The organism is Mesorhizobium sp. M0518 (assembly GCF_040321125.1).
In the GTDB taxonomy this organism is placed as follows: domain Bacteria; phylum Pseudomonadota; class Alphaproteobacteria; order Rhizobiales; family Rhizobiaceae; genus Mesorhizobium.
This window is the reverse complement of record NZ_JAMYQY010000005.1, coordinates 170842-224765: the sequence shown is the minus strand read 5'-3', so window position 1 is coordinate 224765 and position 53924 is coordinate 170842. Positions and strand designations below refer to the sequence as shown.

The following is a 53924-nucleotide window of genomic DNA, read 5'->3' as shown; positions in this document are numbered from 1 at the left end:
GCCGCCACCTCGTCTCCCGGTCCGCTTGTCCTCATATGCTGCATGCCGGGTCGCTCCTTCAGGACGCGTTGGCTATATGGCGCCCTGATCGCCTTTGTCTCACTTGATCGTAATCTTGCCCTTCAGTCCCTTGTCGGCGAGGTCGGGAACCGACCAGGTGTATTCGCCCGGGCGAACGGTATGGAACTGCACCTGGATCGTTCCCGCATCGTCGAATTCCAGCCAGGCCGGTCCGCCGTCCATATGCACTTCCAAATCGTTGATGACGATCTGGTCCATCCAGACATTGCGGAAGAGGTCGGTCACGAACTTGTATTCGAAACCGCCCTTGGAGGTGATCTTCCAGCGATAGCCCTGGCCGGCGATCAGCTCGAAGTCCTTCTGATTGACGGCATAGGTGGAATCGGCCGAACCGATAATCAATTCCGGCAGGTTCTTGCTGGCACGCGACGGTTTTGGTGTTGCGTCGTCGGCGCTTGCTCCGATCGGAGCAAGGACAAATCCGGCGAGTGCGGCGAAGAAAAACCTGCGGCAAAGTTTCATGTCTTGAGCCTCCCGATGATCAATGTCTGCTATTTGGGCGAAATGACCACACCCCAGGGCTGCTGGCCCACGGTGAGCGATTGGACCGGCTCGTCGGTGGCCGTGTCGATGAAGGTGATATCGTTGGAATTGCCATTAGTGGTGATTAGCGTTTTCTGGTCGGGCGTGAAGGCCAGATGCCAGACGCGCTGGCCGACGAGGATGTATTTCTCCACCTCGTAGGTATCGGTATTGATCACCGCGACATGGTTCGCCGGGCCGAGCGCGACATAGGCTTTCTTGCCATCGGCACTGATGGCGATGCCTACCGGCTGGATGGTTTCGGCCCGCAGTCCCTGAATCGCGAACTGGATCTTCTTCACCACTTCGCGTTTGGCGTTGTCGATGACGCTGACGGTGCCGCCAACCTCGGCGCTGACCCAGACCTGCGTGCCGTCGGGCTTGAAGTCGGCGAAGCGCGGGCGCGTGTCGACCAGCACGTTGTCGGTCACCTCATGCGTGCCGGTGTCGATGAAATGCGCCATGCTGGTGGTTTCCGAGGTGTTGACCATGGTCTTGCCATCGGGGCTGACACCCATGCCTTCCGGTTCCACGCCGACCGGAATCTCGGCCAGGACTTGCTTGCTTTCGACGTCGATGGCGGTGACGAGATTATCGTCCTCATTGGCGACATAAAGCGTCTTGCCGTCCGGCGAGAGCACGAACAATTCGGGATCGGGGCCGGATGGCAGCGTACCGACGATTTCAAGCGTCGCGGTATCGATGATCTGGACCGTATCGTCATCGCTGGCGCATAGGTAGACGAATTTGCCGTCATGCGAGATGGTGATGCCGCGAGGTCTCTGGCCGACTTCAACTGTCTTCACCACCTGCATCGTCGCCGTGTCGACGACGGTCATCGTGTTGTCCTTCTCGTTGGAAACGTAGGCCGTATAGGCCGATGCCGGACTGGCCGTCAGGCCGGCCGCGAGAATGGCGAATGCGCAAGCTCGTTTCTGCACGCAAATTCCTCCCGATTGACTCTACTTGAGAGCGCATTTCGTTTCCGGCTGATCGACACCGAGCGTGTCGAGTTCGGAGACCTGGTGAAGATAGCCCTCTTGTGGCGATGTCGAGACGACGGACTTGGTGTCGCCAAGCAGGATCGGCTGGCGAAGCTGGAGGTTCCATTTGCGGAAGGTCAGCTTCTGCCCCTTGAAAGCAGCAACCGAAAAATCGTCAGAGCGCATGTAGTCGCTGATCTTTTTCGCATCGTCGCCCTTGGTGCGCGTGGTGGCCTCGCCGACGGCACGCACCGCCGTCCAGGCCGACATGTCCTTGGAGAGCATCCGCCGGCTCGTCGTCTTCAGGAAGCGGCTCTGCATCTGGATGCCGCCCCATTGTTCGCTGGCGGGATGCCACGACGATGCAACCAGACCGGCCGTGCCGGCGACCAGCCGCGGCGTCCAGGTGCGATAGGGCACGTAGGTCCCGAAAACCTCGCTTTCGTCGGCGACAAGCACCACGTCATGCTCCGGGAGATCTTGCGTGAACACGGAAATCTGCTGCTGTATCTGCGTGGCGCCGGTGTCGGTGCGCCTGGCTGTGCCGGTATCCTTGAATTCCTTCTCGGCGACGATCTGGCCGCCGAAGCGGGTTGCCGCGCGGCGCAACGCATCGGCGTAGAGATGATCCTGCTTATGCGATCCATAGAGCAGCACCCAATTCGGCCACTTCTTCACCATGAGATACTGCGCCAGCGCATCGGCCAGCATGCTGCGCGTCGGCGCGATATGGAAAACGTTGATGCGGCAGTCCTCCTCGCGAAGGCTGTCGTCGGTGGCGCCGACGTTGAAGATCAGCACGCCTTTTTCGCGGGCGATGTCGGCGATCGACAGCAATTGTTTGGCTGAAAGATCGGCGACCACATAGCGGTCGCCCTTGGCGATCATGTCCTCGAACGCCCGAACCGCGTCGCCTTCGGGTTTGATCTCGGTCACGTCCAGGCTGAATTTCTGGTTGGTGAACTTTCCCGTCGTGTTGTTGTCGCCGATCGCCACCTCGGCGCCGGCGACACCTTCGTCGCGCGGCGGCAGGTCGAGCATGGAAAGCGTCAATTGCGGCGCGTAGGCGCGCAAATAGCCTATCTTGATTTCAGTTGTCTTTTTTTCCGGCTTCGCCACCGTTTCCTGGCCTGTCGCATCGGAAACGTTGACGGTCAGGGAAAAAAAGCACAAAAAGGCAGCGAGAGTGCCTGGCACCGCGCTCGTCATCGATAGTAATTACCCATTCTTGCGCAAAGGTTCGACTGTTGCCGGACCCGCGCCAAGTCAAGGTGCCCATGATCAACTTAGCCGACCCGCAAAATTTATCAAACCCTATCGGACGACTTTTCGCGCCTGCCAGAACGGTGCGGAAAGTCGCCAGCGTCGATTCGCGTGGCAACACCGACGAGACGTGGCGCAGGGGCATCGACCGCCTTTATAAAAACGTCTTGTCCTCCAAACTGGAGAAACTGTTCAAATGACCAGAATGCTGGCAAGCGTCACCGGCATCGAAGAGGCGGAGATCGCTCTTTCTGGAGGTGTCGATATCGTCGACCTGAAGGACCCGAAGGCGGGAGCCCTGGGCGCGGTGTCCACGGAAACCATGCGCCGAACCATTTCGTTCATCGCTGGTCGGGCTCCGGTCAGCGCGGTCTGCGGCGACCTGCCGATGGAGCCCGAAACGATCCGCATCAAGGCCGAAGAGATCGCGGCGACCGGCGTCGACTATGTGAAGATCGGATTTTTCCCTTCGGCAAATATCTCTGCCTGCGTAGAAGCGCTCGAACCGCTCGCTGCACGAACGAAGCTGATTGCCGTGCTGTTTGCCGATCTGGCGCCGGAGTTCGAGCTTCTGCCGATGTTCGCCAGGCATCGCTTCCATGGCGTGATGGTCGATACCGCGCAAAAGGGGAAGGGCCGGCTGCTCGATCATCTGCCGCCGGAGCGTATTCCGGGATTCGTCGATCGCACGAAATCGCTCGGTCTGATGGCAGGCCTGAGTGGATCGTTGGAAGCTCCGGATATTCCGCGCCTATTGCCTTTCGCTCCGGATTTTCTCGGCTTTCGGGGGGCGCTGTGTGGCCATTCCGGTCGCACGAGTTCGATCAGCGCCGAGGCGGTCTCGCAGATTCGAGAGTTGATCCCGACGGAATCCGGGACCGGCGGTCAATTGAGTATCGACTATCGCCTGTTGGCGGCGAGAGGCTATTCGCCGGACACCGACCCGACACTGGGCACGGACAGGACTTTTGTGCGGGATTTTGTTCTGCCGGTCCAGATCGGCGCCTACAGCTTCGAGCATGGCCATACTCAAAAAGTGCGCTTTGATGTGACCGCCGACGTGCTGCAAATCACCGACCATCCCGAGGACATGCGCCATGTATTCTCTTATGACATCATCATGGACGGCATTCGCACCATCGTCGCGCGAGGCCATATCCAGCTCAGCGAGGCTTTGGCCGAGCAGGTGGCAGCGCACGTCCTGGAGAACCAGCGGGTCGTGCGCGTTACGGTAAGGGTGGAAAAGCTCGAGCTCGGTCCTGGTGGTGTCGGCGTCGAGATCGAACGCAAGCGCCAATCGGCGGGACGCGGCGCTGCCTCCGGCACCGCTGGCCGAGAAGACCGAAGCGTTGTCTTCCGGCCGCGCCAGGAACGCCCCGAAATGCTCCGACGGGCCATCGTCAAGCTTGGCGGCAGCACGGCCCACGCGGCGGAGATGAAGAGCTGGATCGCAGCGCTGGCGGGTTCCCGGCTGCCGATCGTCATCGTGCCCGGCGGCGGGCTCTTTGCCGATCATGTGCGTGAGACGCAGACACGCATGGATTTTTCCGACACCGCCGCACATGCCATGGCGATCCTGGCCATGGAACAGTTCGGCCATGTCATCCTCGACCGGGACGAAAGGCTGACGCCGGCACGGTCGCTGGATGAGATCGGGCGAGCGTTGGAGGCGGGGAAGGTTCCGGTGTGGCTGCCGTCGTCACTGGCACTGCCGGCGCTGGATGTTCCGGCCTCCTGGGACATTACCTCCGATTCTCTGGCCGCCTGGCTTGCCGGTAAGCTTGGCGCAAACGCGCTGTTGCTTATCAAGCAGACCGGTGCATTCTTCGACAGCGATACCGCTGACAGCCTGAGGACCCGAGGCATTGTCGACCCAGGCTTTGCCGCCATGCTGCCTGACGGCGTCGATTTCCATCTCGCCGGTCCGAAGGATGCTGCCGAGGCCGGCGCGATGCTCGTGTTGGGCAAGCTGCCCGGCATCAGGATCGTGGCTTCTACAGGGTCGTCGGCAAAGAAGGCGGGATAGCCGATGGTGAAGCTGCATGTGCCGCGCTGGGCGTGGGTTTTGACGGGTTCCGGGCATTTTTTTACGGAGAGCTTCGCACTTGTTCGCCAACTCGAACATTGCGATGTCTTCGTGTCGAAGGCCGCCAACGAAGTGCTGCGCATGTACAAGCTCAAACTTGATTTCCCGGAGACGACGCGCGTGCTGCACGACAAGACCGCGAGCGCGATCCCGGTCGGCGAATTCTACCACGGTGTCTATCACACGGTCGTGGTGGCGCCGGCCACGTCCAACACGGTCGCCAAATGCGTGCATGGCATTTCCGACACGCTCGCCACCAATGTCTTTGCCCAAGCGGGAAAGTGCCGTGTGCCAGCCATCGTCTTTGCTTGCGACACCGCACCGGAACTCGAAACCCAGGCACCGCACGGGCTGGTCAAGGTCTATCCGCGCAGGATCGATCTGGAAAATACCGAGCAGTTGAAGAGTTTCGAGCGGACCCAGGTGGTCGAGTCGCTCGCTGATCTCGAAGCCTCGCTCACACGGCGACAGGCCGAACTCGCAAGCGATGGCTGAGCGGCTGGTTTTTCTTACCGGCCATCTGGCCAAGGCGCGGCTGGAACGGCTGCTGGCCGGGCTGGGCAGAACCGAATTCGCGTGGGAAATCGTCGACGTCGGCGTCAAGGTCGCCGCGCTGATGAGCGAGGACATTGTGAAGCGTCGGCTCACTCTGACAGGAGACGCCGACCGCGTCATCCTACCCGGACGCTATCGGGGAAACATCGAGCACCTGTCGGAGCATTTCGGCGTGCCTTTTGTGCGCGGCCCCGACGAGATCGCCGACCTTCCGGCCTTCCTTGGCCGGGCGGGCAAACCGCCGGATCTGACGCGTCACGATATGCGCATCTTCGCCGAGATCGTCGATGCGCCGATGCTGTCGGTCGAGGCACTGATGGCGAGGGCCTCGATGCTAGCTGCGGCCGGCGCCGATGTCATCGATCTGGGCTGCCTGCCGGAGACGCCGTTTCCATTGCTGGCGGAGGCTGTGCGAGCGCTCAAGGCACGGGGATTTATGGTCAGCGTCGATTCGGCCAGCGTGGACGAACTGACGATCGGGGCACGCGCCGGCGCGGACTATCTTCTCAGCCTCGATGAGAACACGCTGCCGTTGATCTTCGATCATAGGGCTACGGCAGTGTTGATACCTTCCACGCCTGGCGATCTGGATTCGCTCGGCCGGGCCATCGAAGCCGCGCAAAAGGCCGGTATCGCCTTCATTGCCGATCCCGTGCTCGACCCGATCCATTTCGGCTTCGCCGTTTCACTCGGGCGCTTCATCGAGGCGCGGCGCCGCTGGCCGGACGTCGAATTGCTGATGGGCACCGGCAATCTCACCGAATTGACCGACGCGGACAGTTCTGGTGTTACGGCCGTTCTAGCGGGACTCTGCTCGGAACTCCGGATCCGAAACGTGCTGGCGGTGCATGTCAGCCCACACACGGTGCGGACGATCGAGGAGCACGATATCGCCCGCCGCGTCATGTTGGCTGCTTGCACGGACGGCGCCTTGCCGCGCGGCTATCACCCAGGCCTGTTGCAGGTCCACGATCGCAAGCCTTTCACAGCCTCAACCGACGATATCGAGGCATTGGCGGTCCAGGTGCGCGATGCCAACTTCCGGATCGCGGTAGCGGAGGACGGCATCCATGTTTTCAATAGCAAAGGGCATGCAGTTGCCACGGATGCGTTCGAACTTTTTGCCGGGCTGGACGTCAACGCCGATGGCGCACACGCTTTTTACCTCGGCGCGGAACTGATGAAGGCCGAGATCGCGTGGCGCCTCGGCAAGCGTTATGTGCAGGACGAGCCGCTCGCATGGGGCGTTGCCGCGCCGGCTCCCGAAACCGACCGTACCCGTCTTGCCGAGCCGGGCAAGACGCTCCGCGCAAGGAAAGAGCGCTAGGACCATGCCCTACATCCGCGAATCGATCATCACGACGGTCAACAAGGCAGGCAACGTCCACATCGCGCCGATCGGCATCATTGCCGAGAATGACGGCTGGGTGATTGCGCCGTTCCGGCCGTCGGTCACGCTCGACAATCTCGCCGAAGTGCCGTTCGCCATCGCCAATTATACCGACGACGTGCGTGTCTTTGCCGGCTGCCTGACAGGCCGCAAGCATTGGCCAATCGTTCCGGTTGACGGGTTTCCGGTGCCGAGGCTCGAGGCGGCGCTGGCGTATTCGGGGCTCCAAGTCCAGGCAGTCGATGACAATGGCGTGCGCCCCCGCCATTTCTGCCGCGTGGTGCGGGAGGAAGCGCTTGCGCCGTTCACCGGCCTCAACCGAGCCAAGGCGGCGGTGCTTGAGCTGGCCATCCTGGTCAGCCGGCTCGGCATGCTGCCGCGCGACAAGATCGAGGCGGAAATCGCCTACCTTTCGATCGCCATCGAAAAGACAGCAGGCGACGGTGAAAAGGAAGCCTGGGGCTGGCTGATGCAGCGTGTCAGCGATCACTTGACCGCCAAAAGTTCCGGTAGCGAGGACGCGCGAGCATAGGCGCGGGCGCCGCAACCTGCTTACGAAGGATATCCCGCCAAAAGCGCCACCGCGGACGCGGGTGCCGCGCTGCTCGCTTGCCCGCGAATGGTGTCATCAGCGGGGATGATGTCGGCGAAATCAATGTAACTGCGTTCCATGCGTTCTGCCAGTCGCCTGATCTGCCAGCGGCCGATTCCGGCGCCGACGATCGGGACATCCCGAGGCAGGGTTCCGGCAACCAGCGACGCTGCATCGTGCACTTTGCGCAGTTGCTGCTCGCTGAACCAGCGCGCGACTTCACCCCATTCCGGCGGGGTAAGGTCAGTGGCGTCGCGCCCGACCATGCGCGCCAGCCGCGCGATCGAGCCATCCACGGTCTTTTCCTTGCCGTCGGCGGGAGGGTGCCTGTCGTCGTCCTCGTCGAGCACGCCCAGGATGCGGTGAGCGTCGGCGATTGAGGCGAAATACTCGTTCATCAGCGGCGTTAGCCTGCCACGGACGGGAGCCGACGAGGCTACGCCGAACAGGAATGTTCTGGTAAAGCCGGTATAGACCAATTCGCCGGTTAGAAGCCGTCCGGCGTCGGTGTAGCCGTCATTGGCCACGGCGCCGTTCTTGATGGCGATGATATCGGTGGTGGTGGAGCCCATGTCGACGAACAGGGCATCGCCGGCAAGTTTTGCCACCAATAAGGCTGTCGCGTGCCAATTGGCGGAAGCCACATCGGCGCCTAGCTGCGCTGCCCGCTCGACCCCGACGAAACCGGATGGTCCGGCATAGACCAGCTTTTTGTCTGTGGGGAAATGGGTGGAAATCTGACCCAGCAGAGCCGCTACGCCGACATCGCGAGACGGAAAGATGTCCGACAGTTCGCCTGTCATGGTGAATGCGTTGAGATCCGCACCCGCGTAGATCGGAGCCGTTTCGTCGAGGGCTGAAGCCAGCTTGTGCAGCCCTTGCCAGAGCGGCGTTGCGATCGTTACCGCCTCGACGATGCGACCGTCTTGTGCGCGGGTCACCTTCAGATGTGCGCCGCCAATGTCGAAACCGGCAATGATGCCCTTTCTTTTTTCCACGCTTCAAGCTTTCATGACGGGGGCAATTGGTCGGTGAAAAAAGCGTTGCGTATCATTCCGGTTCTCGACCTGAAAGACGGCGTGGTGGTTCGCGCCCAGCAGGGAAAACGCGATCGCTACAGGCCGATCGTTACGCCGCTCAGCCGAAGCCCTGATGTCGTCGCGGTCGCTGAAGGACTGCGTGGGCTTTATCCTTTTTCGACCTTCTACATCGCGGATCTGGACGCTATCGAAGGCGGTGTGCCAAACAGCGACGCACTCGCCCGGCTGAGGACGATGGCGGAGCCGCCGGAACTTTGGGTCGATGCCGGTGTGGCCGACGAAAAGACACTTTTGGCGGCGCTTGCCGAACGCTCGCTGTCTCCTGTTTTGGGCTCTGAATCGCAGCGGGACGACATGTTGCTGCGGCGTTTTCGCGATCATCCCGATCTCATCCTGTCCCTTGATTTCGTCGGCGATAGTTTTTGCGGACCGCGTTCTCTTCTCGATGAGCCCGAGCTTTGGCCGCAAAAGGTGATTGTCATGACGCTGGCCAAGGTCGGTGCGGCCGCCGGTCCCGACTTCGGGCGGTTGCAGGAGGTCAAGGCCAAGGCCGGAAATCGCGCCGTCATCGCGGCCGGCGGCGTCCGCAATGAGACCGACATCAGCGCCTTGTCCGCGATGGGTGTCGCCGCGGCGCTGGTCGCAACCTCATTGCACAACGCTACGCTCACCCCCGGCCGCCTCGCGTCACTCGGCGCCTGACAATCGTCGCTCGTCAACTCCCGAAGGGCGAGCGCCCTTCGGGAGTTGACGTTTCAAAAGCCCAGAACCTTTTTCAGCCGGCGCAACAGACCATCCGTCTCAGAAGAGGGTTTTTCCTGTGCGGGGCTGTCTCTTGTCTAGGCTGCGAACGGATGCTTGACCTTGTCGCGCTGGGCAGTTGCTTCGGCGGCGGTCGGCGTTCCTGCAACGGCGCGCTGGATAGCTTCCTTCGTCGCCTCGTAATTGTATTTCTGGATCTTGGCGTCGTCCGCCGCGTCCCAATGGATGAATACCCCGACGCAGATGAACACGTCGTCCGCTTCGTTGGCCGGAATGGTCCCGTCCGCAACGCTGTCCTGCACGGCCTTTGCCACGGCGTGCTGCGCCGGGCCGAACATCTGGACCGCCTGCTTGGCGCCCTTGATCGTGACCTTGTTGAACATCACGGTGTTGGGTTTGCATTGAAGATTGGGCGCGATCACCGCCAAAAGCGAAGTAAAGCCGTCCTTGTTGTTGGTAAGCGCGTTGCAGAATGCCGTTTCGACCGCGCTCCCCCGCGGGCCGATGAGCAGGTCGACATGCGCGACTTCGTTGCCGTCTCCCACCAGCGATTCACCGACCATAACCTTTGAGATTTTTGCCATGCCAATTTCCTCCAAGACACAATTATGATGTCCACGGACGCTGCAACCGAGCAGGCGCTCGATGGACAGCTATCCTTGTTGGCAGCGTCCGGATTTGCCCGGACCGGTTGGCTAGATAGCCGCGGAAGCACAGCTTCCGCTTTTGGAAGTCAAGCACCAACGCCGCGATTATGCAAGGTGAGGGCGAGGGTGTGGACTAAAAGAGTAGCCACGGTGAGGTCGGCCGAGGTGCCGGGATTGATGTTGTCGGTCTTTAACCGACGGTCGAACTCCATGAGCAGGCGAATGCGCGACGGTTCGTCGCCCTCGGCGTGGAGCGCCGCCTGGACGGCAACGGCTTCCTGCCGCGCCTGATTTGCGACGTCAACGCCGTGCTTGCGCATCACATGGCTGTCGGGGAAGCCGGCGAGAAACGCCATGTAGACGAATGCCGTCGGCCACATGCCGGTTTCTCCACGTGCCAACGCTCCATCCAGCGCGGCGAGCCCGACCCCGAACACGTCGCCGAAACAGCTGCCGTACTGGCGGGCGATCATGTCGCGGTCGGCGGCCTCCCGCATCGCGTCCAGCAAATGGATCTTCGGCTCCTGCCGCACGTCGTTGGCGGCTTCTCCGAGGCCGCCTGGCGCGGCCGTGACGATCGCCTCGAATACCGCCTTGGTATCCTGCACGCTCAAAGCCCGAAGCAGCGAGTCGAGATTGTCCTGCAGTCTGTCACCGCCCATTTCGGCGGCGCATATCAGTGGCCCTGTCAGAAGGATGATTCCGAGATTGGTATTGGTTGCGACCGCCAGTCGTGTCGCGCGCACTGCCTCCAGCATGCGCTGTCCGACCGGCAGACGAGGATCGGTCAGCGGCCCGGAAGAAACCTCCGCACTCATCATGAACTGGGCGGCGGACATTCCGTGTCCGTCGGCGAACAGATGGACGTTGCCCGGTTTGAGGGCTTCGATCTCCATCCTGCAGGCATCCTTGTAGCTGGCCCGGAGGCGTTCACGCGATAGCGCCATCCTAGCGGCCTCACGAATTCGCAGGCGCGGCGAAACGGTAGGGCCGCGGCGCGGCGGCCGCTTCGGCGCGGTCGGCCAGGAGTTTCAGCAAGGCATCGGCGATTGCTTCGGCGATGTTCAAAGCGACCACCGATTGCAATCCCGACCAGGCGGGCATGCTGTTCACTTCGAGTATGAACAGATTGCCGTCGTCAGCCCGCACGATGTCCACGCCGGCAAAATCCGCGCCGACCGCGGCTGACGCTGCGACAGCCAGCGAGGCCAGTTCCGCCTTGCCATGTTCGGAAACCTGTTCCGGCACGCCGCCCCGGTTGACGTTCGTGATCCAGTCGTCGCTGATGCGGCTCATCATCGCCACGGTCTCGCCGGCGCAGACAAAGACGCGAAAATCCCGGAAAGGCGGACCGGCACGCGACACATATTGCTGAAGGTAGTAGACGCTGTTCACCTCTTCTGCGGCCGGCAGGTCCGAGAGCGCGCGGATCAGCTTTATCCCGCGGCCTTGCGCGCCGAACAATGGTTTCAGCACCAGCGGTCCCCGCGGAAGCTCTTGCGCCGCGATCTCCTCGGCGACGGCAAGTCCTTCTATGGCAAAGGTGCGTGGCGTAGGCAGGCCGGCATTTTTCAAGAGGAATGTCGTCATCGACTTGTCGACGCAGCGCTCGATCGCCTGCGCGGAGTTCCATACGGGAACCGACAGTCTGCTTAACGCGTGCAGCACGCCGAGGCGCCGGGTAATCGCTTCGAACGATCCGGCGGCGATCGAACGGACGAGCACGGCGTCGGGCAGCGTGCCGCCGAAGCCAGGGATCGAAAGCCCGCTCGGGCTGCTGGTGTCGAATGCGATCGCCGCCAGCGGCACGGCTGCAACGGCGGCGCCTCGCCGACCAAGCCCTGCCGCCAGGCCGTTCGAGCCGGTGTCCACTTTGTCGCTGACGATCAGGATGCGAGGGATCATGTGGCGCCTCGGGTGCGGGAACCTCGGAGGCGCGAGCGATTCCGCGCCCCAATGGCCGCGTCCGCGACGGGGCTGCACGAAATGCAGTCGTCGGGCAGGCGAATGACGGACGAATCCCTTTGCACCGCCATCCTCTTAGCCGAGACTTCGTTCGAGCATCTTCAGATCACGCCGACCGGCGCGAAACGTATCGCCGGTTTCGATCGCTGTCACGATCACTTCGGCCGGACTGAACAGCAGCGGGTCGATGGCATAGAAATCGCCCTTGAACCGCGCGAAGATCTCGGCGAAGGGTTGGCCATAGTCCCGTGAGGCGCTGCTTGGGAGTTTTTCCGCGAGTTTGCCAGCTTCTTTCGCCGATCCTTTCACGAAGAGCTGGACGCTGCCGCCATAGATGATGGCATCGTTGGTTCGGCCCATGGCGGTCAGGAAATCCGGATGGGGGGCGGGGATCGGAGCCGTTCCGATGCCATCGACAACGTTCTCCAGCGGGAATTTGAGATCGTTGATCTTGTGCAGGGCAACCTCGAGCGCGCGCGCAACGATCTGCACGCCGCCGGCAAGGCTTTGTGTCGGCGCATAGAGGAAGGTGAGCTTTTCCGTCGCCAATCCAGTTGCCTTGCCCACTTTCTCAACGATCGCGCGGGGAGGCGGTTCGGCCGTCTCCAGGATAAGCACCGCGGACGATGCGATGTCGCGATAGGAAAGTGTTTCGAACAGCGGTTCGACCCGGGCGAGCGCCCGCGCCGGCCCAGATCCCATGGCGAAATAGTCCTGGCCAGATAGATTCCAGCCCGCATATTGGCTGCCCAGGCAGGCTAGCACCGGCTGCGAAGATCGCGCTTCGACGGTGAACGGCCATTGCTGTGACGCACGATCCATGAACACCGAAACGCTGCCGAGACCGCCCATCGCAGCCTCAGCCATGCGCAGCCCGGCTTCGACGCTGCCGACGGTCTTGGCGCCGGCATCGATCAGGCGCTCGCCCAATGGCCCCGTGGAGACGACGATACGCAGGCGTTCGGCGTCGTCGATCATGCCGTCAACGATGCGCTGTGCATTGTCGTTCAGGAATGCCGAACCGTCTTTCATGTCCGGTCTCCTTCCCATTGGAGTTGCAATTGACTGACTTGTCCCTTGATGAGCCGCTTGGTCGATTGGACGCTCGGACCGCGCGCGAAGACCGTGCAGACAGGGTCGCCGGCAATCAGACGGGTGCCAGCCGACTGCTGGTCCGCTGTCCATTCAGGCCAGGCGATCGACGGAAAGTGAGTGATTGGCGTCGCGGCGTAAGTCACCATCGACGCCATCGAATCGACGAAGCGCGGCAAGCGGAAGACCTGACCCATCGCGGCGCGCAGATGCGCTTCGATCAATGGCGCTTCGACATCGTCGAAAATGTCGAGGGTGGCGCCTGGCCTCGGATTGATCTCGATGAACTTGTAGCCATCCGGCCCGCGGATGAGATCGGCGCTGCACAATCCAACCAGGCCGGCGCGCCGCGTCAGACTTGAGAGCCAACCGCCGATCACCCCCGCCTGTCTGCGATCGAAGCGTCTCAACCGCACGGCGCCGCCATAGCGATAGGGCGCTGTCGGGGAGGGGGACGTCCATTGTTGGCTGAAGCCCACGACGTGCGCGGTTTGCCCGTTGCCGACGAACAGGGTCGAGATGCTGCGACCGGCAACGAAGCGCTGGAAGTAGCGGCCGGCGGTCGGGCTTTCTCCGGTTGCTCGTCTGATGTGCCCGCCGCCGGCGCCGCCCGCGGTCTTGACCACCCAGTTCTCCGGATCAGGCGGCTGGTCCCATCGCAATTGCGGATGCGGGATGCCAAGTTCGGCGCAATCATCGGCCAGCAACTGCGGATCCTTGATCCTGCGGATCGCGGCGCCGCCGGTGCCTGCGAGCGGAAAGTGTCGCGCTATCTCTTCCACGGTCTCAGGCATCCGCTCAAACCCAGAGCCCAGGATAATGGCGACCGGGAGGTCGTCGCCAGCCAATCGCCGAAGCGTGTCGATGATGCGCTCGCTATCGACGCCCCCCTGCAGGTCGCCCGGCAATATCGTCGCGCGTTCTGCGAGCGCGACGGTGTCCGTATCGCAAAAGAAATCGGCGACCAGCGGACGATAGCCGGCGCGACGCGCGGCGGCGGCCAGCGCCCGGCCTGAAATTGCCGCGATCAAAAGAGATCCGGCGTTACTTGGCAATCTCGCGTGCAAGGGAAAACGCTTCCTGAAAATCGAGCGTGATCGTCTTTTCGGATTCGATCATTCTTTTGAAGAGACCGAATTCGACCTTATATTTGACATTGCCGATGGCAAGCGGACCAATGCCGACAGCTTTTGCCGTTTCGAGTGGATCACCATTGGCATTGACGGCCAATCCTTCGATGCCGGCCGGGGGAACAGCATTGACGTCGGCCGCAATAAGCAGGTCATTGCCTTTCAATTGGGCTTTGGAGACCACTTGGACGCCGGCTTTAGCGCAAGCCAGGATAATTTCGTTTGCCTCGACCAGCTTTGTCTTGCGGGCGTCGCTCGATCCGTCAGCGGCATCGACGATGATGTTGAATCTGCTTTCGATCTCGGCCGCGATCTGCTTGACCCTTTCGATGCCGTCATGGCCGACAAGTGTGACCCGTGCACCTTCCTCTGCCGCGATGACGGCGGTGCAGAAGCCGACGACGCCGGTGGCGCCGAAAACAGCCACCCTCGTATCCCTGAGCCCACGCTGGAATTTCTTCTCCAGCGCCTTTTCGACCTTGGCCACCATCGCCGCGGCCGTGGTGAACGAGCCGGCCGGATCGGCAAATACCGAAACCTGGAAAGGCGGCACCATCGCCTTCTTCGCGGCGTCGAACATGTCGAGCGCCAACGAGGCATCCTTCCCGGCGATGAAGATGCCGGTGTCGACACCCGCATCCGGCGGGCGCGAAAAGATCGCGTCCTGGACCAGGCCTGTCACTTCGGCGAGGCTTACATCGACATAGGGGACGACGGCGTCGAAACCTGCGTCGAGCGCCATATTCACGTCGAAGGGGCTCATCTGCTTCAACGGTGTCAGCATGTGCAGGATGTGTTTGCGGGCCATTTCTTGCCTTTCTGCCTGAAACGGGAGCGTCAGCTGCCGACGAGATTCAGCCTGGTTGAGCTGATCTTCGCGCCGGAGTTCCTGCCCTTGACGATCTTGATCTCAAGGCCGTCTCCAACTTTCGTCTTCCGAACCGCGTCGACGAACTTGAGTGCGGCGTCATGCGATGGCGCGAAGGCAAAGCCTGTCGGCCCCCAGGAACTCTGGCCGATGCCGACGGCGCCTGCTTCATTGAGACGGTGGGCCGCCATCTCGACCCCCTTCGAGGTGAACACGCCGCCCTGCGCCGGGGCGAAATGGCTGCCGATCAGCATCTGTATCGCGGTGACGGCGGCGCCGAATGCCGGAAGGTCCCGCTCGACCAGAGCCGGCATAATGCCCATCAGCACCCTCCGGCAGATCTCCCCGCTGCCTGCCGTTGGGAATGGCGGCAGCGAACGAAACGCCGCGACCTCGGCAGCGCCATGCAGTCCATGCCCGGAATGGTCGAGGATGAGGATGACGCGCCACTCTTCCGGAAACGGCAGCCGCGCGACGACCGGAGGCGTTCCGCCGCGGTCGTTCTTGCCGGCGTCGACTATGACGCCGCCGTCTTCGAAACTTGCGATGCCGATGCCGGATCGGCCGCCCCGCTCGAGCAGGCTGGCGTCGCCGACGATATCCAGAGGCAAATTATGGAGAGTGCGCAATGCCGAGGCGACGGCAAGGGCGATCTGCGTGCCGGACCCCAGACCCGCATGACTGGGGATCGACTGCTCGACCACCAGATGGTGCTGGCCGCGAATGCCGAGATGCTTGCAGAGCGTCGACAGATGCTCGCTGGCGCGGGTGCTCTCGGAGTCTTCGACGATGGTCTCGCCGGACCGCGACAGGGTGACGACGGTTTCGGGTTCGCTCAATGGAAGCCCGACGCTGCCGAACCGCCGTCCGGCATCGCCATTGAGATCAAGGAAGCCAAGGTGCAGGCGAGCGGGCACTCGTATGGTAACAGAATTCGACATCTGCCCCCCGATGGGTGCATCATGGATGCATCATGGAAGTTTAGGTGCCCGGTACCATGATAACTGTTTTCGTCGATGGGGCAAGCCAAAGAGAATGCATCACGTGTTTGCCGGCTCCGGCGCATAGACAGACCGAGCAATTCGCGGAGGTCGAGATGAACGAGACAGTCAAGGAAAAGGTCTATTCGGAAGCCGAGATCGCCGATCGGCTTGAGAAGGAGCTGCCGAAATGGCGTTACGAAAACGGCTGGATCCGGCGCAAATACAAGACCCACAGCTGGAAATCGACGCTCATGGTCATCAACACGGTTGGCCATCTCGCCGAGGCGGCGTGGCACCATCCCGATATCACCGCCTCCTATGCCTGGGTCGAGGTGCGCCTGACGAACCACGCGGCGAAAGGCATTACCGACAAGGATTTCGAGTTGGCGAAAAAGATCGAGGATGTTGTTCAGTGGCAGCCGGCCAAGGAAGGCGGGGCGCTGGAAGGCACTCCGCTGACCGATCAACGCTTCGCTTACGTCAAATATGACTAAGCAGGGTCGGAATTTGTTGACGCGTATGAAAACATTCGCTGATCCGCTGCAAGGTGGGGTTCACGGCCAATCCAGTTTCGTCTAGGATCGGGCCGGCACCAGAAAGTAGTTTAGCGAATGGCGGTTGCTTGGATCGGCAACCGGGAAGCGCTGATTGAGCACGCGGCTGCGCATGCCGCGTCGCTATTGTCGTCAAGTCGGTGCCCGGTTTTCAGCTTTAATACGGATATAGACGGCACCAGGGTGGCGATCGCGCTGGCCGAGCGGGCTGGCGCGGCATACGACCATGCCGATGGCGCGGCACTTGCCCGAGAGACCGCGCTTTTTACGGACAAGGGGGCAATGACCGTCGCCCCCGGTGAGACGCGCCGGCGTGCCGATGTCGTGGTGATCGTGGGGGAGCTCCCGCGGATCCATCATGGTCTTGTTGGCGAACTCGCTGGGACGGTTCCCGACCTCTCGACCGGGAACCAGCGCGCGTTCTTCGTGGTAGGTCCAAACGGGATGTCCGTGCCGCCGCTGAACGGCGGGCGCAAGGCAACGCAACTTTCCTGTGGCCAAGCCAGCCTCGCCGCCACGCTAGCGGCACTGCGGGCACAGTACAAAGGGCAGCGTACATCGCAACCGGTGTCGAATTTCAATGATTTCGCCAAAGCTCTGGCGGCCGCGCATTTCCCCGTGTTCCTGTTTTCAGGCCACGCCGCCGAAGGCTTGGCATTGGAGATGCTGCAAGGACTGATCGCCGATCTCAATCGCAAATCGCGCGCATCCGGCCTTCATCTGCCGGCGAACGAAAACGGCTGGGGAAGCACGCTCGCCTCGGCCTGGATGACAGGTTTTCCACTGCGCACCGGCTTTGCGCGCGGCTTCCCGGAATTCGATCCCTGGCGCTGCGATGTGGCGCGCATGATCGCTGCCGGCGAAGCCGACCTGCACCTGCGGATCTCCGCCACAACGGCTCAACCGAAGGAAAAAAAGCGCCGCATCGCGCTGATTGCGTTGACGAAAACGCAAGAGCCGGTTGCCGGCGCCGCGGTCACCATCGCCATCGGCGAGGCTGGGGTCGATCACGATGCGGTTGTCTACTCCAGCCGCACGGGCTCGCTCAGGTCGATCGATGCGCAAGCGGCCTCGCAATTGCCCTCCGCCGCGACGATCATCCGCCTGATCGCTACCCATGCTTTCGCCGAGGCACTGCCATGCTGACGAAAATCGCCGGCGGCGACATCATCGATCCCGTCAACGGCCGTCTCGGCAAAGGCGACCTCTGGATCAAGGACGACAAGATCGTTCCGGCGCCGGCGGGAGGGGCGGCCGACCGGATCATCGAAGCCAGCGGCTGCATCGTGATGGCTGGCGCCATCGACATCCACTCCCACATTGGCGGCGGCAATGTGAACACCGCGCGGCTGCTCTTGCCCGAACAGCACGCCGCCCATCAGCCGCGGCCAGCAATGACGCCGCTCTCCAATGCCGGCTGGTCGACGTTCCAGACCGGCTGCCTCTACGCAAAGATGGGCTTTACGACGGTGGTCGAGCCGGCGATGTCGCCGGGAGCGGCGCTTCACACGCATCTCGAACTGGCTGACATCCCGATCATCGACAAAGCAACCCTCGCCATTCTCGGCAATGACGATTTCCTGTTGTCGATGATCCGCGACGACGCCCCCCGAACGATGATCGAGGACTATGTCGCCTGGACGGTCGCTTCGACGCGAGCGCTTGGGGTCAAGGTGATCAACGCCGGTGCGGCGGCCGCCTTCAAGGAGAACGTCCGCACCTTCTCGCTGGACGATGTCGTGCCTTCCTATGGCGTCAGTTCGCGCAAGATCGTCAAGACGCTGCAGGCCGCCGTCGACAGTCTTGGCCTGCCGCATCCCCTGCATGTCCATTGCAACAATCTGGGCAGCCCCGGATCGGCGGATACGGCGGCTGCGACGATTGCAGCGGCGGATGGGCTGCCGCTGCATCTCGCCCACCTCCAGTTCTATGGCTATGGCACGGAAGGAAAACGCGGGTTTTCTTCCGCCGCCGCACGGCTTGCCGAACTGGTCAACGCGACGCCGGAAGTCACCATCGATATCGGCCAGGTCATGTTCGGCCAGACGGTCACGGTCTCCTCCGACGTCATGCGGCAGTTTTCGGCGCGTGGCAGCGCGCACCCGAAAAAGACCGTCATTCATGACGGTGACGGCAATGGCGGCGGCATCGTGCCCTACAGCTATGGCAAGGACTTCTACGGCACGATGCAGTGGGCGATCGGGCTCGAGCTTTTTCTCCTGATCGACGATCCCTGGCGTGTGTTCTTCACCACCGATCATCCCAACGGTGCACCTTTTACCGCTTATCCGGCGCTGTTCGAACTGCTGATGAGCCGGGAAGCGCGCGCCGAAATGACCGCCGGACTTTCACGATCCGCTCTGGCGCTCTCTACCCTGGCCGCAATCGACCGCGAATACACGTTCGAGGAAATCGCCATCATGACGCGCGCGGCGCCAGCCAAGCTGCTCGGCTTGACGGACCGAGGCCATCTCGGCGCCGGCGCAACAGCAGACATCGCTATCTATCGCAGGGACCGCAGTATCGCGAAAATGCTCGGACGGGCGGCGTATGTTTTCAAGGATGGCGATCTCGTCGTGCAAGACGGGGAAATCATCCATTACCGCTGGGGCAAGGCATTGAGGCTCAAGCCGCCTGTCGACAAGGCAATGGTGCGACGGCTCGAGGACTATCACCAGCAGCGCTACGGCCTGTCGCTGGACTGGTTCAATTTTCCGGATTCCGCGATTGCGCGCGAACAGCCATTCGGCGAGGTGCCATGCCGAACATGAGCGTCAATGGGGTAACGATCGACGATACCTTCGCCGAAGCCTTCGGCATGCGCGCAACCGCCATCGTCATCACCGCGCCGAGTCGGAAATGGGCTCGCCAAGCGGCGATCACGATGACCGGCTTCGCCACCTCGGTGATCGGTTGCGGCTGCGAAGCAGCAATCGATCTCGACCTGCCGCCATCGGCCACACCGGATGGCCGGCCGGGCTGCCGCGTCATGATTTTCGCGATGGGAACGGACGAATTGCAGAAACAACTACTCAATCGTGTCGGCCAGTGCGTTTTGACCTCGCCGGGTTCCGCCTGCTTTGCCGGGCTGCAGGGCAGCGCCGAGCTCAAGCTCGGTTCGGCGCTGCGTTATTTCGGCGACGGCTGGCAAATCTCCAAGAAGATCGGCGACAGGCATTTCTGGCGTATTCCCGTCATGGATGGCGAGTTCCTGTGCGAAGCAACGACCGGACTGACGAAGGAAGCTGTCGGTGGCGGCAATTTCTTTGTCATGGCGCAAAGCAGCGCCAACGCTTTGGCCGCTGCCGAGGCCGCGGTCGGTGCGATCGGCATGGTGCCTGGCGCCATCGTGCCGTTTCCGGGCGGCATTGCCCGCTCGGGTTCCAAGATAGGTGGCAAATACAAAGGCATGATCGCCTCGGCCAACGAAGCCTATGCGCCGACGCTGCGCGGCGTCGTCGCGAGTGAACTCGGTCCCGACATCAACGCCGTCCTGGAAATCGTCATCGATGGTGAAACCAATGATGCAGTTGCCGCCGCGATGAAGGCCGGCATCAAGGCTGTCATAGAGCTCGGACCGAAAAGAGGCGCGGTTCGGATCAGCGCCGGCAATTACGGCGGCAAGCTCGGAAAATTCATCTACTCGCTGAAGGATATGCTGCCATGAAGGCGCTGACCTTCACCCTGGTTGCCGAGCCGCCGGAGCGCCTTGACCTGTCGCCGCTGACGCCGGAGCGGCTGGCCGGGATCGAAAGGCGCGACGTCGAAAGAATCCAGATCGGCATGTCGAAGCACGGATCGAAGGTGGGCGACATTTTTCGCGTCGCCGGCAGCGATCCGACAAGCATCGTGTTCGAAGGTGGAAGCGCGCGCCTTGACCTTGTGGCGCAAGGCATGCGGACCGGGTCGGTTCGCCTCGTTGGCAATGCCGGCGCCCAGGCCGGGCGCGCCATGCGCGGTGGCAAGCTCACGATCGAAGGCAATGCGGGTCCATACGCCGGCTCCGGCATGCGCGGCGGCAGGCTTGAGATAACGGGCAATGCCGGCGACCACCTCGGTGCGCCGCTCGTGGGGGAACTGGCCGGCATGAACGGCGGTGTGTTGATTGTCAGGGGCAAGGCGGGCGCCTTCGCGGCGGACCGCATGCGGCGCGGCCTGATCGCGGTGCTGAAAGGCTCCGGCGACCTTGCCGGCAGCCGCATGATCGCCGGCACGCTGGTGGTGGCCGGTGGCACCGGCGAGATGCCCGGCTATTTGATGCGTCGCGGTTCGATCCTTCTCGATCGTGCGCCGGCACGCATGTCGCCGAGCTTCGTCGAATGCGGCGCGCCCGAGAGCGTTTTCGCCGCCATCATCGATCGTCATCTGATCGCCGAGGGCATTTTGAAACGGCCGCTTCTGGGGAGCGCACCGCGCAAATATGGCGGGGATAACGCAGTGCTCGGAATGGGCGAGGTTCTTTTTTCGCGCTGAGATCCGTCGACACAAGAACCATAGGATGGCAGGACGCAAGTGCTGCCGCTGGTTGGCAGTAGGGGGCGACCGTCATCCGACCCGCAACGTGGAGAACACATGAAAATCATCTCTCAAACGAAAGCCCATGGCGGCGTGCAGGGCGTCTATTCCCATTTGTCGACGAGTTGCCGTTGCGACATGACTTTTGCCGTTTTCATACCTCCGCAGGCGCGGGAGGCGCCTTGTCCCGTTGTGTGGTATCTCTCAGGCCTGACGTGCACCCACGCCAATGTAATGGACAAGGGCGAGTACAGGCGCATGGCCGCCGAGCTTGGCCTGATCGTCGTCTGTCCCGACACCAGCCCGCGTGGGGCCGACATTCCGGATGAAAAAGACAACTGGCAGTTCGGCTCCGGCGCCGGCTTCTATCTCGATGCGACGCAAGAGCCTTATGCGAAGAATTATCGCATGTATTCCTATGTCACCGAGGAGTTGCCGGCCCTCATCGCGGCTGAATTTCCAGCCGATATGGCCCGCCAGGCTATCTCCGGCCATTCGATGGGCGGGCATGGCGCGCTGACGATTGCCTTGAAGAATCCGCAACGTTTCAAGAGCTGCTCGGCATTCGCCCCGATCGCCCAGCCAAGCACCGCCGGCTGGTCGAGACCGGCTTTTGAGAAGTATCTCGGCAATGATGAGGCCTCGTGGCGAACTTGCGATGCGACGTCGCTCATCGATGACGGATACCGTTTCCCCGAATTCTTGGTGGATCAGGGAACGTCGGATGGATTTCTTGACGACGGGCTCAGGCCTTGGCTGCTTGAAGCGGCCTGCGCCAAAGCGGGTATTCCGCTTAAATTGCGGATGCAGGATGGATATGATCACTCGTATCTTTTCATCTCCAGCTTCATGGACGACCATCTGAGATGGCATGCTGAGAGGCTTTGATCTGGGCAGGCCGAAGGCATGGCTAGATGCAAACAAGTTATCGACTCCGACGCCTTACACCGAGGGCGCCGCGCCTGCCGCCGTCAAACGCTACACTTTCAGCCCCGACGCCGCCCACGCGAAAGAACTGAAAGCAGTAGCCGACCTCAATGAAATCCCCGAGCCGCCCTGCGGCGAAATGCCTGACGGCATCCAGTATTTCGAGGTGCCCACGGGTGAGGGGCGCAAGGTGCTGTTCGTGCGGATAGGGCAGGACGAGCAGACGCTGGAGGTGTTGCCGTAGAGATAGCAGGCGGGATCAGAGCCTGATCCGATTGAGTGAATTGCCTTCTACGCCTCTACGTATTCCGCGAGGCTGACACCCTTGGGCACATCCAGCCCATCGGCTCGCAAACCTTCGATGTGCAAGCGTATTGCATCGCGAATCTCGGTTTCCACTTCAGGCACAGTGGCACCTGTCGCGATGCAGCCGGGTAGGTCCGGCACATAGGCAGAGAAATTACTTCCTGCTTTTTCAATCACCACCGCGTAACGCATGTCATCACTCCTTCAAACCTGACTGCTTGAGGATGCTGTTCAGTGTTCCCTGTGCAACCTCTTCAGACGGCTTGCCAGCCACTGTGACGCGGCCGCTTTGACTTCATGCTTATATTGGCGATGGCTGCCCTTGGTTGCAACCAGATACCAGCCGTCGGCCTCCAGCAGGCGAATGATCTCGCGAACTGTAAGCCGAGGTGGCACTAGACCTCAGCTGCACCCGCTCGTCGAACCGCACGTATCACACTTCTCACAAGTCCCATTCCGCACCATGGTAAAGTTCTGGCACTCGGAGCAGGAATTGCCGGTGTAGCCCTGGAGCAGCGACTTGGCGCGTCGGTCGTTGGCGAGTTTCTTGGCTTCGGCCGCCTCAACGGCTGCGGCGTCGGTGAACAATCCCGCCGTGGCATCGGAAGCAGCCGCTTCCTCGAAGGCGATGTCCTCGGCCAGTTCCTTCGCCCGCTCCTCATAGTCGCGCTTGTAGGCGACCGCTTCGTCGCTGGCCGGTTTCAGGGCCAGCACGTTGGAGCCGGAGAAGGCGGTCGGCACTGAGCGGGCAGGGGTGCCCGAGGGAGCCGCAAAGCCTTTCGGATCGTTGCCGCTGACGCGCGACACCAGCTTCACCGGCGAGGCGCCGCGGGTCAGGCCCTTGGAGACCGCATCCGTCTTGCCTTCGCTGATGCCACGGCCAAGTGCGGTGTTGGAAAAATCCGACTGGTCGACATGGGCGAGGTCGTTGCGGCCGAGATAGGAAATCGCCAGCTCGCGGAACACGTAGTCGAGGATCGACGTCGCGCTCTTGATGGCGTCATTGCCTTGCACCATGCCGGCCGGCTCGAACTTGGTGAAGGTGAAGGCGTGCACATATTCGTCGAGCGGCACGCCATATTGCAGGCCGAGCGAGATGGCGATGGCGAAGTTGTTGAGAAGGCCACGCAAAGTCGCGCCTTCCTTGTTCATGTCGATGAAGATCTCGCCGAGACGGCCATCGTCATATTCGCCGGTGCGCAGGAAGATGGTGTTGCCACCGATCTTGGCCTTCTGCGTGTAACCCTTGCGGCGGCCGGGCAGCTTTTCCTGCTCGCGCGACACGCGCTCGATGATACGCTCGACGATCCGCTCGGTGATCTGTGCGGCACGTGCTGCCGCAGGTGCGGCGAGCAGCTGCTCGACGGCATCATCCTCGTCGTCCTCGCCATCGGCGAGCAGCGAGGAATTGAGCGGCTGCGACAGCTTCGAGCCGTCGCGGTAGAGCGCATTGGCCTTCAGCGCCAGCTTCCACGACAGCATGTAGGCGCCCTTGGCGTCTTCCACCGTCGCATCGTTGGGCATGTTGATGGTCTTCGAGATGGCGCCGGAAATGAAGGGCTGTGCCGCCGCCATCATCTGGATGTGGCTGTTGATCGACAGCGAGCGCTTGCCGATCTTGCCGCACGGGCTGGCGCAGTCGAACACCGCCAGGTGTTCGGCCTTGAGGAACGGCGCGCCTTCCAGCGTCATCGCACCGCAGACATGGATGTTGGCGGCCTCGATGTCCTTCCGGGAGAAGCCGAGCGCCGGCAGGATCTCGAACGAGAAGTCGTTGAGCTGCTCGTCGGTGAAGCCGAACGTCTCCTTCACCCAGTCGGCGCCCAGCGTCCACTGGTTGAAGACGAACTTGATGTCGAAGGCCGACTTCAAGGCTGCGTTGAGCGCGGCGATCTTGTCGTCGGTGAAGCCCTTGGCCTTGAGCGCGCCGGGGTTGATGGCCGGCGCCTGGTTGAGGTTGCCGTGGCCGACCGCATAGGCCTCCATCTCGGCGATCTGGGCTTCGGAATAACCGAGCGTGCGCAGCGCTTCCGGCACGGCGCGGTTTATGATCTTGAAGTAGCCGCCGCCGGCCAGTTTCTTGAACTTCACCAGCGCGAAGTCGGGCTCGATGCCGGTGGTGTCGCAATCCATGACCAGGCCGATGGTGCCGGTCGGCGCGATCACGGTCGCCTGCGCGTTGCGGTAGCCATGCTCCTCGCCGAGCTCGATGGCGCGGTCCCAGGCGGCCTTGGCGTGGGTTGCAAGGTCCTGTTGCTTCAGGTCGGAAGCGACCAGCGGCACCGGGTTGACGGCGAGCTTCTCGTAGCCCTGCTTCTCGCCATAGGCGGCACGGCGATGGTTGCGCATGACGCGCAGCATGTTCTGCGCATTGCGGTCGTAGTCGGCGAAGGCGCCGAGTTCGCCGGCCATCTCGGCCGAGGTGGCATAGGCCATGCCGGTCATGATCGCGGTGAGTGCGGCGCAGATGGCGCGGCCTTCATCGGAGTCGTAGGGAATGCCCGACGTCATCAGCAGGCCGCCGATATTGGCATAGCCGAGGCCGAGCGTGCGGTATTCGTAGGACTGCTTGGCGATCTCCTTCGACGGGAACTGCGCCATCATGACGGAGATTTCGAGAACGATGGTCCACAGCCGCACCGTGTGCTCATAGGCAGCGATGTCGATGGTGCCGTCGGCGTTGCGGTAGGGCAGCAGATTGATCGAGGCGAGGTTGCAGGCCGTGTCGTCGAGGAACATGTACTCCGAGCACGGGTTGGACGCCCGGATCGCACCAGCGGAAGCGCAGGTGTGCCAGTCGTTCATCGTGGTGTTGAAATGCAGGCCCGGATCGGCCGACGCCCAGGCGGCGTAACCGATCTTTTCCCAGAGATCCCTGGCCTTCAGCGTTTTCATCACCTTGCCGTCCTTGCGGGCGGTCAGGTGCCAGTCGGCATCGTCCTCGACGGCGCGCAGGAAATTGTCCTTCAGCGACACCGAATTGTTGGAGTTCTGGCCCGAAACCGTGAGGTAGGCATCCGAATCCCAGTCGGTGTCGTAGGTCTTGAACGACATCGAGCTATAGCCCTGCTTGGCGAACTGGATGACGCGGTAGATGTAGTTCTCCGGCACGGCGGATTTCTTGGCCGCCTTGATCTCGCGCTTCAGCGCGGAGTTGATCGACGGGTCGAAGCAGTCGTCGCCATTGCCTTCGCAGTTGACGCAGGCCTTCATGATCGCTTCGAGATGCTTCTTGACGATCTTCGAGCCGGTCACCAGCGAGGCGACCTTCTGCTCTTCATTGACCTTCCAGTCGATGAATTCCTCGATATCGGGGTGGTCGGCGTCGACAATGACCATTTTGGCGGCGCGGCGCGTGGTGCCGCCCGACTTGATGGCGCCCGCCGCACGGTCGCCGATCTTGAGGAAGCTCATCAGGCCCGACGAGCGGCCGCCGCCGGACAGTTTTTCGCCTTCGCCGCGCAGCAGCGAGAAGTTGGAGCCGGTGCCGGAGCCGTATTTGAACAGGCGCGCTTCACGCACCCACAGGTCCATGATGCCGCCCTCGTTGACGAGGTCGTCCTGTACGCCCTGGATGAAGCAGGCATGCGGCTGCGGATGCTCGTAGGAGGATTTCGACTTGGTCAGCTTGCCGGTGAACGGGTCGACATAGAAGTGGCCCTGGCTCGGGCCGTCAATGCCATAGGCCCAGTGCAGGCCGGTGTTGAACCATTGCGGCGAGTTCGGCGCGACGCGCTGGGTGGCCAGCATGTAGGCAAGCTCGTCGCGGAAGGCGCGCGCGTCTTCCTCTGACCCCTTGAAGTAGCCGCCTTTCCAGCCCCAGTAAGTCCAGGTGCCGGCAAGCCGGTCGAAGACCTGGCGGGCGTCGATCTCGGAGCCGTAGCGCTCGGCTTCCGGCAGCTTCGCCAGTTCCGCCTCATCGGCTACGGAGCGCCACAGGAAGGAGGGGACGTCGTTCTCTTCGATCTTCTTCAGGCACGCCGGCACACCGGCCTTGCGGAAATATTTCTGCGCCAGGATATCGGCTGCAACTTGGGAGAACTGCGCCGGCACGTCGATATTGTCCAAGCGGAAGACCACCGAGCCATCCGGATTCTTGATCTCCGAAAGCGCCTTGCGGAATTCGATCTCCGCATAGGCAGACTGTCCTGGCTTGGTGAAACGACGCTCGATGCGCATTGGTCCGGTCCCTTTTGTCTATATATAGCGCTTTTCCCCAGGGATTTCTGCCCCCGATGCGAAACACGCATGTCCGCCGTCTGCCGGCGTTCGAAAACGGCCGGCTCTCCATTTCGCAGCCTCCGCCGGCCCTGCTGGTCAAACTCCTTGCGAAGTACCTGTCCAACACGTCGACGAACCCACGGGTCCCTCAAAACTGATTTTTTCCGATTCCCTCGGTCGAGCGAAATTCACACTATCTAGCGTCGACCCTACCTGCAAACACTAAATATAGTATTAACAGACAATTTATTCAAGCCCGACAATTGTCCCTATCGACCCCAACCGCCCCACAATTCCAACGCTTCCGCCGGCCTCGTAAACAGGCGGAAATGCGAGCAAAACGCACATAATCCGGGAAAAAGACCGGGCTCAGAACTTTCCGGTCGCACTCTCAACAGGAGCGCATGGCCTATAAAAGGCGACTCGTTTTGCGCCGTCAAGGATTCGTTTGCGTAGCTTTTGTGACCCCAACATCTTGTGTGTCACATATGTGGATAACGGGGATAGAATGCAGGCGCGGATCACGATTTTCCGCGCGCAAGCTTGCCCGGGCGTCAGCCGTAATGCAGCCGGGGTTTTGGCTCGGTGCCGGTGAACTGCACCCCGATACGGTCGTTGCGTCGCCAGCGGACCTCGCAACGATAGGCAATGCCGTCGAGCGGCACATAGAGAAGGAAGCGATCTGGGACCCGGGCTTCGAGCGGTATCTTCAGTTCGGCGCCGCCGTCGTGCTGATTGCGCAGCGTGCAGCCCACTTCCGAATTCGAAATTCCGGTGATGATCGACCCGCCCTTGAGCACGCGCGGACGACGCTCGCGCTGGGGCCCGTCGGACTCGTTTGGAATTGGATTTGCGGGATTCGCCATCGATCAAAAATACCAGAGCTGCCGAATCCTATCCTTGATTCCTTAGCAAAGCATTCATGTCGATACGCGGCAACGCATGTCCAGCCCTTGCAAGCCAGTCCCGTTTTGCAAAGAGCGCGGTGTGGCCGCCCGTCAGGAGAAGCTGTGCGGGTCGGCGCAGAAATAGGCGATGATCTGGCAAAGGTCGGGTTCGTTGACCATGCGCACCGCTTCGCTTGCGCGGACCCATTTGCGGGTGCGTGAGTGTTTTTCCTTCCAGCGGTCCGCGACTTTGTCGACATGCAGCGGAAACACCAGGACCTCGCACGGCACTTCTTCGCCGGAAGCCAGTACCTTGGCGTAGAAGTAACGGCCGGCTTCAAGATGAGAGACACGACCGCGCAGCCCGGCCTCCTCGCCGGCTTCGCGCGCCGCGGCCTCGCAGAGCGGCTCCCTGGCCTCGGGCCAGCCCTTGGGCAACACCCATCGACCCGTATCGCGGCTGGTGATCAGCATGATCTCGACGCCGTCTCCCGTGTCGCGCCAAGGCAGGGCGGCAACCTGCAGGCGGCACGGCGCCGTGCCGAAGAGCCGTCGGACCCTTTCGGCCAGATGATTATGTGTCGTTGGCCTCGTCAACATCGAAGAAGCTAGCCCCAGCCTCCGGAATCGTTTGCCGTCTCACGAATCTTACGGCTAATTGTCGGCAATAAAAGTAAAAAATTTCATTCGCCTGGCCGATTTCCGCCGATAGACGTCGATTTCACAAAATATCCGGCCCTGCCGGACCTGTTTGCGAAAGCAAATCATCCCCAGTGCAAGCTGCCGGTCTGTAACAGGCAGGTAGTTCGAATCAGCCCGCGTGGTCGTCGGCGATCGGCTTCTGGTAGGTGAAGCCCATGTCCCACGGGAAATAGATCCAGGTGTCCTGGCTGACTTCGGTGACGAAAGTATCGACCAGCGGCCGGCCTTTCGGCTTGGCGTAGACGGTGGCGAAATGCGCCTTGGGCATCATCGCGCGCACGATGCCCGCCGTCTTGCCGGTGTCGGTCAGGTCATCGATGATCAGCACGCCGGCGCCGTCTTCGGCGAGCAGGGCAGGGGTGATCTCCTTGAGGACCTGCAGCTGCCCCTGGCTGGTATAGTCGTGATAGGAGGCGACGCAGACCGTCTCGATGACGCGGATGCCGAGTTCACGCGAGATGATCGCCGCGGGGACCAGCCCGCCTCGCGTGATGCAGACGATCGCTTTCCATTGTCCCTTGTTGGCGCCGGAAAGCCGCCAGGCGAGCGCCCGGGCGTCGCGATGGAACTGGTCCCAGGAGACCGGAAAGGCTTTTTCGGGAAGGGACATGTCGCGCACTCCACAGCACGCGGGGATCGCGCGCAGGTAAACAGGGGAATGCGCGCGGAATTAGCTGGAAAGCCCCCATCTTGGCAAGAGCAAGGGCCTTGGCAAAGGCAAGGGCCAACGATCGGTGTGGACCTACCGCGACAGGAAGGCTGCCACCGGCGCGGTGCGCAGCACGCTGCGCGTCACGCCGCCGAACAGAAGCTGACGCAGCCATGAGTGGCTGTAGGCACCAAGCACCAGCAGATCGGCGCCGGTTTCCGCGATCCTGGTCTGGATGATGTCATCGACCGAACTGCCGCCCGACTGCTGCACCGAGACGCTGACGGTGGCGCCGTGGCGCGATAGCGCCGACGCGATTTCGGCGCCGGCGGCCTCCGGGCTGTCGTCGAGCGTTTCAGGAGGGTCGATAACCAATATGTCGGTCTTCTCGGCTTCGATGATGAAGGGCAGCGCGTCGAAGGCGGCGCGTGCCGCTTCCTTGCTTCCGTTCCAGGCGAGCAAGACGCGTTTGAAGGTGGTGATCAGCGGACCCTCGTGCGGCACCACCAGCACCGGCCGGCCGGCATCGTAGACCAGCGTGTCTACGTCCGCGCTGGAATCTCCGCCCGTTTCGCGCTGCGCCGCTATGATCAGGTCGGCGGCCCGCACGCTCGAAATCCCGGACAGTGCGCTGTCACCCGAAAAGCTTTCCAGGCTTCGCCACTCGAAGGAAAGACCGGAATCCTCGATATGCCTGAGAAACAGCGTCCTCAACTTCTCGGCCCGTTCCCGGTTCATGTCTGCCGAAACCTGCAGGAATTCGGTGTCGGGAAAGCCTGTGGCGGAGGTGTAGGGCACGGGAAGCGTTTCGGCGTGGATGCCGACCAGATGGCTCTGAAACCGGGTGGCGAGCGGAATGGCGCAGTCGAGCACGCGCTCGGCGTCCTGCTCGTTCTGCAGAATGGCGACGATGGTTTTGAATCGCATGACAATCCCTCGGTTTACGAGCTGGCGAACTCGTGCCGGGGAAACGTTGCAGCGTCGTGCTTTGTTCCGGCCTGGACCCGATCAGCCGGGATTGCTGGCGAAGCCGGCGACCATCGCCTCGACATCGGCGCGGGCGGCGTCCAGCGCCTCCTGGCTGCGGGCACGCACGACCAACTCGGTCCAGAACTTGCCATCGCCATATTTCGGGTAGGAGCCGATGATCGTATCGGGATGCGCTTTCTGGATATCACCCAGCGGCCCGCCGATGAGGCCTTCGCCGAACGGGCAGGGCACGGTCGCCGACAGCATCTTCGTGCCGGCCTTCAGCGTCGGCACGACATTGTCGAGCATGGCTTGGAAAATCGATGGCACGCCGGCCATGACGTGGACGTTGCCGATGCGGAAGCCAGGCGCGACCGACACCGGATTGTCGATGAGATCGGCGCCGCGCGGCATCCGCGCCATGCGCTTGCGGGCCTGCGTGTATTCGATGCCGCGCGCGGCATAGCTTGCTTCCAGCATCGCATAGGCCCGGGCATCGTATTCGCAAGGCACGCCAAAAGCCTTGGATATGGAATCGGCCGTGATGTCGTCATGCGTCGGACCGATGCCGCCGGTGGTGAACACATAGGTGTAACGGCTGCGCACGGCATTCACCGCCGCGATGATCTCGTCTTCCTCGTCAGGGACGATGCGCACTTCCTTGAGGTCGATGCCGATCGCCGTCATGATGTCGGCGAGATGGCCGATGTTCTTGTCCTTGGTGCGGCCGGACAGAATCTCATCGCCGATGACGAGCATGGCGGCGGTCACGATTTCAGGCATGGAAGGCTCCGGCAAGGCGAGTGGCCTGGGAAGGCGAGTGGTCTGAGATAGCGCGGCGCGACGGTGGCCGCAATGTCATCTTCGCGCCGCCACGGCGAGCCGATGAGGTCAAGGATCTAGGTTCGAACTGGTCGAGGGAATAGGGCACATGCCGCAATTCGTGATCCCGGAGCGAACCGCCGCATTCATCGAGCGCATCGCCGGCCGGGCTTTGCTGGTCAGGGCCTCACCTCAGCTTCACGACAATTTCAAGGAACCATTCGGCTGATTACCGGGTTTTATGAGTGTCGCACCAAGGCGGCTAAGATACGGAGTGATTCAATGGTTACAAAAATTCTCGCAGCATCTGTTCTGACGATCGGTCTCGCAACATCGGCGATGGCGCAGTCACTGGACGACAGGTATTCCAACAATCGTGATTGGTGGCTGTTCGGCGACAACGACCAGACAACTGTCGACCCCTATACCACGGGAAGCATCCGTGACGGCTCCGGGTTGAACACCCAAGGCAATACCGGCGCAATAGGCCCATGTGCCCACAACACGCCCGGCCCGGACGCCAACGCAGGGCAAAACGTCAACGATCAGTATTGCGGCAAATAGCCAGAACGCGATTTCCGAAAAGCGCACACTGATTTTCTGGAAAGCAATGTTCGAGGGCTAGTCCGCAAGGACAGCCGCTGGCCGCTGGCGCGTCCTTTCTCCGGACGGCGCTGCGGTCGGCGCCCTGTCGGACCGCTCAACATCAAGCGCTATACCGAATTAATCTGAGACTTCTGTCTGCGGCCGGTCGCGGCCGTCGGCCAATTCTTCGTGCCATTTGCCTTCGGCGTCCTCATACTGGATGCCGTCGGTCGCTCCGGCGACCTGCTGCTCGGCCGAGGCGATTTCGGCTGCGCGCAACGCGTCCTGATGCGTGGGAAACGTCTCGGAAAAGGTCGCTCCGACCTTGTAGGCCCAGCCGCCGTCATGCTCGACGATCTTGTAAGTCAGCTTCGCCATGGAAAACCTCCGGTTGAAAGGTCCGTCTGCTCAATGCAGCCGGTCGTCGGGCAGTCTGTCGTCGGGCACCAGCACTTCCGATTCCTTGGCGGCTTCAATCAGCGCCCGGCGCGCATCTGCTGTCGAACGATAACCTTCCAGCACTTTGAGGCAAGTGTCGAGGGCATCACGATGGCGCGGGCCGCGATTGAGCGGCCACACCGTCATCAGGCACTCCGCGGCCTCCTGGGCGCTGCGGATGTGGCGATATTTGCCGACGTGGCCAAGTTCGACGACGACCGGCACTTCAAAAGGTTTGTTGTCCATCATGGCCGCAACGCAAAGCAGCCAAATTGGTTGCAACCATGGCCGTCAGCCTGCGCCCAAACGTCTCAGAGGCTGTTTGAAGGTTCTACACCTGCGGTCAGCGCCGCAACCGGCAAGCATGCCCTGAACAGTTTCCTCCCACGCCCGGCCACGCCCGCCGCAGCCTCGTCCCACCCAACAGCTTGCGGACGGAATAGCTGCGAAGCACCGTCAAGCTGTCTGGAGACAGGAGGGCGCGTGTCGGGAGCGCGGACCGTTCAGCCTACTGCCTTCATCCAGTGCTGCATCGTGGTCACCGAACGGGCAAGTTGTGGCGCCGGGTGGATTGTCTCGCTGAATGTCGCCGCCGCACGCCATCCCCAGCGCGGATCAGCCAGGAAGGCCCGCGCCAGCGCCACCATGTCGGCGCGGCCCTCGGTGAGGATCGCTTCGGCCTGCTTGGGGTCGTCGATCAGGCCGACGGCGCGGGTCGGAATATCAGCGCCCTTGCGCACCGCCTCCGCCAGATGCACCTGATAGCCGGGGCCGGCGGGCAATTTCTGCAACGGCGAATTGCCGCCGCTCGAGCAGCAGAGATAGGCAACGCCTTCGTCCTTGAGCGCTTTGGCCACTTCGATCGCGTCCGCCACATCGAAGCCGCCGTCGACCCAATCCTTCACCGACAGCCTTGCGCCGAGCATCAGCTTTGGCACCGCCTTGCGCACCGCCTTGGCGATTTCGACGGCAAGACGCATGCGGTTTTCCAGCGAGCCACCCCAGCGGTCCGAGCGCTGGTTGGACAAGGGCGACAGGAACTGGAAGATCAAATAGCCATGCGCGGCGTGCAGTTCGATGAAATCGAAGCCGGCGCGTTCGGCTCGCCTTGCGGCCTCGGCGAAGCGTTCGATGAGCTGCAGGATCTCCTCGTCCTCCAACGCGTGCGGCACGTTCCAACCTGTGTCGTAGGGGATGGCCGAGGCGGAAACGGTCTGCCAGGGATCCTCGTTTGGCTGCAGTGGCCCGCCGCCTTCCCACGGCTTGCGGTTCGAAGCCTTGCGGCCGGCATGGGCGAGTTGGGAGCCGAATTTCGTGCCGGGTGCGGCGACGCGTCGTGCGGCGTCCAGTGCGCGGCGGGCGGCGGCTTCATTGTCTTCGGAATAAAGGCCGAGGCAGCCATAGGTAATACGCCCGCGCCGCTCGACATCGGTCATCTCGACTGTGACCATGCCGGCGCCGGACATTGCGAGATTCATCCAGTGATGGAGATGCCAGTCACTGGCCGAGCCGTCGTCGGCGGAATACTGGCACATCGGCGCGACGGCGATGCGGTTGGGGAAGGTGAGGCCGTCGAGGGTGATCGACTGGAAAAGCGACGCTGTCATGAGAAACTCCGGGAGGGTTCGCAGCTATTTAGGCGACCGATGGCGCCTGCGCCAGACACGAGGCGGTGAAAGGGGTTCTGGACCAATCACTGACGGGATTGCCGAAATGCCGGTTCGCGGATAGGCCTCGGCAATGCATGGCGCCCAAAAGTGGCCCCGGTTTGGGAGAACGACACGCATAAAACAGGAGCATAAAGCGCGACGCGCTTTTGCATGGAGACCACGATGGAAGATCGTATTCGCGTCCGTTCGGAGGAAATCCTCTCCGACGACTGGGCCGTCCTGAAGAAGACCGTTCTCGACTACCGTCGGCGCGACGGTCAGTGGGAGACGCAAATCCGCCAGACCTATGATCGCGGCGATGGCGCGGTGATCCTGCCTTACGACCCCTTGCGTTCGACCGTGCTTCTGGTGCGCCAGTTCCGCTATCCCGCCTATGTCACCGGCCACCGCGAGCCGCTGATCGAGGCCTGTGCCGGCCTGTTGGACGAAAACGATCCCGAAACCTGCATCCGCAAGGAGGCGGAGGAAGAACTCGGCTACCGGCTGCAGAACGTCGAGCGGCTGTTTTCGCCCTATATGAGCCCCGGCAGCGTCACCGAACGTCTCTGGTTTTTCATCGCCCGTTATTCACCCGCCGACCGCATCTCGGCCGGCGGCGGGGCGCAAGAAGAGGGCGAGGACATCGAGGTCCTGGAAATGCCGCTCGACGAGGCCCTGGCCGGCATCGCCGATGGCCGTATCCTCGACGCCAAGACCATTATCCTGATCCAGCATCTGAAGCTCAATCCGATCGCTGACTGAACGGTATTGGGCTTCGGGGAAACTCCTTCGTCTAACGAGCTTCGGGTGGCCCGCCACCCGAAGCTCGAAGAGCGAAGGGTGGTGCGGATGAAGGGACTCGAACCCCCACGCCTTTCGGCACTGGAACCTAAATCCAGGGCGTCTACCAGTTCCGCCACATCCGCATGGACCGGCAATCCCATGTAGCCATCATTCTGTCAATGTCGGAGACAAGATGTGGGTCAGGGACAAGATGTGGGTCAGGCCCGAATGCTGGTTGTTCGCCGGAATGCGAAGACTGTTGAAAATTGGCCTCGCCTGTGACAAAAGGCGTGTCAAATGTGACGGGACGCGACGATCCGCTTCTGCAGAATGTGATAAGAAGTAGGAAAAACAAGAACTTATTCACATTTTGGAACGCAGTTTGGGAGAGTTTGAGCCGGGTTTTCGGTCAAATCGCCAGGTTCCGTACCAAAAGCCATTCCCGGCAAGAATATACCGGCAGGCTGTGAACGGCAGAGGCCGTGGCAGTCTCATTGGTGAAAACAAAGGTTTTACGATGCAGGTCACCGAAACGCTCAACTCCGGTCTCAAGCGAGAGATCAAGATCACCGTGCCGGCCGGTGACATGGAAGCCAAGCTGATGGCGCGGCTTTCGGATGCCCGCAACAAGGTCCGCATCAACGGCTTCCGTCCCGGCAAGGTGCCGGTGCAGCACCTGCGCAAGGTCTACGGCAAGTCGTTCATGGCCGAAGTGGTCAACGAAATCCTCAACGATTCGACCCGTTCGATCATTACCGGGCGTGGTGAAAAGGCTGCCATGCAGCCCGAAGTCATCATGACCGAGGACGAGAAGGAAGCCGAGAAGATCCTGGCCGGCGGCGCTGACTTCGAATTCCGCCTCAACTACGAGATCATTCCGGCGATCGAGATCAAAGACTTTTCCGACATCAAGGTGACACGCCAGGTGTTCGACGTGCCTGATGCCGAGATCGACGAGCAGGTCCAGCGTGTTGCCGAATCGGCGCGCAGCTATGAGCCGAAGACCGGCAAGGCCGCCAATGGCGACCGCGTCACCATCGACTATGTCGGCAAGATCGACGGCGAGGCCTTCAATGGCGGCGCCGGCACCGATCAGCCGCTGGTTCTGGGCTCGAAGGAGTTCATCCCCGGCTTCGAGGATCAGCTGGTCGGCGCCAAGGCCGGTGACGAAAAGCAGGTCACCGTGACTTTCCCGGAAAACTACCAGGCCGCGCATCTGGCCGGCAAGGAAGCGACCTTCGACGTCACCGTCAAGGAAGTGTCCCAGCCCGGCGCGCTGGAAATCAACGACGAGACCGCCAAGAACCTCGGCCTGGAGTCGCTGGAGCGCCTGCGCGACGTCGTACGCGGCCAGATCGAGAACCAGTTCGGCGCTATGACGCGCCAGAAGGTCAAGCGCCAGCTGCTCGACCAGCTCGACGCGGCCTATTCGTTCGAGGCGCCATCGAAGCTCGTCGACGCCGAGTTCAACAACATCTGGGCGCAGGTCAATCGTGATCTGGAAGCAGCCGGACGCACCTTCGCCGACGAAGAGACGACGGAAGAAGAGGCGCGTGCCGAGTATCTGCGGCTTGCCGAGCGCCGCGTGCGCCTTGGCTTGGTGCTGGCTGAAATTGGCGAGAAGGCCGGCGTCACCGTATCGGACGAAGAGCTGCAGCGCGGCCTGTTCGAGCAGGTGCGCCGCTATCCGGGCAACCAGCAGCAGGAAGTCTTCGAGTTCTACCGCAACAATCCGGAAGCGTTGAACACGCTGCGGGCGCCGATGTTCGAGGAGAAGGTGGTCGACCATCTGCTCGGTCAGATTTCGGTCACCGACGTCAAGGTCAGCAAGGAAGAGCTGATGGCCGACGACGAAGAGGACGAGACCGCCGTCAAGGCGAAGCCGGCGAAGAAAGCCGCCGCCAAGAAGGCCGACGCCAAGAAGGCCGACGACGCGGAAGAGCCCAAGAAGAAGGCTGCGCCGAAGAAGAAGGCCGCCGAATAACACCAGCGCTCCGCTGAAACAGGAAGGCCGCCGTCGAGGCGGCCTTTTTCGTTGCCAAACTGCAACAGCCGCCATGCTTCGCACGCGACGGCCTGTGGCGACCAAGCTTTGATCATTATCTGCGCTTCTATTGCAAGCCGCTTGGTTGTTGGAGGGCGTGTTGAGACTGTTCGTCGAATTGGGACACGCTTCGGCAATCGCGCTGATGCTTGTCTCGGTCTGCGGCATTGCCCAGGCCGGCACGGTGCCTGACAACTGGCGGTTCGGCACGAGTGAAGACGGCCTCGTCACGGCCTCGCTCTATGCCACCAACAAGCTGATCACCGGCGGCGGTGCCTTGAGCTACAGCCCGATCCTGACGATTGCCTGCCGGGTAAACGGCGAGCCGCATTGGACTGAATGGCTGCAACTGAACGACGCTGTTTCGGCCAGCCGCAAGATCACCATGTCGATCACGGTCGATCAGGAGAGCAAGTTCGATGAAAGCTGGTCGGTCGGGCCGCGCGGCCGGATGCTGGTGCGCGATGGAGCCGACGGCATCAGGCGCCTTGTCGCCGCGAACCGGCTCCAGCTTTCCTGGCGGTTCGGGCTGCTGGCGGGGCGCGGCGAGGCCGATTTCGACCTCGCCGGGTTCGGCGAAGCGGTCAACCAGGTAGCCGGCAGCTGCAACACCGATCCGCCGTGAACGGACCGCAACGGGCACGGCTTGCTGCACAGGCGTTCAGCTCAAATCACGTGCGCAAGCTCGCCGGGTGTCAGAACGCGACGACGTCACCAGGCAGGGGCGCAACCATGCCTGCAGTGCGGCAAAGATCGATCACTTGCCGCATGGCGGGAACTCGAGGGCGTGCCGCCGCCGGTCGATGACCAGAAGCTGCGGCTCCTGTCGAAGGGCCATGGCCCCTATGCTGCGTTGTCGCACTGCCAATCGTCTGCCCGCTAGCGGCACCATTTTTCGACGGCAATTGCAATTGCCTTGGTGCAATCGACGAGATCGCGCACCGAAACGCGTTCGTTCGGCTGATGCGCCTGCGCGGGGTCGCCGGGACCGAAATTGACGGTCGGGGTGTTGCCGAGGCCGGTCGGCAGGCCGATGTCGCTGTGCGCGCCAAAGCCACTCAGGACCGGCGAGAGATTGGCTTCTTTGACGGCCTCCTGGAAGACGCCGACAAAGGGATTGTCCGCTGGGATCTCGGCGCAGTCGGCGTCGAGAATCCATTCGACGCGGGCAGGGCGCTGGCGAAGATAAGGGTCTGCCTGGCAGACATTGGCTATGTGCTCTTCGATTTCGCGTTTGACGTTGCCGCCCAATTTGAACTCGTCATGCTCGCTCGGCAGATATTGAGCGTCGATGATGATCTCGCCGCGCCCTGCCATGGAGGACGGATGTTCGCCGGCGCTCATCTGGGTGACGATGATCTGGTTGGGCAGGTCCATCAACGGATGGTTCTTTCTGGGATCGAACATCCAGCGCCGGTTGAGGATGTCGATGCCGTCGAGGATCTGCCGGCAAAGCTGGACGGCATCGACCGGGCCGCTCGAATACCAGGCATTGGGCGTCAGCTCCGCATGCCCGCCTATGCCGTCAATGATGATCTTCCCCCACAGAATGCCGTGACAGAGCGGTGCGATCCTGTTCGCGGTCGGTTCGGTCATGATGCCGGCGTCGGCGTGAAAGCCGCGATCGACCATGGCCAGCGACCCCATGCCGCCGATTTCCTCATCGACCACGGTGGTGAAGACGACGTCTCCGGACAGGGGAATGTCGAGTCCCCTCAGGATCTCGACGGCCATCAGCATGCAGGCGACGCCGCCTTTCATGTCGACCGTACCACGGCCGTGTAGAAAACCGTCCTTGAGGACGGGCTGGAACGGGTCGGTCGTCCAGTGACCGGCGGCGCCGGGCGGGACGACATCGATATGGCCGGTCAGCATGATGGAGCGACCGCCGCCCGTGCCCTTCAAGACGCCGCCGAGATTGGGCCGGCCTTCGAACGTCCTGCCTTTGTTGGCGCCGGCCCGCCCCTTGTATTTTTCGTAGAGTGCTGGGCCGTCCGGGTCCCATAGATCGGTCGAGAAGCCTAGCGCCTCGATCCGCTTTTGCAGATAGAGCTGGCAATCACGCTCGCCGGGGCCGGCCTCCTTTGGATCGGATTTCACGATCGAGGGGAAGGCGACGAGATCGCTCAGCGTTTGGACGATACGGTCAGCGCTTGCTTCGACGCGCGCGGCAATGATCTCTTCCATGGACGGCATCATGATCTCCAACGTTGGGAAAGTCGGTCGGCGAGAAGGACGAAAACCAGAAGGGCGCCGACAATCCCCACCTGCCAAACCGTGTTGATGTTCAATTGCAGAAGGCCGGTCTTCAGCGTGACCAGCAGCAGGACGGCCGCGAACACGCCGCCGACGCCGCCACGCCCGCCGGTGATGGCGATGCCGCCGAGCATGGCCGCAGTCAGCGATTCGAGTTCGAGGTTCTGGCCGATATTGGGCCTGCCGCTGCCGAGCCAGGCGATCGAGACGAGTCCCGCGGCGCCGGCGAGCGCGCCACTCAAGGCGTAGAGGACTAAGCGAACGCGATCGACCGGAATACCGACCAGCCTGGCCGAGCGTTCGTTGAAGCCCATGGCGTAGATCCAGCGCCCCCACGCTGTCGAGAGCAGCACCAAACCGGCTAGCGCAAAGCAGGGGATGGCAAGGGTGAGAAAGGGCAGGGGAATGCCCATGACGACGCCGCGCCCCCACACAAGCAGCCAGGAGGGCACGCCGGCTTGGGCCGCGCCGCCGGTAATGGCAAGTGCAGCGCCGGAATAGACGAAGAAGGTGCCGAGCGTCGCGATGAAGGGGAGAAGCGCGAGCCCGTTCACCAGCCATCCGTTCAAGGCACCGAGCATCGCGCCGGCCAGGATGCAGACGGCGGGCAGCAGGACCGGCGGCAATCCCAGCTTGAGGCAAAGCATCGCGACGATGGCGGACAGCGAGACCGCGCCGCCGACCGAGAGGTCGATGCCGGCGCCACCGGCCATGATGACCAATCCCTGCCCAAGGCCGACCAGGGCCAGGATCGTCGAGAACTGAAGAATGGTGGTGACAGTGCCGAGATGGAAGACAGACGGCTTGAGCGCCAGCAGGCCGAAAATGACGATCAGCCAAAGCGTACAGAGCAAAGCCAGGGTAAGGGCCGGGCCCTGCAGGTTGCGGAACGTTTTCATGCGCGGGCTCGTTGAAATCTGCCGAGCGGCAATCGGTTGCAAACAGCTTCGAAGCCAAGCACGCCGATGATGAGAACGCCGGTGACGACAGGCTGCCAAAGGGAGGGGACACCGATCAGCAGCAGACCGTTTTGCAGGATTCTAAGCAGAAGCACGCCGAGCACGGTGCCGATCAGGCTGCATCTGCCGCCCAATATGCTGGTGCCGCCAAGAATGACCGCGGCAATGGCGTCGAGCGCCAGCGTGCTGCCGATCGTCATCTCCACATTGCGATAGGTGGCGACATAGAACGTGGCGGCAATGCCAGTCAGCACACCGCTGATGGCGAAGGTCATGAAGCGGATCTTGATCACTGGGATGCCAGAAAGCCGCGCTTTTTCCTCCGAATTGCCGATCGCCAGCAGATGCAGCCCATAAGGGGTTCGCCGCAGCGCCAGCCAGACGGCCAGATAGGCAGCGGCAATCACCAGGGCAGGGACGGGGACGCCGAGCACGCTGGTTGCAAGAAGATCTGTAAGGCTCGAGGGCAGGCCCGAAAGCCATTGCCCTCCGAGAAGTACGAAGACGGCGGTGCGGTAGACACCGAGCAGGCCGAGTGTACCGACAATTGCCGGAACGCGGCCGAGGACAACGACGGCGGCGGTCACGCATCCCAGCACCGCACCGACCAAAGGACCCGCAATGAGCGCCAGCAGCGGATTGCCGCCGGCGCCGAGCACGCGCCCAATGGCGATCGCCGCCAGACCCATGACGATGCCGATCGAGACATCGATGCCGCCCATGGCGAGCAGCAGGGTCATGCCAAGGCCGATCAGCAGCAACTCGACACTGTTGCGCAAGACCGTGGCTGCATTGCCTGATGTCGCGTAGTGCGGCGATGCGACAGAAAAGATGACGATCGCCAGCAAACAGGCGACAAGCAGAGACCACTCCCGCCCGCTCATGGAGAAGACACCGTTTCCAAACTGCCGCACCACGTTCATCTCAGAGCTCAGAAGTTGAACTTGTCGACATTGTCCTTGGTGAAGACAGCCGGCGGCCCGAGAAGCAAAATGCCCTTGGCGGCATCATAGGTGACGGGCTTTTCCAGGCCGGCGACCTTGTTTTCCGCCTCGAAGCTCTTGCCGTCGATCAGCTGTTTGCCGGCCCAAACCGTGAGATAGCCGAGTTGCTCGGGATCCCAGAGCACGGTGAAGCCGAAGGCTCCGCTCTTCAGGTAGGACCGTGCCGTGTTCGGGCTGCAATAGCCGGCACCGATGACCGAGCCGATCTTGCCTGCGGTTTCGATGGCCTGGGCTACGCCCGGGCATGTCGAGGAGGCGACGGCGATGATGGCCTTGATGTCCGGGTTGGCCGCCATCAGATCGCCTGATATTTGCGCGGCGCGTTCGGCGGTGCCGCCGGCGAATTGCGGCGCGAGCAGCTTCAGCTTCGGATATTTGGCGGTGGCTTGCTTCTGCATGAAGCCGATCCAGGCGTTGAGATTGGACGCCGTTGCCTCGCCGGAGATGATGCCGATGGTTGCGTCCTCGCCGACGCGCTTGACGAGTTCGTCGACAATGGTTGTGCCGAGGCCTTCGTCGGTCGCCTGCGCCACATAGACGGCGCGGCCGCTGTCGGGCGCGTCGCTGTCACTGGTGAACAGCTTGATGCCTTTCGCCTTGGCGCTCTCGACCACGGGTGCGATGCTGGAGGCATCGAGGACGCTGACCGAGATCGCCTCGACGCCCTGATCGATCAGGTTCTGGACGATCTGCAACTGGTCGACCGGATTGGTGTCGACGGGACCGGAATAGATGAAATCGACGCCCAGGTCCTTGGCGGCGCGATTACCGCCGGCTTCCATGGCGTTGAAGTAAGGGATGCCGATCAATTGCGGAACGAAGGCGACCTTGTGTTTGTCCGCGGCATGCGCCGCGGTTGCAATGGCGAGTGACAGTGCGGAAGCGGCGAGCACTTTCTTGAGCTGTGAAAGCATTGTGTTTGAACCTCTCTGGAAATGACGTGCGTTTCAGTTTGTTTTTTCAAGCGCCCGCACGTCGGGATGAGCGCCTGTTATGAGCGAAACGACTTCCTCGTGATCGGTATCGGCGGCCAGCCGTTCGGCCACCTTGCGGCCGCGCCGGAACACCACGATGCGGTCGGCGACCTCGAAGACCTCGGAAATGTTGTGGCTGATGAGCACAACGGCACAGCCGCGCGCGGCAAGCCGCCGTGTCAGTGCCAGGACCTTGCGCGTTTCGGCAACGGCAAGGGCCGCGGTCGGCTCATCCATGATGACCAGCCTGGCATTCAGATTGAGCGCCCGGCAGATTGCGACGGCCTGACGTTGGCCGCCCGACAGGCTGCCTACGGGCGCTTCTGGATCGGAAATATGAGCATCGAGCTCCTTCAGCAGGCCGTCGACGCGCTGGCGCATTTCTTTGCGCTTCAGGAACGGAATGCCCAAAATGGAGCGTTTCAATTCACGGCCGAGAAAGACGTTTTCTGCGATCGACAGGTTCTCCGAAAGCGCCAGTTCCTGAAAGATCGTCGCGATCCCCGATGCCGCGGCATCCTTGGGCGAGTGAAAGGCGACCGGATTGCCCTCGATCACAAGCTCCCCACCACTGGGCGGATGAGCGCCTGCCAGGATCTTGATGAAGGTCGATTTGCCGGCGCCATTATCGCCGAGAAGCGCCAGCACCTCGCCGGAGCGGATCTCCAGATCGACATTTGCCAGCGCGGTCAGAGCGCCGAAGCGCTTGGCGATGTTTCTGGCGACAAGAAAGGGCTCTGTCATGACGGGTTCCCCGACGATTGCGGATCGGCTAGGCGTTGCTGACCCAGCGCAGCACGTTGGTCCAAAGCCTCGCGTAGCCAGGCCATTCGACAAAACTGTTCGGCAGCCAGTGAGGACCGATGTCCGACGTCCAGACCAGCGTACGCCCTTCGCCATGGCGCCCGGTGACCAGCAGGGGATGACCGCCCTGGTCCTGCGGCAGCCGCGCCAGGACCTCGACATCGTCGCGATCACGGGCGATGACCTCGTTGGCACCGAGCAGCAGCGGCCATTCGCCCTCGATGCCGGCAAAAAGCGGGTGGTCTCTGGAACCAGTGATCTCAGGACGAAAGCCCTCCGGAATTTCGAGCCGGTCATCATTGGGAAGGCAGGTCACCGGCAGCGCCTCCTCGACCGCCGTGCGATGCCAGCGCGCCTTGCCGTCAATGCCCTGGAAGCTGAAATAGCCGCCGATCATGATCAGGCCGCCGCCGGCCAGCGTCCAGTCGCGCAGGAGCTTGAGCCGGTTGGGAACCGTTTTGCCGTGCAGCCAGACATCGGGGTGGAGCAGGAGCGAATTCGCGCCAATGTCGGACAGGATGATCGCCCTGTATTGCGACAGCCCTTCCATGGTGAAAGGCAGCTTCTCGACGGCCTCGTGGGCGGGCATGTAGTCGAGATCGAATTCGCTGCCCTTCAAAGCGTCCACCAGGGGTGTTGCGCCCAGGTGAAAGGTGACGCTGCCGAACTGGTCGAACCCCTTGTAGTGGGTCGCCGAACTCACCCAGCTTTCGCCGACAAGAAGGACTTTTGTTTTCGCCATGATCATACTCTCCTGATTTCGTCGGTTGATGCGGTTTTCCGCGCCAGGTCGAACGTCGATAAGCCATTGTTTTAACTGGCTATCACGGCATTGTTCGCCAGGGCCGCAGCCTTCAGCGTGGCAAAGTCTGCGATGTAACCCTGCGCGCCTTCGACCGTTGTCGTCAGGCTCGCCCCGATTGCCGCATAGCGCGCGGCGTCGCCCAGCGACGCGCCATGCAGCCAAAGGGCAAGGAAGATGCCGGCAAAGCTGTCGCCGGCGCCCGTCGCGTCGACGCGATTGACCGGCAGCGCCGGCACCTCGATCTGCGGACCGCCATTCGCCGGAAAAACGACGGCGCCGAACTCGCCGAGGGTGAGCACGACCGTTCCCCGTTGTTTGATGCGTGACAGCATCAGCCGCACCTCTTCGATCGTCGTCGCCATGCGGCTGCGAAAGTCGAAGATCTCCCGTATCATCACATCGTTGATGAAGGTCAGATCGATCTGTTTGACCATCTGCGAGAAGGTTTCCGGCGTGCGGACGCTTTTGGGAAGACCGGCCGAATGCAGGCTCACCTTCCAGCCCGCCTGATGAAAGCGCGCGATGGACGCGGTCATCGTCTCGTAGTGAAAGCCTTCGATATGAAGGCAGGCCGAACGTTGCTCGGGCTGGATATCCAGATTGGCTGTCAGGTCGACCTCGCCAAGCTCGAACGGTTCGCTGATGATCGTCCGGCTGCCGTTGCGCTCGATGATCACGATCGCCTGGGAGAGGCGGTTGTTGGGCGTGTTGCGGATCGGCAAGGCGTGGACCCCCAATTTCGAAAGCGCGCCGAGCGCCCAATCGCTCTCTGGATCCTGGCCGACCGCTGTCGCCAGCTCAACGTCCAGCGCGTAGGGAGCTCCGATGCCGGCGGCGGCAACCGCGAGATTGGCCGCGGGGCCACCCAACGCCTTGTCGATGTGGCTGGCGGTGATCCGGTCGTCGCGATGCGGCAGCACGTCGACGCGGCACAGGAAGTCGACACTCACCCTACCGGCGACCAGAAGTCTTGGCAGATGGTCGAGATTCTTTGGCCTGCGTGGTGCGCGGCCCGGCAGTGAGCGCGCAAAGGAGCTCGGCCGATACATCAGCGCGGCAACCGCCTTCTCGATGCGGTCGCGCGTGCCTTCCCTCAGGCTGGCCGTTCCATTGATGAAGTTCGACACCGTGCCGATGGAGACACCGGCGGTTCGTGCGACATCCGCTATGGTCGGGCGCTTGCGTTGCAATGGTGGAGTTCCAATTGAAGCGTTTCAAAACGGTAGCAGCGAAAATGCGATGCCTCAACGGAATTATCTTCTAAAAATCAAAGAGAGAATTCTTATAGATTGGAAGATTAATCCAGAAATAGAGCGGATACTGGGCTCCTCTTTCCAAGATTGAACAATTTTCAAATTTTTTGGCAAAAGATTGTGCAAGCGAATTTCCTGCACTTCATTCGATCGCCCGGGCTTGATCGGACGGTCGTGGCATGCCCCCGGCCCGTCAGATCAGCAACAGGCCCTTCATGCTGGCGTATCCCTTGCGCCCGATGATGATGTGGTCGTGCACCGCGATGCCCAGCCGCTTGCCCGCCTCGATGATCTCCTTCGTCATTTCGATATCGGCTCGTGAGGGTGTGGGGTCGCCTGACGGGTGATTGTGGACCAGGATGATGGCGGTGGCCGAGAGTTCGAGGGCGCGCCTGACCACCTCGCGCGGGTAGACGGGCGTATGGTCGACGGTGCCTGTCTGCTGAACCTCGTCGGCGATCAGCGCGTTCTTCTTGTCGAGGAACAGGATGCGGAACTGCTCGCGCGCCTCGAAGGCCATGACCGACCGGCAATAGGCAAGAAGCTGTGTCCAGGACGAGAGGACTTCGCGACTCTGCACCTCTCCGCGCGCCATGCGCTGCGCGGTTGCCGCGACGATCTTGAGATCGAGCGCCACCGCAGGGCCAATGCCCTTGACTTCCTGCAGGAGGCCAACCGGCGCCCCGAGCACTTCGGCCAGCGTGCCGAAGCGTGCCAGCAGCGCCTTGGCCGCCGGTTTGGTGTCGGCACGAGGGATCAGGCGAAAGAGCAGAAGTTCCAGAAGTTCGTAATCGGGCAGGGCATCCGGCCCCGCCAGGGCAAAGCGCTCGCGCAAGCGGTCGCGATGGCCGAGGTAATGCGGCTTTTCGTCGAGCGTCGCCTTGGCTTTCGCCGCAGGCCGCATCGGCGCTTCGGAGAAGAAACTCCGCTCGTCGTCGTCGCTTGTGTTCCCCATACACCGCCTACATTGCTCCAGCACAGACATTAGAACTGTTCTGGCCGGGATTGAAACAGTTCTGTTCCCCGATCGCGAGACGATCCACGGCAGATCGTGGTAGCTCCCGCTGTCAGTCTATGGCTTCCCTATACGGCAAGATGAAACCACGATTGCGCAACAAAACTTAACATCACTTAACGCATGCGGCCACTTTCACCTGACATGTTGGCGCCATCGGAGGCTCGTGGCCTCGCTATACTGGAGCGCGCATGTTCGCCAAAATTGACTCTGGACTATTTGCCGGCCGGGCATCTCTCGCGGCCATGGCAATCCTGCTTTCGACGCATTCGGAGGGCGCGCTGGCGGCAGACGCCATTGCGGTGAATTCCGATGATTTTACCCTGCCGCCCGAGCCTTCCCGTTTCGGGCGTTTCGAACAGAAGCTGGCCGACTGGCATGTCGTGCTTGGCGGCGGCGCCATCATCGTCCCCAAATACGAAGGCAGCAATGAGTTCAAGATCATGCCGGTGCCTTTCGTCACGGCGACATTCCTTGACACGGTGACGATCGACCCGACAGGCGCCAACATCGCCGTCTATGAACAAGGACCGTTCGCGTTCAGCACTCGGCTTGGCTATGAGATGGGCCGCAAGGAAGACGACTCCGACCATCTGCGCGGCTTGGGGGACGTCGACATGGGCGCGACGGTCGGCGTGAAGGCAGCGGCGAAGTTCGGTCCGGCCGAAATATTCGCGCAACTGGACAAGACCATCGGTGGCAGCGATGGCCTGGAGGGCAGGGTGGGGATCGAGGTGATCCGGCCTCTGTCTCAATCGTTGATGATCGGCGCCAGCGTGTCCGCCGTCTTTGCCGACGAAAATTACATGCAGGCCTATTTTGGCGTCACGCCCGAACAATCGGCTCGCTCGGGGCTGGCGCGCTATGATGCCGGCGCTGGTTTGAAGCGCGCCGATTTTTCGATTTCCGCCACATATATGCTTGACGAGAACTGGATGGTGCGCGGCGAAGCGGGGGTCGGCGTTCTCTTGGGTGATGCTGCCGACAGCCCTGTTGTCGTCGAAAAGATCCAGCCTTCAGGAATGCTTCTCGTCGGATATCGGTTCTGACGCCTACCCAGGCACCAAATGCAGGCTAGACAAACTCCGGAATGGCACAGCAACGGCACCAAAGCGATTTGAGCGCCGAATCCAGGTCGGCAAGGCAAGGTTCGCGCATCCTCATTGTCGAAGACGATCTTGAGATCGCGCGCATGCTGGGCGAGACGCTCACCGACAACGGCATGATCGTGGAAATTGCCGAGAGCGGCGTCCAGATGAATGCCGCGCTTCGCAACCAGAAATTCGATCTCATCGTGCTCGATGTCATGCTGCCGGGCGAAAACGGTCTCAACATCTGTCGCCGTCTTCGTGCCGGAACCAACATTCCGATCCTGATGCTGACCGCGCTCGGTGAGGAAATCGACCGCATCTTCGGGCTGGAAATCGGCGCGGACGACTATGTGACGAAACCGTTCAGCGCACGCGAACTGACGGCCAGGATACGGGCGCTGCTGCGCCGTACAGCCTATGCTCCAGACGAGCGGGACTGGTCGAAGGTGCTTCGTTTCAACGGCTGGCGCCTCGATCCCATACGACGGCAATTGCATGACCCCAACAATGCGCGGGTTACGACCACGACGCATGAATTCGACCTGTTGCTTGCGTTTTGTCGCAATGCAGGCCGGGTTCTCTCGCGCGAGGAACTTCTGGGCGTAACCCATGCCGGGCTCGCGGGGCCGATCGAGCGTAGCGTCGATGTCCATATCAGTCGAATCCGCAGGAAGATCGAAAAGGATGCGCGCGATCCGGTGCTTTTGAGGACTGTTCGGTTGGGTGGCTACATCTTCACCGCGACGGTGGAGGAAGCATGAGGGGTTTCATCCGCCGTTTCTTGCCACAGTCCGTGCGTGGGCAGTTTGTGGCAATCATTTTCATCGCGGTGATCGTGATCATGTTCGTCGGTTCGGTCGTCGAGATTTTCATAGAGAACGTCGACCTTCCCGCCGCGGAAGATAACGCAAGGCGTGCGGCCGTTGTTGCTGCCTTGTTGCAAGAAACGCCGGCGGAGGCGCGTGGGGCAATTCTGGCGACAGCAAAGCGGGCCGGCTTTGATTTCGAGATATTGCCCAAGGACCAGATACGCGGCATTCCCCAGTCCTATCTGCAATGGCGAAGTGTCGAATGGCTTTTGCGTATCGACAGGGGGACGGTTGATGGACGCTGGCTAAGGATCGGCGGCCGATACGCATTTGTCATCGATTTGGACCAGCAGGACGTCCTGGCCCATTTCGGCATGCCCGATTCCTGGCTGACATCGGGCCTCGTCCGTGCCTCGTTCTACAGGTTCATGGCTTTCGTCGCCTTGCCCGTGCTGATCTGGCTGTTTGCGGTTTGGGCCGTGACGGATCCATTGAAGCGCATCTCGGCAGCAGTCGGTTCGGCCGAGATCGAGAATGGCGAACAGCTCTTCGTCGAACACGGCTCCATTGAAATGGTGGGCTTGGCGCGCGCCCTGAACAGGATGAGGACGCGCATCCGCACCATGATCGAAAATCGCACGCGCATGTTGCGCAGCGTCAGTCATGATCTGCGCACGCCGTTGACGCGGCTGCGGCTTCGCGCCGAGCGTATGGATGATGGCCCAATCCGAACCGCAATCCTGTCCGATGTCCAGCACATCGAAATCTTGATCGACGAGACCCTGACCTATCTGCGCAACGATGTTTCGACGGAGAAGCTGCAGCGCGCCGACATTGCCAGCGTTCTGCAAACCGTCTGCGCCGAATTCTCCGATGTCGGATTTCCTGTCTCATATTCCGGGCCGGACCGGCTCCTGGGCTGGTGCAAGCCCAATGCATTGGCGCGTGCCATCGCCAATCTTTGCGACAACGGGGTCAAATTCGCTGGCAATGTCACGGTCGCCTTGACGGCGACCGGCACGGCGGCGCGCATCACGGTAGGGGATGACGGGCCGGGTATTCCGATGACGGCACGTGCTCGTGTTTTCGAACCATTCTTCAAGGAAGATGCGTCGCGCGGCATTGCATCGAAGCATGGCTTCGGTCTGGGCCTCTCGATCGTTGCCGACATCGTCCAGGGGCACGGCGGCAGGATCGAATTGGAGGACAACCAGCCCAGCGGACTGGTCGTTACCATCGACCTGCCGAATGCTGCGGATTTGCAGTCGGCATAGACGGCCTCCTGCCGGGTAGATGCGCCGCTAGGCCGGCAGGCCGGGGCGATCGAGCTTTTTGGGCGACAGCGTGAAAATCTCGCACCCTGTGTCGGTCACGCCGATCGTGTGCTCGTACTGCGCCGACAGCGAGCGGTCGCGCGTCACCGCGGTCCAGCCGTCCGACAGAACCTTCACATGCGGCCTGCCCAGATTGATCATCGGCTCGATGGTGAAGATCATGCCTGGCCGCATCTCGACGCCCTCATTGGCGCTGCCGTAATGCAGGATGTTCGGCGCGTCATGGAACAGCTGGCCGACGCCGTGGCCGCAGAAGTCGCGCACCACCGAGCAGCGCTCGCCTTCGGCAAAGGTCTGGATGGCGGCGCCGATGGCGCCGGTGCGGGCTCCCGGCCTGACCGCCGCAATGCCGCGCATCAGGCATTCATGAGTGACTTCGAGCAGGCGCTCGGCGGCGCGCTTGATCGTGCCGACCGGATACATGCGCGAAGAATCGCCGTGCCAGCCGTCGAGGATGTAGGTGACGTCGATGTTGACGATGTCGCCATCCTTGAGCGGCTTGTTGTCGGGAATGCCATGGCAGACGACATGGTTGATCGAGGTGCAGGACGATTTCGTGTAGCCGCGATAGTTGAGCGTCGCCGGCAGCGCGCCGTGGTCCATGCCGAATTCGAAGACGAAGCGGTCTATTGCTTCGGTGGTGACGCCGGGCTGGACCATCGGCACCAACTCGTCGAGGCAGCGTGCGGTGAGATCGCATGCCTTGCGCATGCCGGCAAAGCCGTCCTCGCCATAGAGGCGGATCTGGCCGGTATTTCTGAGCGGGGCCGTGGCGGCGTCGAGATAGGTGACCATTCTGTCCGTGTAGCGGGTAGGGCTCTGCAGGAGAGCCAGCGTGAAAATTTCCCCAGATTTGGCACTTGAGGGCAAAAGGTTCAAGGAAGAACTGTTTGATGCAGCCGCGCGCTTCCGGATATTTGCCTCGCATCGGCGATGTCTTACCGGTTTTTGCCCGGTTTGCTTCCCTTTCCGGCCGTGGTGCGTTAGGGCGGGTGATGTTTTCGAGATCGCGTCCCTTCGGGGCGGCCAGGCAAACCGGATGGCCTGAAGCGCCGCTGACGGCAGCGTGCTCATGCCTGATGCGCATGGTGCTGCTGGCGATGCTGTGCTTCGGCCTGCCGGCGGCGTCAGCCTTTGCGGGGTCTGCGCCAAGCGGTGCCAGTGTCGGTGTCGAGCGGTCGGGCGAGGTGGCGGCGCTGCTGCGTGTCACCGGCAAGGCGCAAGCGCTGGAAGTTCGTGCCGGCCGTCCGCTCCTGGTCAAGTTCGCCGGCGGCCATCCCGCGCTTCCGGTCCCTGACGCTGTTTTTCTTTGGGCCGAAGGAACATCGCAAAGAGCGATGGTTTCGGGATATGGGGCCGCCTCGGTTCCCGGGGCGCGCACCAACCAGCCGCGCGCACCGCCGACCATCACGGCCTGAGCGGTCCAGAACCGTACCCTTCACCTCATCGTTATTCCTGTTTGCGTCGTGATCGTGCGGCGGCTGTCGGCCGCGCAGCGGTCGCGCGGCGCGTCTTTTTCCGGATCATTTCAATGCAACAACGCATCAAGACATTCAAAACCCTGTCGCGCGCGGCCTCGGCTGCCACGTTCCTCTCCGTCCAGATTGCCGCCATTCGCATGGCCTTCGGCGCGGAGACAGATCTGGCGAACCAGTGAGCACGTGTCGCCCAAGGCATATCATCGGTGCGTGATTGTTTTGGGCGACGTGGCGGTCCAGCGACCCAAGTGACGACACATTTCTGGACCAAAAGCCCGGCAAAGCAACTTTTGACGACGAATGGCGTTGCCTCGGTGACGCCAGTTCGGGAGATAGGAAATGGACAGACTGCAATTCGAGGTGCCGGTGCGCATCGCACCCGCGCCCGGCCTGCCAGTCGAGGAGATTTACGGCGTCGAACAGGCGCTCGACTTTCTCCAGGACTGGCCTGTGCGCCGTCAGGGCCCGATCTATCAGAAGGCGTTCAACGCCTGCTTTGGCGCTACGGTGGACGTGGTCAAGACCGAGGATGCGTGCCGGGCCTTCATGGCGTTTTGCCGGGCGAGCGGACTGATGGCCAGGGATATGATGACGCCGCGCAAGCGCGGCGGTGAGGCGAGGGCGTTCCAGGCGTAAGGCCGTCGCCCGTTTCGCCTGGCTCGATTGGCACGCCAACGAACGCGGTTGAACGCCCATGAGGATCTCGCACGCGCCTGCGCGGGTCTCGTCCGCGATGACTGCACCAGGATGCACCATCGTCGGCGCCGTTAAGCTTCCGTTTCCATCTTCCCGGCTATGCCATTGCTTGTTGGCAGTGGTTGATTCGTTGCATCAGTCTCATGGTTCGGAAGATGTCTCCAGAAAAAGTTCGTGCATTCCCGATCGACCGTCAGGTATTCTTGGTTCGAGAGGTTGCTGCCAAGCTCGGCAATCTGCATGGCGAGACCGCCACCTCCTTCTGGAGGGCCAAAGCGTCGGAGTTGCTCGATCTTGTGGTCGGATCCGGCAGGGACAGAACGGCAGCCAGCGATGAAGTGCGCAGGTTTTTCCTGGCCGTGCAGCGAGAGATGTTGGCTGATACGGTCGCGGAGTCGATGCCAATTCTTTCCGCTTGAAGCAAATCCTGAACCTCCATCCTCCACACATGCATCAGTAATTTGTAAATACGCTTACTCCGGTGTGTTTTTCGGAGACCCGGTCGTTGTTCGCGCGGTCTCGGCTGCGAATCCGGCAATTTCCCGCCGGCCTTGAGGGGCGGCCCACTCTGAGACATCGATGCGCTTGCGCGTTGGTCAGCCAGCGAAACACTTCTTTTTTGAAGCCAATGGACCACTGCTCAAAAATGCAACGAACTTTTTAGCCATTCGTTCATCTATGCGTGCTTTCTAATTTAAACCATGGCCTTGAGTAGCTTCACCCGTGTTCGGCTTGTAATGGACGCCATGCGCCGCAGCACGGGCGCGAATGTCGCTACGATTTTTGCCTTGACCTTGCCGGTCGTTGTCGGCGCTGCGGGCTTCGGCGTCGAGACCTCCTATTGGTACTACAACAGCCTGAGATTGCAGGCGACGGCCGATGCAGCCGCTTATGCCGGTGCGCTCGAACAGATCTCGGGTTCCGACAAGCCGACGATCGTCGCGGCCGCGACCCAGTCCGCGGCGTCGAACGGACTGGGCTCGGGCACGATCGTCGTCAATACGCCCCCAGCGTCCGGACCGAATACGGCAAAAAAAGCGGTCGAGGTGATCGTAGGCCAGAAGCTCGACCGGATGTTCACCCTGATCTTTACACAGGAAAAGGTTCCCGAACAGGCGAGGGCGGTGGCCGTCATTACCGATGCCTCGAGTGCCTGCATGCTCGCGCTCGATCCATCCGCTTCGCAGGCAGTGCTGTTTTCCGGCAGTACCAGCGTTAAGCTCAGCGGCTGCTCGGTCATGTCCAATTCGATCGCCTCGGACGCCATCAAGCTTCAGGGCTCGGCCGGTCTGCAGGCCGATTGCCTGATATCGGCGGGCGGTGTCTCTCTCAGCAATCCCGTCAGGACCGTCTGCGCGGCCCCGATCACCCAGGCACTGCCTGCCGGCGATCCCTTTGTCGACCTGCCGGCCCCGGTGGCCGGGACCACCTGCCAGAACGACAACAAGGCGACGCTCGGTCCAGGCACCTATTGCAGCGGCATGAACCTAAAGGGCAATGTCACGCTTTCGCCCGGCGTCTATGTCGTCCAGGGCAGTTTCAAGATAAACGCCAATGCGGCCATCACTGGCAGCGGGGTGACCATCTTCATGTCGGGCAGCTCGACTGTCAGCATGAATGGCAATGCGTCCGTGAACCTCAGCGCGGCGACTTCGGGCACCTACTCAGGCGTTCTGTTCTACGGCGACAGGACCGGCATGAGTGCATCCAGCACATTCAACGGCACGGCGGACTCGCTTTTGACCGGGGCGATCTATTTCCCCAAGCAGCAAGTGAACTATCTTGGCAACTTCTCGGGCAAGGGCGGCTGCACCAGGGTCGTCGCCAATACGATTCAATGGTCCGGTAATTCAACCATCAATCAGGATTGCTCAAGCCTCGGAGTGCCCAACATTCCAGCCGCGCGGTCCGTGGCACTTTCCGAGTAGCCCCGTGGGGCGCCGATCGATGCCGAACCTTGGCGATGATTCGGGCGTTGCGGCGGTCGAGTTCGCGATGGTGCTGCCCATTCTGTGCCTGGTGCTGCTTGGTATACTGGACGGCTGGTCCTACGTAACGAGTTCACTGTCGATGCGCGCCGGTGTGAAGACCGCCGCGAACCTGGTCATGAGCGGATCGACCGATGATGCGGCGACCCAAGCTCTTGCCATTGCGAGCTGGGAAAATCGGCCGGAGGACGGTCAGGTCACGCTAAGCCGCATCCGTATGTGCGGGGCGACGGTGGTCGACGTGTCCACCATGTGCAGTGGGCCGAAGGTGCCGGCGGTCTATGTCCAGATACAGGCATCGGGCACCTGGGTGCCGCCAATTGCCTTCGGCCCATTTGCCACTTCCACTGTAATCGGTCACCAGGAGATGATCCGTGTCCGCTAGGGTAAGCGCGTTCCGGCAGGATCGATCGGGCGGGGCCGGGCTGGAGTTCGCGCTAATCGCCCCCTTCCTCGTCATGCTGCTGTTCGGGATCTTCGCTTTTGGCTGGTCGATGCACTCGGTCTCCAGTGTTCGCTATACGCTGGAGACGTCAGCGCGCTCGCTGCAGCTTAAGAACACGCTGACCCAGGCCGACATTCAATCGATCGCCACGCAGAAATTGCAGGCCTTGGGGTTTAAGGACGTGAACGTCACCATCGCCATCGACCCGGTGAGCGGCGGCTTCCGCATGGCGCATCTGACCGCGGCCTATGCCTTCGTCATCGACTTTCCCTACTTCAGTTCCTTCCCCATCAACTACGCGACAACCGTTACCGTGCCGCTGCTTGGCAGCGGCTAGGCTGTGGCCTGATAGCTTCGCGTGCTGGGGCTCTGCTTACTTGTACGCCTTGAGCGCGATTAGACCACCGAGAATGGTTATCGCCATCAGGATCAGCGCCCACGACACGACGTTATGCGACAGACGCCTCCGGCGGCCGCGCAGGGTCCGGTCCCGCTAGCGTTTGGCCTGATCAGCCCCTGTGTTTTGTCGATCCACATCCTTCCCCACGAGCAGAATGCGACTCATGCCGGCTGGTGTCCAGATCGGCACCGGTTTTGGCGGTCGCGCTGCAAGCCTGGCTCTCAGCCTGCTTTTGATGGCAAGGGGCTAGATAATATATTCATTAGTGCTAATATTGAGATGACGTTACGTCATGTCGGACCATCTATCGGGTGCAATAAAGGGGGTTCCAATGAGAGTGGCTGTATTTTGCGCGGCTGTGGTTTTCGCTGCGACTGGTGTCGCTGATGCCAAGGAAAAGAAGGTGGCGGTCAGTGATGCCGCCGCCTTGTGTTCCACCAACCCGTCAGCCAAGAAGCCCGTTCCAAATCTGGACTGCGGTGTCACCGGAACCGCCAAATCGCAAGATAGCGGCGCAAAGGCAGAGCCGCGCCTCGGATACGACTCCAACCCGTGGATTGTAACAGGCTTTTGACTTCGCATGGCGAATGCCGGTTGAAGCGC

Annotated in this window: 58 protein-coding genes, 1 tRNA gene and 1 pseudogene (1 of these 60 running past the window's edge); 27 read left to right on the top strand and 33 right to left on the bottom strand. The window is 61.8% G+C overall.

What is annotated here, in order from left to right; translation table 11 throughout:
• The 4 genes in view from NKI66_RS09550 to NKI66_RS09535 are tightly spaced (at most 55 nt apart) and all read right to left on the bottom strand, a layout consistent with a single transcriptional unit that may run on beyond the window.
• A protein-coding gene (locus tag NKI66_RS09550; protein WP_352751515.1) for a lanthanide ABC transporter ATP-binding protein PedB/LutE crosses the window boundary here: on the bottom strand, positions 1–44 show its 5' end (the start). Its footprint begins 745 nt before the window's first position; the window shows 44 of its 789 coding nt (coding positions 1–44); the start codon lies at positions 42–44; its stop codon lies beyond the left edge, outside the window.
• A 55-nt stretch (positions 45–99) separates the two neighbouring features.
• On the bottom strand, positions 100–543 hold the full coding sequence (locus tag NKI66_RS09545; protein ID WP_023810411.1) for a hypothetical protein: 444 nt from the start codon (positions 541–543) through the stop codon (positions 100–102).
• A gap of 29 nt (positions 544–572) precedes the next feature.
• A complete protein-coding gene (locus tag NKI66_RS09540) occupies positions 573–1544 on the bottom strand; it encodes a YVTN family beta-propeller repeat protein (RefSeq protein WP_023810412.1) in 972 nt (323 codons plus the stop codon).
• A 21-nt stretch (positions 1545–1565) separates the two neighbouring features.
• Entirely contained in the window at positions 1566–2795 is a 1230-nt protein-coding gene (locus NKI66_RS09535; protein WP_352751513.1) for a lanthanide ABC transporter ABC transporter substrate-binding protein PedA1, read from the bottom strand.
• Positions 2796–3045: 250 nt separating this feature from the next.
• Between NKI66_RS09535 and NKI66_RS09530 the strand changes: the two genes are divergently transcribed.
• From NKI66_RS09530 to NKI66_RS09515, 4 genes are read left to right on the top strand one after another with little or no spacing between them, the layout of a single operon-like run.
• Entirely contained in the window at positions 3046–4875 is a 1830-nt protein-coding gene (locus tag NKI66_RS09530; RefSeq protein ID WP_023810414.1) for a (5-formylfuran-3-yl)methyl phosphate synthase, read from the top strand.
• A gap of 3 nt (positions 4876–4878) precedes the next feature.
• A complete protein-coding gene (locus NKI66_RS09525; protein ID WP_023810415.1) occupies positions 4879–5430 on the top strand; it encodes a flavoprotein in 552 nt (183 codons plus the stop codon).
• Complete coding sequence (locus NKI66_RS09520; RefSeq protein ID WP_352440194.1) at positions 5423–6817, top strand: DUF6513 domain-containing protein; 1395 nt, start codon at positions 5423–5425, stop codon at positions 6815–6817. The genes NKI66_RS09525 and NKI66_RS09520 overlap by 8 nt, the downstream gene beginning before the upstream one ends.
• A 4-nt stretch (positions 6818–6821) precedes the next feature.
• Entirely contained in the window at positions 6822–7412 is a 591-nt protein-coding gene (locus NKI66_RS09515) for a DUF447 domain-containing protein (RefSeq protein ID WP_023810416.1), read from the top strand.
• Positions 7413–7432: 20 nt separating this feature from the next.
• Here NKI66_RS09515 and NKI66_RS09510 read toward each other — a convergent pair whose 3' ends face one another.
• The gene (locus NKI66_RS09510) at positions 7433–8470 is read right to left on the bottom strand and encodes a hydantoinase/oxoprolinase family protein (RefSeq protein ID WP_023810417.1); all 1038 of its coding nucleotides are present in this window, start codon (positions 8468–8470) and stop codon (positions 7433–7435) included.
• Between the two features lie 33 nt (positions 8471–8503).
• Here NKI66_RS09510 and NKI66_RS09505 point away from each other — a divergent pair, with 33 nt between their 5' ends.
• Complete coding sequence (locus NKI66_RS09505) at positions 8504–9214, top strand: HisA/HisF-related TIM barrel protein (RefSeq protein WP_031212969.1); 711 nt, start codon at positions 8504–8506, stop codon at positions 9212–9214.
• 137 nt (positions 9215–9351) lie between these two features.
• Here the strand turns inward: NKI66_RS09505 and fae are convergent, their stop codons facing one another.
• The 7 genes from fae to NKI66_RS09470 all read right to left on the bottom strand — a co-directional run bounded on the left by fae (position 9352) and on the right by NKI66_RS09470 (position 15917).
• A complete protein-coding gene (fae, locus tag NKI66_RS09500) occupies positions 9352–9858 on the bottom strand; it encodes a formaldehyde-activating enzyme (protein ID WP_013532036.1) in 507 nt (168 codons plus the stop codon).
• Positions 9859–10007: 149 nt separating this feature from the next.
• Positions 10008–10868, bottom strand: coding sequence for a triphosphoribosyl-dephospho-CoA synthase (locus tag NKI66_RS09495; protein WP_023810419.1), 861 nt, complete (start codon positions 10866–10868; stop codon positions 10008–10010).
• A 10-nt stretch (positions 10869–10878) separates the two neighbouring features.
• Positions 10879–11826, bottom strand: coding sequence for an ATP-grasp domain-containing protein (locus NKI66_RS09490; protein ID WP_352751510.1), 948 nt, complete (start codon positions 11824–11826; stop codon positions 10879–10881).
• A 135-nt stretch (positions 11827–11961) separates the two neighbouring features.
• Positions 11962–12918 carry a methenyltetrahydromethanopterin cyclohydrolase gene (mch, locus tag NKI66_RS09485; protein WP_128303331.1) on the bottom strand — a complete coding sequence of 319 codons (957 nt, stop codon included), beginning with the start codon at positions 12916–12918 and terminating at the stop codon, positions 11962–11964.
• The gene (locus NKI66_RS09480) at positions 12915–13886 is read right to left on the bottom strand and encodes an ATP-grasp domain-containing protein (RefSeq protein ID WP_352751508.1); all 972 of its coding nucleotides are present in this window, start codon (positions 13884–13886) and stop codon (positions 12915–12917) included. The genes mch and NKI66_RS09480 overlap by 4 nt, the downstream gene beginning before the upstream one ends.
• Positions 13887–14022: 136 nt before the next feature.
• Complete coding sequence (locus tag NKI66_RS09475; protein ID WP_023810423.1) at positions 14023–14916, bottom strand: NAD(P)-dependent methylenetetrahydromethanopterin dehydrogenase; 894 nt, start codon at positions 14914–14916, stop codon at positions 14023–14025.
• A gap of 29 nt (positions 14917–14945) precedes the next feature.
• On the bottom strand, positions 14946–15917 hold the full coding sequence (locus NKI66_RS09470; protein ID WP_128303333.1) for a beta-ribofuranosylaminobenzene 5'-phosphate synthase family protein: 972 nt from the start codon (positions 15915–15917) through the stop codon (positions 14946–14948).
• A 155-nt stretch (positions 15918–16072) separates the two neighbouring features.
• Between NKI66_RS09470 and NKI66_RS09465 the strand changes: the two genes are divergently transcribed.
• From NKI66_RS09465 to NKI66_RS09435, 7 genes are all read left to right on the top strand, one after another.
• Positions 16073–16453 (top strand): 4a-hydroxytetrahydrobiopterin dehydratase, encoded by a 381-nt coding sequence (locus NKI66_RS09465; RefSeq protein WP_013532029.1) that lies wholly within the window; start codon positions 16073–16075, stop codon positions 16451–16453.
• A gap of 117 nt (positions 16454–16570) precedes the next feature.
• Positions 16571–17659 carry a tungsten formylmethanofuran dehydrogenase gene (locus tag NKI66_RS09460; protein WP_352751506.1) on the top strand — a complete coding sequence of 363 codons (1089 nt, stop codon included), beginning with the start codon at positions 16571–16573 and terminating at the stop codon, positions 17657–17659.
• Positions 17653–19284: a formylmethanofuran dehydrogenase subunit A gene (locus tag NKI66_RS09455; protein ID WP_352673758.1), complete on the top strand. Its 1632-nt coding sequence runs from the start codon at positions 17653–17655 to the stop codon at positions 19282–19284. Before NKI66_RS09460 ends, NKI66_RS09455 begins: the two co-directional genes overlap by 7 nt.
• Entirely contained in the window at positions 19272–20180 is a 909-nt protein-coding gene (gene fhcD, locus NKI66_RS09450; RefSeq protein WP_352552632.1) for a formylmethanofuran--tetrahydromethanopterin N-formyltransferase, read from the top strand. The genes NKI66_RS09455 and fhcD overlap by 13 nt, the downstream gene beginning before the upstream one ends.
• Positions 20177–20986, top strand: a complete 810-nt coding sequence (locus NKI66_RS09445) for a formylmethanofuran dehydrogenase subunit C (protein ID WP_352751504.1) — start codon at positions 20177–20179, stop codon at positions 20984–20986. Before fhcD ends, NKI66_RS09445 begins: the two co-directional genes overlap by 4 nt.
• A 99-nt stretch (positions 20987–21085) precedes the next feature.
• Positions 21086–21916 (top strand): S-formylglutathione hydrolase, encoded by an 831-nt coding sequence (gene fghA, locus NKI66_RS09440; protein ID WP_352751560.1) that lies wholly within the window; start codon positions 21086–21088, stop codon positions 21914–21916.
• A complete protein-coding gene (locus NKI66_RS09435; protein WP_352552628.1) occupies positions 21900–22199 on the top strand; it encodes a hypothetical protein in 300 nt (99 codons plus the stop codon). The genes fghA and NKI66_RS09435 overlap by 17 nt, the downstream gene beginning before the upstream one ends.
• A 47-nt stretch (positions 22200–22246) precedes the next feature.
• On the opposite strand, the gene NKI66_RS09430 is transcribed toward NKI66_RS09435, so the two are convergent.
• From NKI66_RS09430 to NKI66_RS09395, 8 genes and pseudogenes are all read right to left on the bottom strand, one after another.
• Entirely contained in the window at positions 22247–22453 is a 207-nt protein-coding gene (locus tag NKI66_RS09430; RefSeq protein ID WP_023810431.1) for a type II toxin-antitoxin system HicB family antitoxin, read from the bottom strand.
• 4 nt (positions 22454–22457) lie between these two features.
• Positions 22458–22657 (bottom strand): annotated as a pseudogene (locus NKI66_RS09425) (type II toxin-antitoxin system HicA family toxin).
• A gap of 6 nt (positions 22658–22663) precedes the next feature.
• Complete coding sequence (locus NKI66_RS09420) at positions 22664–26440, bottom strand: vitamin B12-dependent ribonucleotide reductase (protein WP_352751501.1); 3777 nt, start codon at positions 26438–26440, stop codon at positions 22664–22666.
• A 596-nt stretch (positions 26441–27036) separates the two neighbouring features.
• Positions 27037–27348 carry a PilZ domain-containing protein gene (locus NKI66_RS09415; RefSeq protein ID WP_352751499.1) on the bottom strand — a complete coding sequence of 104 codons (312 nt, stop codon included), beginning with the start codon at positions 27346–27348 and terminating at the stop codon, positions 27037–27039.
• Positions 27349–27480: 132 nt separating this feature from the next.
• Positions 27481–27969, bottom strand: coding sequence for an NUDIX hydrolase (locus NKI66_RS09410; protein WP_023810435.1), 489 nt, complete (start codon positions 27967–27969; stop codon positions 27481–27483).
• 211 nt (positions 27970–28180) lie between these two features.
• A complete protein-coding gene (gene gpt / locus NKI66_RS09405) occupies positions 28181–28681 on the bottom strand; it encodes a xanthine phosphoribosyltransferase (RefSeq protein WP_128303340.1) in 501 nt (166 codons plus the stop codon).
• A gap of 132 nt (positions 28682–28813) precedes the next feature.
• Entirely contained in the window at positions 28814–29647 is an 834-nt protein-coding gene (locus NKI66_RS09400; RefSeq protein WP_352720284.1) for a universal stress protein, read from the bottom strand.
• 81 nt (positions 29648–29728) lie between these two features.
• Positions 29729–30472, bottom strand: a complete 744-nt coding sequence (locus NKI66_RS09395; protein WP_352720282.1) for a competence/damage-inducible protein A — start codon at positions 30470–30472, stop codon at positions 29729–29731.
• Positions 30473–30793: 321 nt separating this feature from the next.
• Here NKI66_RS09395 and NKI66_RS09390 point away from each other — a divergent pair, with 321 nt between their 5' ends.
• Positions 30794–31075, top strand: coding sequence for a hypothetical protein (locus NKI66_RS09390; RefSeq protein ID WP_023810439.1), 282 nt, complete (start codon positions 30794–30796; stop codon positions 31073–31075).
• A gap of 159 nt (positions 31076–31234) precedes the next feature.
• Here the strand turns inward: NKI66_RS09390 and NKI66_RS09385 are convergent, their stop codons facing one another.
• The 3 genes from NKI66_RS09385 to NKI66_RS09375 form a co-directional block, all read right to left on the bottom strand.
• Entirely contained in the window at positions 31235–31474 is a 240-nt protein-coding gene (locus tag NKI66_RS09385; protein WP_013532013.1) for a DUF2188 domain-containing protein, read from the bottom strand.
• 30 nt (positions 31475–31504) lie between these two features.
• The gene (locus tag NKI66_RS09380; protein ID WP_013532012.1) at positions 31505–31783 is read right to left on the bottom strand and encodes a DUF982 domain-containing protein; all 279 of its coding nucleotides are present in this window, start codon (positions 31781–31783) and stop codon (positions 31505–31507) included.
• Between the two features lie 254 nt (positions 31784–32037).
• Positions 32038–33141 (bottom strand): NADH:flavin oxidoreductase/NADH oxidase, encoded by a 1104-nt coding sequence (locus NKI66_RS09375; RefSeq protein WP_352751497.1) that lies wholly within the window; start codon positions 33139–33141, stop codon positions 32038–32040.
• A 225-nt stretch (positions 33142–33366) separates the two neighbouring features.
• Between NKI66_RS09375 and NKI66_RS09370 the strand changes: the two genes are divergently transcribed.
• Entirely contained in the window at positions 33367–33945 is a 579-nt protein-coding gene (locus tag NKI66_RS09370) for an NUDIX domain-containing protein (RefSeq protein ID WP_023810442.1), read from the top strand.
• 79 nt (positions 33946–34024) lie between these two features.
• On the opposite strand, the gene NKI66_RS09365 is transcribed toward NKI66_RS09370, so the two are convergent.
• Positions 34025–34109 (bottom strand) — tRNA-Leu (locus NKI66_RS09365).
• A gap of 374 nt (positions 34110–34483) precedes the next feature.
• Here NKI66_RS09365 and tig point away from each other — a divergent pair.
• Together tig and NKI66_RS09355 are read left to right on the top strand one after the other, a co-directional pair.
• Positions 34484–35950 carry a trigger factor gene (tig, locus tag NKI66_RS09360; RefSeq protein ID WP_023810443.1) on the top strand — a complete coding sequence of 489 codons (1467 nt, stop codon included), beginning with the start codon at positions 34484–34486 and terminating at the stop codon, positions 35948–35950.
• A gap of 160 nt (positions 35951–36110) precedes the next feature.
• Entirely contained in the window at positions 36111–36635 is a 525-nt protein-coding gene (locus NKI66_RS09355) for a hypothetical protein (protein WP_023810444.1), read from the top strand.
• A gap of 254 nt (positions 36636–36889) precedes the next feature.
• On the opposite strand, the gene NKI66_RS09350 is transcribed toward NKI66_RS09355, so the two are convergent.
• The 8 genes from NKI66_RS09350 to radC form a co-directional block, all read right to left on the bottom strand.
• Positions 36890–38206: a M20 family metallopeptidase gene (locus tag NKI66_RS09350; RefSeq protein WP_352673740.1), complete on the bottom strand. Its 1317-nt coding sequence runs from the start codon at positions 38204–38206 to the stop codon at positions 36890–36892.
• Positions 38206–39165, bottom strand: coding sequence for an ABC transporter permease (locus NKI66_RS09345; protein ID WP_023810446.1), 960 nt, complete (start codon positions 39163–39165; stop codon positions 38206–38208). Before NKI66_RS09345 ends, NKI66_RS09350 begins: the two co-directional genes overlap by 1 nt.
• A complete protein-coding gene (locus tag NKI66_RS09340) occupies positions 39162–40109 on the bottom strand; it encodes an ABC transporter permease (protein ID WP_023810447.1) in 948 nt (315 codons plus the stop codon). Before NKI66_RS09340 ends, NKI66_RS09345 begins: the two co-directional genes overlap by 4 nt.
• A gap of 47 nt (positions 40110–40156) precedes the next feature.
• Positions 40157–41143: an autoinducer 2 ABC transporter substrate-binding protein gene (locus tag NKI66_RS09335; protein ID WP_023810448.1), complete on the bottom strand. Its 987-nt coding sequence runs from the start codon at positions 41141–41143 to the stop codon at positions 40157–40159.
• 33 nt (positions 41144–41176) lie between these two features.
• A complete protein-coding gene (locus NKI66_RS09330) occupies positions 41177–41947 on the bottom strand; it encodes an ATP-binding cassette domain-containing protein (protein ID WP_023810449.1) in 771 nt (256 codons plus the stop codon).
• 28 nt (positions 41948–41975) lie between these two features.
• The gene (locus tag NKI66_RS09325; RefSeq protein WP_023810450.1) at positions 41976–42749 is read right to left on the bottom strand and encodes a glutamine amidotransferase; all 774 of its coding nucleotides are present in this window, start codon (positions 42747–42749) and stop codon (positions 41976–41978) included.
• A 71-nt stretch (positions 42750–42820) separates the two neighbouring features.
• Positions 42821–44002, bottom strand: coding sequence for a carbohydrate kinase family protein (locus tag NKI66_RS09320; RefSeq protein WP_023810451.1), 1182 nt, complete (start codon positions 44000–44002; stop codon positions 42821–42823).
• A 256-nt stretch (positions 44003–44258) separates the two neighbouring features.
• Entirely contained in the window at positions 44259–45020 is a 762-nt protein-coding gene (gene radC, locus NKI66_RS09315) for a RadC family protein (protein WP_023810452.1), read from the bottom strand.
• A 251-nt stretch (positions 45021–45271) separates the two neighbouring features.
• Between radC and NKI66_RS09310 the strand changes: the two genes are divergently transcribed.
• The 3 genes from NKI66_RS09310 to NKI66_RS09300 are packed head-to-tail and all read left to right on the top strand — an operon-like array spanning position 45272 to position 48254.
• Entirely contained in the window at positions 45272–46129 is an 858-nt protein-coding gene (locus tag NKI66_RS09310) for a MipA/OmpV family protein (protein ID WP_352440216.1), read from the top strand.
• Positions 46130–46170: 41 nt separating this feature from the next.
• Positions 46171–46932: a response regulator gene (locus NKI66_RS09305; protein ID WP_032900681.1), complete on the top strand. Its 762-nt coding sequence runs from the start codon at positions 46171–46173 to the stop codon at positions 46930–46932.
• Positions 46929–48254, top strand: coding sequence for a sensor histidine kinase (locus NKI66_RS09300; protein WP_352440217.1), 1326 nt, complete (start codon positions 46929–46931; stop codon positions 48252–48254). The genes NKI66_RS09305 and NKI66_RS09300 overlap by 4 nt, the downstream gene beginning before the upstream one ends.
• Positions 48255–48281: 27 nt before the next feature.
• Here the strand turns inward: NKI66_RS09300 and map are convergent, their stop codons facing one another.
• A complete protein-coding gene (gene map / locus NKI66_RS09295) occupies positions 48282–49109 on the bottom strand; it encodes a type I methionyl aminopeptidase (protein WP_013532002.1) in 828 nt (275 codons plus the stop codon).
• Positions 49110–49309: 200 nt separating this feature from the next.
• Here map and NKI66_RS09290 point away from each other — a divergent pair, with 200 nt between their 5' ends.
• The 8 genes from NKI66_RS09290 (at position 49310) to NKI66_RS09255 (ending at position 53895) form a co-directional block, all read left to right on the top strand.
• Positions 49310–49732 (top strand): hypothetical protein, encoded by a 423-nt coding sequence (locus NKI66_RS09290; RefSeq protein ID WP_352440218.1) that lies wholly within the window; start codon positions 49310–49312, stop codon positions 49730–49732.
• Positions 49733–49845: 113 nt separating this feature from the next.
• The gene (locus NKI66_RS09285) at positions 49846–49971 is read left to right on the top strand and encodes a hypothetical protein (RefSeq protein WP_352440219.1); all 126 of its coding nucleotides are present in this window, start codon (positions 49846–49848) and stop codon (positions 49969–49971) included.
• A 160-nt stretch (positions 49972–50131) separates the two neighbouring features.
• Positions 50132–50428 carry a DUF982 domain-containing protein gene (locus tag NKI66_RS09280; protein ID WP_352440220.1) on the top strand — a complete coding sequence of 99 codons (297 nt, stop codon included), beginning with the start codon at positions 50132–50134 and terminating at the stop codon, positions 50426–50428.
• A gap of 203 nt (positions 50429–50631) precedes the next feature.
• On the top strand, positions 50632–50907 hold the full coding sequence (locus NKI66_RS09275) for a DUF6074 family protein (protein WP_502895166.1): 276 nt from the start codon (positions 50632–50634) through the stop codon (positions 50905–50907).
• Positions 50908–51234: 327 nt separating this feature from the next.
• Positions 51235–52416 (top strand): pilus assembly protein TadG-related protein, encoded by a 1182-nt coding sequence (locus NKI66_RS09270; protein WP_081734815.1) that lies wholly within the window; start codon positions 51235–51237, stop codon positions 52414–52416.
• 19 nt (positions 52417–52435) lie between these two features.
• Positions 52436–52861: a TadE/TadG family type IV pilus assembly protein gene (locus tag NKI66_RS09265; RefSeq protein WP_050592670.1), complete on the top strand. Its 426-nt coding sequence runs from the start codon at positions 52436–52438 to the stop codon at positions 52859–52861.
• A complete protein-coding gene (locus NKI66_RS09260) occupies positions 52851–53258 on the top strand; it encodes a TadE/TadG family type IV pilus assembly protein (RefSeq protein WP_023810463.1) in 408 nt (135 codons plus the stop codon). The genes NKI66_RS09265 and NKI66_RS09260 overlap by 11 nt, the downstream gene beginning before the upstream one ends.
• Positions 53259–53652: 394 nt before the next feature.
• Positions 53653–53895, top strand: coding sequence for a hypothetical protein (locus tag NKI66_RS09255; protein WP_081734816.1), 243 nt, complete (start codon positions 53653–53655; stop codon positions 53893–53895).
• Positions 53896–53924 lie beyond the last annotated feature (29 nt).

What these genes read in the sequence shown, in the direction of transcription:
- NKI66_RS09545 (WP_023810411.1), bottom strand. Translation starts at nt 543, where the DNA reads ATGAAACTTTGCCGCAGGTTTTTCTTCGCCGCACTCGCCGGATTTGTC.
- NKI66_RS09535 (WP_352751513.1), bottom strand. Translation starts at nt 2,795, where the DNA reads ATGACGAGCGCGGTGCCAGGCACTCTCGCTGCCTTTTTGTGCTTTTTT.
- NKI66_RS09530 (WP_023810414.1), top strand. Translation starts at nt 3,046, where the DNA reads ATGACCAGAATGCTGGCAAGCGTCACCGGCATCGAAGAGGCGGAGATC.
- NKI66_RS09525 (WP_023810415.1), top strand. Translation starts at nt 4,879, where the DNA reads ATGGTGAAGCTGCATGTGCCGCGCTGGGCGTGGGTTTTGACGGGTTCC.
- NKI66_RS09520 (WP_352440194.1), top strand. Translation starts at nt 5,423, where the DNA reads ATGGCTGAGCGGCTGGTTTTTCTTACCGGCCATCTGGCCAAGGCGCGG.
- NKI66_RS09515 (WP_023810416.1), top strand. Translation starts at nt 6,822, where the DNA reads ATGCCCTACATCCGCGAATCGATCATCACGACGGTCAACAAGGCAGGC.
- fae (WP_013532036.1), bottom strand. Translation starts at nt 9,858, where the DNA reads ATGGCAAAAATCTCAAAGGTTATGGTCGGTGAATCGCTGGTGGGAGAC.
- NKI66_RS09495 (WP_023810419.1), bottom strand. Translation starts at nt 10,868, where the DNA reads ATGGCGCTATCGCGTGAACGCCTCCGGGCCAGCTACAAGGATGCCTGC.
- NKI66_RS09490 (WP_352751510.1), bottom strand. Translation starts at nt 11,826, where the DNA reads ATGATCCCTCGCATCCTGATCGTCAGCGACAAAGTGGACACCGGCTCG.
- mch (WP_128303331.1), bottom strand. Translation starts at nt 12,918, where the DNA reads ATGAAAGACGGTTCGGCATTCCTGAACGACAATGCACAGCGCATCGTT.
- NKI66_RS09475 (WP_023810423.1), bottom strand. Translation starts at nt 14,916, where the DNA reads ATGGCCCGCAAACACATCCTGCACATGCTGACACCGTTGAAGCAGATG.
- NKI66_RS09470 (WP_128303333.1), bottom strand. Translation starts at nt 15,917, where the DNA reads ATGTCGAATTCTGTTACCATACGAGTGCCCGCTCGCCTGCACCTTGGC.
- NKI66_RS09465 (WP_013532029.1), top strand. Translation starts at nt 16,073, where the DNA reads ATGAACGAGACAGTCAAGGAAAAGGTCTATTCGGAAGCCGAGATCGCC.
- NKI66_RS09460 (WP_352751506.1), top strand. Translation starts at nt 16,571, where the DNA reads ATGGCGGTTGCTTGGATCGGCAACCGGGAAGCGCTGATTGAGCACGCG.
- NKI66_RS09455 (WP_352673758.1), top strand. Translation starts at nt 17,653, where the DNA reads ATGCTGACGAAAATCGCCGGCGGCGACATCATCGATCCCGTCAACGGC.
- fhcD (WP_352552632.1), top strand. Translation starts at nt 19,272, where the DNA reads ATGCCGAACATGAGCGTCAATGGGGTAACGATCGACGATACCTTCGCC.
- NKI66_RS09445 (WP_352751504.1), top strand. Translation starts at nt 20,177, where the DNA reads ATGAAGGCGCTGACCTTCACCCTGGTTGCCGAGCCGCCGGAGCGCCTT.
- fghA (WP_352751560.1), top strand. Translation starts at nt 21,086, where the DNA reads ATGAAAATCATCTCTCAAACGAAAGCCCATGGCGGCGTGCAGGGCGTC.
- NKI66_RS09435 (WP_352552628.1), top strand. Translation starts at nt 21,900, where the DNA reads ATGCTGAGAGGCTTTGATCTGGGCAGGCCGAAGGCATGGCTAGATGCA.
- NKI66_RS09430 (WP_023810431.1), bottom strand. Translation starts at nt 22,453, where the DNA reads ATGCGTTACGCGGTGGTGATTGAAAAAGCAGGAAGTAATTTCTCTGCC.
- NKI66_RS09420 (WP_352751501.1), bottom strand. Translation starts at nt 26,440, where the DNA reads ATGCGCATCGAGCGTCGTTTCACCAAGCCAGGACAGTCTGCCTATGCG.
- NKI66_RS09415 (WP_352751499.1), bottom strand. Translation starts at nt 27,348, where the DNA reads ATGGCGAATCCCGCAAATCCAATTCCAAACGAGTCCGACGGGCCCCAG.
- NKI66_RS09410 (WP_023810435.1), bottom strand. Translation starts at nt 27,969, where the DNA reads ATGTTGACGAGGCCAACGACACATAATCATCTGGCCGAAAGGGTCCGA.
- gpt (WP_128303340.1), bottom strand. Translation starts at nt 28,681, where the DNA reads ATGTCCCTTCCCGAAAAAGCCTTTCCGGTCTCCTGGGACCAGTTCCAT.
- NKI66_RS09400 (WP_352720284.1), bottom strand. Translation starts at nt 29,647, where the DNA reads ATGCGATTCAAAACCATCGTCGCCATTCTGCAGAACGAGCAGGACGCC.
- NKI66_RS09395 (WP_352720282.1), bottom strand. Translation starts at nt 30,472, where the DNA reads ATGCCTGAAATCGTGACCGCCGCCATGCTCGTCATCGGCGATGAGATT.
- NKI66_RS09390 (WP_023810439.1), top strand. Translation starts at nt 30,794, where the DNA reads ATGGTTACAAAAATTCTCGCAGCATCTGTTCTGACGATCGGTCTCGCA.
- NKI66_RS09385 (WP_013532013.1), bottom strand. Translation starts at nt 31,474, where the DNA reads ATGGCGAAGCTGACTTACAAGATCGTCGAGCATGACGGCGGCTGGGCC.
- NKI66_RS09380 (WP_013532012.1), bottom strand. Translation starts at nt 31,783, where the DNA reads ATGATGGACAACAAACCTTTTGAAGTGCCGGTCGTCGTCGAACTTGGC.
- NKI66_RS09375 (WP_352751497.1), bottom strand. Translation starts at nt 33,141, where the DNA reads ATGACAGCGTCGCTTTTCCAGTCGATCACCCTCGACGGCCTCACCTTC.
- NKI66_RS09370 (WP_023810442.1), top strand. Translation starts at nt 33,367, where the DNA reads ATGGAAGATCGTATTCGCGTCCGTTCGGAGGAAATCCTCTCCGACGAC.
- tig (WP_023810443.1), top strand. Translation starts at nt 34,484, where the DNA reads ATGCAGGTCACCGAAACGCTCAACTCCGGTCTCAAGCGAGAGATCAAG.
- NKI66_RS09350 (WP_352673740.1), bottom strand. Translation starts at nt 38,206, where the DNA reads ATGCCGTCCATGGAAGAGATCATTGCCGCGCGCGTCGAAGCAAGCGCT.
- NKI66_RS09345 (WP_023810446.1), bottom strand. Translation starts at nt 39,165, where the DNA reads ATGAAAACGTTCCGCAACCTGCAGGGCCCGGCCCTTACCCTGGCTTTG.
- NKI66_RS09340 (WP_023810447.1), bottom strand. Translation starts at nt 40,109, where the DNA reads ATGAGCGGGCGGGAGTGGTCTCTGCTTGTCGCCTGTTTGCTGGCGATC.
- NKI66_RS09335 (WP_023810448.1), bottom strand. Translation starts at nt 41,143, where the DNA reads ATGCTTTCACAGCTCAAGAAAGTGCTCGCCGCTTCCGCACTGTCACTC.
- NKI66_RS09330 (WP_023810449.1), bottom strand. Translation starts at nt 41,947, where the DNA reads ATGACAGAGCCCTTTCTTGTCGCCAGAAACATCGCCAAGCGCTTCGGC.
- NKI66_RS09325 (WP_023810450.1), bottom strand. Translation starts at nt 42,749, where the DNA reads ATGGCGAAAACAAAAGTCCTTCTTGTCGGCGAAAGCTGGGTGAGTTCG.
- radC (WP_023810452.1), bottom strand. Translation starts at nt 45,020, where the DNA reads ATGGGGAACACAAGCGACGACGACGAGCGGAGTTTCTTCTCCGAAGCG.
- NKI66_RS09310 (WP_352440216.1), top strand. Translation starts at nt 45,272, where the DNA reads ATGTTCGCCAAAATTGACTCTGGACTATTTGCCGGCCGGGCATCTCTC.
- NKI66_RS09305 (WP_032900681.1), top strand. Translation starts at nt 46,171, where the DNA reads ATGGCACAGCAACGGCACCAAAGCGATTTGAGCGCCGAATCCAGGTCG.
- NKI66_RS09300 (WP_352440217.1), top strand. Translation starts at nt 46,929, where the DNA reads ATGAGGGGTTTCATCCGCCGTTTCTTGCCACAGTCCGTGCGTGGGCAG.
- map (WP_013532002.1), bottom strand. Translation starts at nt 49,109, where the DNA reads ATGGTCACCTATCTCGACGCCGCCACGGCCCCGCTCAGAAATACCGGC.
- NKI66_RS09290 (WP_352440218.1), top strand. Translation starts at nt 49,310, where the DNA reads ATGTTTTCGAGATCGCGTCCCTTCGGGGCGGCCAGGCAAACCGGATGG.
- NKI66_RS09285 (WP_352440219.1), top strand. Translation starts at nt 49,846, where the DNA reads ATGCAACAACGCATCAAGACATTCAAAACCCTGTCGCGCGCGGCCTCG.
- NKI66_RS09280 (WP_352440220.1), top strand. Translation starts at nt 50,132, where the DNA reads ATGGACAGACTGCAATTCGAGGTGCCGGTGCGCATCGCACCCGCGCCC.
- NKI66_RS09275 (WP_502895166.1), top strand. Translation starts at nt 50,632, where the DNA reads ATGGTTCGGAAGATGTCTCCAGAAAAAGTTCGTGCATTCCCGATCGAC.
- NKI66_RS09270 (WP_081734815.1), top strand. Translation starts at nt 51,235, where the DNA reads ATGCGCCGCAGCACGGGCGCGAATGTCGCTACGATTTTTGCCTTGACC.
- NKI66_RS09265 (WP_050592670.1), top strand. Translation starts at nt 52,436, where the DNA reads ATGCCGAACCTTGGCGATGATTCGGGCGTTGCGGCGGTCGAGTTCGCG.
- NKI66_RS09255 (WP_081734816.1), top strand. Translation starts at nt 53,653, where the DNA reads ATGAGAGTGGCTGTATTTTGCGCGGCTGTGGTTTTCGCTGCGACTGGT.